A 57,671-nucleotide genomic window follows, 5' to 3' on the forward strand; every position below is an offset into this window, starting at 1 on the left:
TGTGGAACAACAGCTCTAATTTGGAGATTAGACTGAACATCAAGCGGTATAGAGAGATTAGATGAAGGATCTAAAGGTTCAGAGGACTGAGAAGGCTTTGGTTCAACAGGGACAGAAGGAAGAACAACAGAATCTGTAGAAGAAGGTGATACCGGAACAGAGGGCGGTAATAGAAGCTCCATGAAATGATTATTAGATAGAATTTTCTAGGCAAGAAACTAAAGTGTGGAAGGCTGCTCGTAGGAAACTTTGCTCTTTAGAGGGGGAAATCAAAAAATTTTTTATTTAGGAAAATAGTGTTGAATTCCCTTCTTCTGATCGTAGGAATAAATCGTTGTTTTAATGATGATATCAGCTATTTTTTGCCAAATTTTTAAGAAAAATGCTTTTGTGGAAGTATGTAGCCTATATAGATGTTTATAAGGAGATGGGGGGGGCGGTCTTGAGGGTGATGTTTTTATTCTTGTATGGGGGTAGCAATGTTAAAAGGTCAAAAAACATGTTTAAGGTATTTTCTTGTCTAAAGGGGGGAGAAAAGGAAGAGGGAAGATTTAATGATTACGAAGATTTTAGGAGATTTTTGGGGGGAGATTAGGGAGATAGGATTTCTGAGAGCTCTGGAGATGCAAGGGGATAAGATTTCTGGAGTATTGTGTGGGCATTTTTTATCGGCGATGATTGCGTTTGTTGGTGTAATTTAATCAGTGATATTGATTATACCACATTCACCATTTTCGCTACCGAAGGAGAGGTTTTGCCCTGCTTGATCCCAGTTAAGTGCTGAGATAGCACTTTTCCCATAACCTTTTAGAAGGACTTCTTTTCCATCATGGAATTGTGCCGCTAAAATCATTCCATCATTGAAGCCTATTGCTACAATTTCTTTGTTTGGGTGGCATGAAACGGTGCTAACAAGCGCATTTGCTCGTGTGCCTAGTTCTAGAGGTGTTTTTCCCATGGGGCCATCTTTTGTATGAAAGGGCCAAACAATTGCGGCAGAGGCACCTGATGTTGCTAGCCATTTTCCTTTTGCGCTCCAAGACCAGCTTTTAACTTTGCTTGGGTAGCCACTCATCCGTAAATGTTGATTATCAGTGAGACGCCAACCGTGTAAGGCGTTTTCTTGCATGGTGGAAATGACATAGCGGTTGTCTGGTGAAAAGGTGACACCACAATGAGCTCCTTTCCATACTAATGTGGTGGGAGATATTTGCGTTGATAACCAATGAAGAGTCACACCATTGTAATGGGCAACGGCAAGTCGCAAACCTTTTGGGGCAAAAGCAAGGCCTTCCACACTGCGTTCATGTGTGAGCTCTTGTCGTTCTTTTCCAATATGCGCAAATGCGAGGCGTGAGGAGGAAAAAGCAAAAGCTTTTTGTGGACCAAAAGCAACGTTGTTTATCCATTTGCGTTCTTTTTGGCTTAACACTTCCGTGTGATCTGCTACGGTTGTTTGACAGACTTTTCCATCTTCTCCACCGGTGATGATCGCGGTATTGTCATGGGAAAAATGGCTTGAAATTATTCCTTGGTGAACTTCAACGATTTGTGGGGTTGGATTAAAAAAAACAATGAAACCTTCTACGGAAACAAAGGCTGGTTTATTGCCTATAAAACCGCAGGAAAGGCAGTAACTTTTGAGATCATAATGGGTAATGTTTGGCATTATCACTCACTTATGCGCAATTTTCAAAACCAGTTTTTAATTTTTCAGCATCAAGAGAGCGTCCTATAAAGACAAGGCGGCTTTCTCGTTTTTCATCTTCACGCCATGGGCGTTGATGTTGTCCTTCAAGAAGCATATGTATCCCTTGAATGACGTAACGATCATCGTCTCCTTGAAAGGCGATAATGCCTTTAAGACGCAAGATATCAGGTCCTTGTTGCTGTGTAACCTGCTGGATCCAAGGGAAAAACTTTTCTGGTTGCAGAGCATCTGTTTTTAAACTTACAGAAGTGATGGTAATATCATGAATGGTGGATGCGTGATGATGGTCATGATGACAATCGGGACCGCACACATGGTTGGCATGTTGGTGTGTATGTTCGTGATCGAGAAAATGAGGTTCATGATCGAGAGTCTGTTGGAGATCAAAAAAACCACGATTAAGGAGTGTCTCAAGAGGGATATTGGTGCGCTGTGTTGTATAGAGTATAGCGCGAGGATTAATGGCCAGAATAAGGGATTCAGCATGGCTGCGTTCTTGTTGGGTGACAAGATCAATCTTATTTAAAAGAATAATATCCGCGAAGGCAATTTGGTCTTCAGCTTCACGACTTGTTTTTAATTGAGAGGGAAAATGCTTTGCATCAACGACTGCTATGACACTGTCGAGAGCTGTTTTTTCATGGATAGTATCATCCATGAAAAAGGTCTGTGCTACGGGAACGGGATCAGCAAGCCCTGTCGTTTCTATAATGATCGCATCAAATCGATGAGAACGTTGCATCAGGCTTTCTAAAATGCGAATGAGATCACCACGTACGGTGCAGCAAACACAGCCATTATTCATTTCATAAATTTCTTCGTCTGATTCAATAATCAGGTCATTATCAATACCAATTTCACCAAATTCATTGACAATGACGGCATAACGTTTGCCATGATTTTCACTGAGAATGCGGTTGAGAAGGGTGGTTTTTCCAGCACCAAGATAGCCTGTGAGAACCGTAACGGGAAGTTTTTTTTGGGGTATCGTTTCCATGGAGAGACCTTTTATTGTTCTTTATTGCCATGTGTTTATGTTAAATCGATTGATATCATCAAGTAAATCACGAAGCTGAGACAGAACATGAGAAAAGATTGCTTCACCGGCTTGTGGTGTTGCTTTGCTTGCATTTCCTGCCGCACCTTGCGTATTTAGATCTTTCATTGTCCAACCAAAGGCATGAGGACCATAAGCGCGTAAATACCGATAATTGGCAATCATATCCGCTTGTTTATTATGAAAATTTTCTGCCTTTTCCATATGGACTTTTTCTGGTGCTAAATAGAGCATGAGAGAGGTTTCGATAAAGCCTCCATGGATATCAAGATGTTGTTGAGATGGCTCCATGAGACCTTGTGGTAAACCAAAACGGCTCCAGCTTGTTGCTACAGCGAGCATGGAAAGGCGCTTTCGTAATTCGGTGATAACAATGCTCATTAAAGGTGAATTTCCTCCGTGAGCATTGAGAAGAAGAAGACGGTTGATCCCTTTGTGGTAACAGTTTTCACCAATCTTTATCCATCGCTTAATCGCATCAGAAAAGGTAAGGGTTTGCGTGCCTGTAACATCCATATGTTCTATAGAATAGCCAATCTTTTCAACCGGTAAAAGTGCGATATGAAACTGCTCTTTTGTTTGTAAAGTGAGGGCTTTTGCAAAAGCTTCAGCAATAATCCAGTCGGTTTCGAAAGGAAGGTGCTCTCCGTGATATTCATGTGCACCCAAAGGTAAAAGAGCGAGAAAAGGTGGGTTAGATACCATAAATTAATGCCCAAAAGAGAAGTCAAAAGAGACAAAGTGATCAAAGGTGCTGTCACTATTTAATCTATCTATAAGAGAAACGCAAATAGGCGTCTTTTTACATCACATATGGATGCATAAAAATGAGAGCTTTGTTAAAAATAGAGAAGCTTTTATTGAGCAAAGCCACCGCAATTTTTCTGTAATATTAGGCAATCTTTCTCAAGATAGTTGTCTTTTATAATTATTTCTGATGTATATTATCATTTTTAATAATTATATATTAAATACTTCACAATAAATAATGAAAAAATTATTTTTCATTATTTATTAAATATGTAATTTTTTCTGTAAATTACATATTATTCTTTTATTATGGAGCGAGGATGATCAAAGTATTTCTACTATTGCAATAGTACAGACTTTTGTTGCAATCAGGAACTCTATTCAATTATCTGTATATTACAAAAGAATAGAAATGTTTGTTGATTGATTTTATTTTGGATAGTGTCTTAACAGATTTTAGTGTTCATGAGAAAAAATAAATATAAAGGGAAGAATTCACGTAAGATGGATTTGTAATCTCATAGAGCAGTTTATAAGATGATTCAGTAAGAAACACCGTTGGATACAAGAAACACCATTGGATACATGATAAACAGAACGCCATTGTGTTGCAGATTGACGCTTTTGTTTTAAAGAAACATTTCTCAAGGTATCCAAGCCTATTTTGCAACGGCGCCCGTGAATGGTATAACGGTAAAGCCTTATAATATAAAATCTATAGTGTTCCAGCATCTTTACACTTTTAAAGTAAAAAGGGGCACCATCATTCACTTTGCTAGTTTTCAATACTGTGTTAACAGCGCTTGATAGTTAAGATACCTCATAAGTGATATTTTCCTTTCTTCAAGTGTGTTTACACACACACCGATCTCGTTTGTGATTTGCAAGTGAAGAATTTTGATTGATTCAATATAAACAGAGTTAAAATTAAGAGAGTTTTATAATCGTCAGCTTTCTCATTCAACATGCAAAACAATAAATTATTATTATAGATTAATATTTTGCGATTAAAGTGATCGGTTGATGAATTTATCATTCAATATCAGTTTTCATGGCGTTATTTTTTCAATGTGCTTACTTAAGTTGGTATTTTAAAAATGCAATTTTTTAGTAAGTTTCTCTATTCCTTTTCTTTCAAGAATTTGATTAATTCTTTATTATTTATTTTGCACAAATTGAAGAAAGTTATGTGAATATTGCTAAAAATTTCGTTCAAAGAGAATTATTTGTTACTAATATAGAGTAAATATAATTACTTAAAATATAAATATGGTTGTGATCTACAATATTGACGAAAAATATGGAATAACTTTTATGAAAATTAAGAAAGAAAGTTTTTTCAGTATTTTGGGGATCATCTCATTTTTCATGACTCTCTTTTTATCTGGTTTTAGGTAGTTTGTTGGTGTTCTAGTATTGCTTATAATTTTTTTGTAAATCTGATAGATTTACTTATTTTATGCGTTTGTTTTATTAGGTTTGAAAGTCAATATTTTGTGTTCTTTATGCTGTATGGGATAAAGGGGGCTGAATTACCTTTTTTAAGATGCTATGCAGTATTTTTTTTTTATATATCAGTAAAAGTTGAGAATCATTTTATTAACGTCTCTTCCATTTGAAGATAGAGATCTTAATTGTTTTTTTACACTTTATACCTGTTTTATAGAAAAATAGTACACTATTTAAATTTGTTTTATTAGGATAGATTTGTTTTAGATCAAGTTTTTATTTGATACCAATTTTATTTTTCAATATTACTGATGAGTGATATAATAAAAATCCATTAAGTGCTATTTCATTTTTATATTTATTGAAATAATAGACAATCATATATCATTATACTGGCATTTTTAAATTTTATAGTTCTTTAAAATTAATTGCATTTTAAATTATTTATAAAATCTCTATTATATAATTTTTTAAATGAATTTGTTTCGTAATATTTCTTATAATAAGAAATTTAATAAATTATTATTATTTTTAATTATAGCAATAAAAATGACAAAATATTACTGTTGGTATCTTGAGTTATTATGGCGTAAAAGGAATAAATTATTTTTATCATTTATTGTTTTTTATATTTACATGTAATACACAATGTGTTATATTATAATAACAAAATTACATATAATATTTTATTATGTGCAATTATATAAATGATTAAATATAACTTTTGGTTTTTATATATGTGAATATTCTTTCATTTTTTCAGTGAAGAAAAAGAGGAGCAAAGAAAGCTATGTTTAAAATATTTAAAAATCGTGTATGTTCATTTACTTTTACACTATTTATTCTTTTTTTTATACAAACTATAGAGGGAAATGCAAGTTTTGTAAAAAATAAAGTTCAAGAGAGAATGGCAATTACTATTCCTACACTAGAAAAAAATGTAGCTATTAAAGCTGTGGATAGAGTTGTTATTCAAGGCGTTGAGGAACAAGATGTTATTGCTTTAGGGAAACCTGAAAAAGCTGCTGCCTTTTCAGGTTCAGCCTTTTGGGGGGGAATAAGTATTTTATCACTTCTTGCTTCTTTATGTATTGGGGATGTATTAGGTACTGTTGTAACTCTTTTTGCAATATTTAGTACACTTTAGTAGGAAGCTCATCAACAGAGTCGAGGATTTTTTTGTTCACTTCATTATTTTTAAATAATAAATATTTTATTATTTATACTATACTAGATAATAAAATCACTACTCTTAATACTAAATGTAGCTTTTATTAACATTATTAAAGTTCAAGATCCTACATTTATGTTGTTTTTTACAAATTAGCGTAACCTGATTTTTTTTTACAGTTTATGATTATTTTCTAGTAATAAGGCTAGTATACTTACTATCTTTATCAGTCTTTTAATATTGTCTACCTTTTCTCATATGAAGATTATTCATCAAAGGTATATTTTATCCTTTTTAAATTTTTTTATCTTTCATAAGGGGATAAAATAAAAAATATCCCTATATCCATGGCTCTCATGCAATAAGAAAAATGAGAAATTATTATTTATCATTTTAAATTTGTTTATGTTAAATCCATCAGAAGTATTTTTTACGTATAACAAGTTGCGTTCGTGTATGGATAAAATTATTAAAAAAAGACTAAAAATTCTTCTCATTAATTATCTCTAAGGTTCAAGGACTGTTGTAGTATTGGAAAATAAATGATGGTGCTGGTTTGTATCTTCATAGAGTAAAGATAGTGATACACAATGAATCTTATGTCATCTCATGGAGTGGTTTATATTGTCGCATTTACGGGACATATTGTGAGAGGGAAGTGGTGATGTGCATCGTTGGAAAATGCTTTTATTAAAACATAAACCTGTATTTGCGATAGAAGTGTATTCTGGGTTATTCTGTTGCCTAAGGGAAGGATACTGTTAAGTAAGGTAATTCAGGAGTATTTATAGCTTAGTGGAAGAAGGGCAATGAAGTAAAAGGTCTTGTTTAGCACGAAGACGTGCAATCCATTGATCTTCACGAATAGCAGTATTATGTACTGTAATGAGTTCGTTTTTTTTAATTGCAGCTGTTACTGTTGCTTTTTCTAAAAGACCACAAGGAATGGCGTGGTGAGCGCGTGCTTCTGCGATGTTCATTATCCAAGCACGATAAGTATAAAGACCGATAAAGTCTAGCTGATCACCTGGATGTAAATCTTTTTTAGCAACAGCACAGACTTCTACTACGGGATGGCTAAGAGGGACCATATCTTTTTTGCCATAAAGCATAATACGTGCGCAGGTGAGGGGAACTTCCATTGCTGTTAAATGATAGGGGCGATGAAAGGTGAAGTAAGGTCCCTGGCCAATTTTTAAATCTTCCATACGTTCGCGTAAACGTGGGTGTGCTATTTCGGCAATGACAAAGACACCAGGTGAAACACCTTGACCTATTGAATAATCTACAACACCATATTGTTGTAAAATGCCTCCATCTTGTTTTGGAATAAGCACTTTGTTTAAATCTTGTAGCGCTGCTCGTGGTCCATGCATTCCTGGGCAATCGGGGAGAAGTCCGGTGGCATTGGCAATGGCTGCCATTTCAACCATCGTTTTGGAACCATCAATAAATTCAACCAACATGCGCACATTCATATTACGCCGGAATGCTTCTTCTTCGTAAGCGTCAGGTGTAGCATCAAAGCGCAGAGGATTATTTTTTCCTTTACCCGCTACAACAATCTTATGTCCAAGGGCTGAAACAAATTCTATGAGTTCCATACAAGAAGTAGGTTCATCGCCGGCACCAAGTGTATAAATGAGCCCTCGTTTTTCTGCTTCATGTTTGAGATAAGCGCCAATTGTAACATCTGCTTCAACATTCATCATGACAAGATGTTTGTTATTCTCAAGCGCTTTGATACCAATCTCTGCTCCTGCTTCGGGATAGCCTGTTGCATCAACGATAATATCAATTTGTTCATGGCGCAAAACAAGGTTAATATCATCTGTTGCTGCAATCAAACCCTTTTCAATGCTTTGGGTGAGAGCATAAGTATTTTCAACTTCACAGACATGTCCATCTTCGCCATAGGCTAGTGTAGCGGCATCAAAAATACGTGACGGTGTCCTCGTGGCTACAGCAGCGACTGTTATACCATCCATATGCGCAATACTTGATAATAAATCTGTGCCCATTTCACCACAACCAATCAGTCCAATACGGATGGGGGGATGGTTTTCTGCACGTTGTTTCAAATCATGCGCTAAACCTGTTAGGTTCACATTGCTTGCCATTCTTTTTTCCTATTTGAAAACTATTCTGTTAAAGAACTTTTCTCATTCATAAGGTGCATTTGTTTTTAAGACAATTAATCTTTTATTCTTGATGCTCTAATCAATGGATTTTATAAAAGCAAGAGGGGTGGTTTCTTTTATCAAATAAAATAGGAATAGCGTTATGCAGCAAAAAATAACAGTACAAGATGTCACCAGTTTTATTGGGAAAGAAGTGGGATTATCGGAGTGGCGTCTTGTTACACAGGATATGATTAATCAGTTTGCATGTGCTACAGATGATCATCAATGGATACACGTTGATGAGGAAAAGGCTAAAAAGACACCTTTTGGCGGCACGATTGCTCATGGTTTTTTAACATTATCGCTTTTGTCTACGCTCGCTTATGAAGCTCTTCCAGAGTTGGAAGGGAGCACAATGGGGATTAATTATGGTTTCGATAAAGTACGCTTCATGAGTCCTGTGAAAACAGGGGTACGGATACGTGCGCGTTTTGTGTTAGACGACGCAGAAATTCGTCCTTCTGGTCGAGTGGTTTTCCATTATGGGGTTACGGTGGAAATTGAAAAGTTAAAAAAACCAGCTCTTACAGCTCAATGGCTTATTGTTGCTGTTGTGGAAGAAAAACCTTCCAATATCTAGATTGCCTTCCAATATCTAGATTATTTGAGTGCTTTATTTTATAAAATTTTTATACAATTCTATTAGAAGTTTCTTCAATGATGATATTGAGAATAATCTATAGGATAATAGATATGGTGGAGCTATCATAGCGTTGATAGCCATAGCAGGTTGCTATCTTTCCTAGATCGTTTTGAAGAGGAGTTTCTTAATGTAGATAGTGCATTGCTTCACGCTTTTGTTTATAGCGTTCTTTAATGGGATCATACCCATCACGTAAAACAGAACGCTTCAAATGGAATATACTTGCGTTGCCAATTCACGGGTTTATTTTAAAGCAACATCTCTCAACGTTTGTCACGCCCATTTCGCAATGGCGCCTGTGAATAGTATAACGATAAAGCCATTGAGCACCCCTATCGTTATGCTTGTGAAGAAGAAAGCTGGCACCATCATATTATATGCTAGCCGCCAATGTTAAGACAGGTCTTGGCGCTTGAGATAATTCATAAGAGGCATGCCTTCCTTTCTTGTATGTTTTTACTCACACGGCTCTTCCTGCTTGTAACGTGCAAGCGAGAGGTTTTGGTTGATTCTATATGGAACAAATTGGGAATGAGAGGATCTTACGGTATTCAGAGTTCTCGTTCAATATGAATAACGCCATATTATCATTATAAATTCAATGTGTTATCTACGGTTTGGAGAGGTTGTGGTCAATGTCTTAATTTAAAGAGAGTCTCACATACTGTGAGATCTCTTATTTTATCCCCTTTTATATTCTTTTATATTAAAGCCATTAAAACTATTTTCTTTCATGTTACAAACGGATGGGGAGAGATAAAAACTGTTTAAGAAAAAAGTTTCTAATCTCTTATGAGTGTTTTCGATAGGCAAGGGTTGGTGCACTTGGAAAGTGGCAAAGGGGATGATGGTATTGGCATGTGAAATTCTAAGTCTTTTAATGTTTTGTTTTATCAAGTTTTTGTACGATTTTATCAGAAGTCCATTGGGTTGTAATATTAAGCACGATCAAAAGGATGATGACGATGGTCATGATGAAGGTATTGTAGCGTTGGTAGCCATAGCGGATTGCCATATCCCCTAAACCGCCTCCACCAAGATATCCAGCAAGTGAGGTGGCTCCTATAAGAGAAATGACCATGACTGTAAAACCTGTAATCAGGCTAGGGAGAGCTTCAGGAATAAGGACATGTCTGATAATTTGAAGACGACTTGCACCCATCGAGCGGATCGCTTCAATGAGACCGTTTTCAACGGTTTTAAAAGAGAGTTCCGCCATGCGTGCATAAAAAGGGATAGCTGAAATGGTCAGTATAAAAATTACAGCAGGCATTCCTATCCCTCTTCCTACAACGATACGCGTAACGGGAAGAAGATAAAATGCAAGAATGATAAAGGGAATGGCACGAATACTGTCAATGATCATGCTTAAAGGGCGATTGATGAGAGATGAGGAAAAAATCCCTCCGCGTGCTGTTGTGTGAAGAAGAAGACCAAGGGGAAGCCCTATAATAAATGCCATAACAGAAGCACTAAGTGTCATCAATATTGTATCAATAACAGCTTGGGGAAGTTCATGAGACAGAACATTAAACATAGCCTAAGACCTCACAATATCGTCCTTTTTTCGTTAACCATTGAACAGCTTTTTCTAAAGCTTCTTTATCTTCTCCAGGAAGAGCCAAGAAGAGTCTCCCGATGGTTTCATCTTGAACTGTATCAATGCCACCATGCAAAATACGTGCTTTTAAACCACTCTCATTTTCTAGAAGATGAAGAAAAGGCTGCTGGGCAATTTCACCGGCAATATTAATTTCAATGACAGCTTCTCGTCCGATTGGTTTGAGATTTTTCGCAAATTTTTCAGGAAGTTGCGGGGTTACAAGCTTGAGCATAGCTATGGTTGTATCGTCTTGCGGTGATGTAAAGATGTCTTTCACACGTCCTTCTTCTACAATATTCCCCTGATTAAGAACAACAACGCGATGCGCTATGGTGCGCACAACTTCCATTTCATGGGTGATGAGCACAATCGTGAGATTGAGGTGTTTATTAATATCAGCAAGGAGCTCTAGAATAGATTGTGTTGTTTCAGGGTCAAGAGCAGAGGTGGCTTCATCTGATAACAATATTTTAGGATTAGCAGCAAGAGCGCGTGCAATGCCAACGCGTTGTTTTTGTCCCCCGGACAATTGTGCTGGATAGCAATATTCTTTCCCAGATAACCCAACCAATTCAATCAGTTCAAGGGCACGTTTGTGGCGTTGTTTTTTACTTACACCACTTAATTTAAGTGGCAATGCAATGTTATCAAGAATATTTTGCGATGAGAGAAGATTGAAATGTTGAAAAATCATCCCAATTCGTTGACGGTAAGGCGCCCATTCTATCTCTGATAGATTAGAAATATCAACACCTTCAAAAAAAATGGACCCTGCATCAATCTTCTCTAACCCATTTAAACAGCGAATAAGTGTTGATTTTCCTGCTCCACTGCGCCCAATAATGCCAAGGATTTCACCAGCATGGATATTTAAAGAGAGATTATTAATTACCGGAACACCAGCCGTTTTGTTAAAACAACGGCTGATGTTTTTTAAGGAGATAAGAGTAGGTTTTTCCATTCACAATTACTCGGATATTTGGCACAATTACCAAGATGTTTGGGCGGTATTGCCAAAAATCTCTTTGATTTTTGCACGGATAAGATCGTTGTTGTAAGCGGCAACTAATTTTTTAACCCATGGCTCATCTTTTTCGCTTGTGCGTACAACGATGATATTATCATAAGGATTATTTTTTGCGCTCTCCCATGCGACTACATCTTTTTCGAAGTTTAATCCGGAAACAATAGCCCAGTTTGTGTTTATAATTGCAAGATCAAAATCGTCAATAGCTCGCCCTAACATACCGGCATCGAGCTCACGAATTTGCAGGTTTTTAGGATTTTCGATAATATCAAGTGGAGATGCAAGAATATTATGAGGATCTTTTAACTTAATGAGACCTAAAGAATTGAGAAGAAGTAAGGCTCTTCCACCATTAGATGGGTCGTTCGGAATACCAACATGTGCACCATCACGGAGATCTTTTAAGTCTTTTATTTTGTGTGAATAAACACCAATTGGAGCAATAAATGTATAGCCGACAATTGAAAGTTTATAGCCACGTTGTTTCATTTGTTCATTAAGATAAGGGGCGTGCTGAAAAGCATTCGCATCGATCTCTCCTGCGTTAACAGCATCATTAGGCAAAGCATAATCAGAAAAATAAACGAGTTCAATATCTAAACCGGCTTTTTTAGCCTGTTCAGCAGCAGTTTTCCAAATAATTGCATCCCGCCCTTCCATAATACCAAGTTTGATTTTTGTTTTGTCTGCGGCCATGGAAAAAGCAGTAGACAAAAAAAGTGCAAAGAGAGAGAGGAATAATCCTATAATCCGACTACGAGAAAAAAATTTTAATGTCATATGCTTTTAACTTTCTTTTTCGAGAAATTTTTTGAGCGAAGTTTCAATATACTCTGTATCTTTTTAGGCAGATTTAAAGTTATACAAGCTTTAGAGAATATTCAATCACTTTTATTTTTTAAAGAGTATTATTTTTCCTTCTATTTTAGTTGTTTTGGGGGCTGATCATCATTCATTCTCAGAAAATCTTTGAAATTTAGGCAATCAATTCTTTTATTGCAATCATTTGTTGAGGGAACCAATGCCCCTTTAAAAACTTCTGTAAGGGACAATTGGTTGAAGAACCGGACAATCAGATGATGCTTTAGCCGTAAATTCATGAAGAACATACTGCGCAATCAAGATCAAAAGGCCGTGTTTGTGTAGGCGATAAAGAGAAATTTTGTTGCAATGTTGTGGTTTTTTGGGGGGGGGGGAATAAAGGTTGCTGTTCATTGGATTTAAACGCGGCAAATTTTTGCAAAGGCGAATTTTTGCCCTTCATACGTTTTAAGAGAGGAAGAAAAATAATGTTAAGAAAGAAATTTTTATCAACAATGATGACTTTATGGACTTTAGGAGCGTCAGGGGTGGCTGTGACTGCTTTTCACGCACAAGCTGGAACCATTACAGGAACAGTTGCTCGTGTTGCATCAGGTCAGGTATCTTTACGCACAGGCCCTGCGACAGCTTATAAAGTTATCGCAATGGTTCCAATGGGAGCAAAAGTGCAAATTTATGGCTGCCTATCCAATAAAACTTGGTGTTCTCTTGGTTATCATGGAAAAGTTGGTTGGGCATCTGCACGTTACGTCAATGTTAACAATGTTCCTACCATTGCTTTTAAAAAGATGCCAGCAAAATCAAAATCCATGGTAAAATCGCCAAAAGAAAAAGTAAAACAGGCTGTTTCCGACTTTAAAGCTCTTCCGGCGATTCAAAAAACACGGAAAAATATGCAAAAACTATACAGAACAGATATGATTATCGATTCTACAGGTGTTAAAAAAAGGGATGAACGAACAATTTTAAATCCGTCGCAAAAAGCACAAGGCGTTTCTGTAAAGCACGTGAGTGCTTATAATCCCTCCTTTCCTGATAATGTCAATTACAAAAATTTTGAACGTAATGAAACGCGTTACCGTGTCGTGACCTATCCTGCTCGATAAGGGTAAAGTTAATTTCACAACCGGAATGACAAAAAGGATCAGCAGCATAAGCATTGTTTGCTTCATGCTGCTGATCCTATTGTACCGTAAAATGTCATTAAGGCGGCAATGCTTAACTTAAGGTGGCGAGGCATTCAAGGATATTCAAAGTAAAATTTGATAATACCTTGGATTACAGTTCTTTAGGATGGTGATATGAACCTTCAGCTGGGGAAGGTTATACTGAAGAGAAGCCGGACTTTTGACAGACCGGCTAGGGGTTCTTTGTCCTTTCGGACAGGGCGTTAATTTGCGGACTTAGGCTTTATCAAATTACGAGAAATGAGCAATTCAGCAATTTGAACGGCATTCAATGCCGCTCCTTTTCTTAAATTATCGGCGACAACCCAGAAAGCTAAACCATTTTCAACGGTGATATCTTCACGAACACGGCTAATAAAGGTATCATCTTCTCCGGTACCTTCATAAGGTGTGGTATAACCACCATCTTCGTGTTTATCGATAAGCTGACAGCCTGGTGCATCGCGGAGGAGCGCTTGTGCTTCAGATGCGCTTAGTGGTTTTTCAAATTCAACATGGACGGCTTCGGCATGACCGATAAAGACAGGGACCCGAACAGCAGTGGCTGTTAATTTAATTTTCGGATCGAGAATTTTCTTCGTCTCAACCGTCATTTTCCATTCTTCTTTTGTATAACCATCTTCCATGAAAACATCAATATGAGGAATGACATTAAAGGCAATGCGTTTAGTGAATTTTTTTGATGTAATTGGGTCTGCAACAAAAACTGCACGTGATTGTTCGAAAAGTTCGTCCATTCCTTCTTTACCAGCTCCAGAAACAGACTGATATGTAGAGACAACAACACGTTTAATGATTGCAGCATCATGGAGAGGTTTTAAAGCTAAGACCAGTTGAATTGTTGAACAATTAGGATTTGCTATAATATTACGCTTAGAAAAGGCATTTATAGCTTCGCCATTGACTTCAGGGACTATCAACGGAACATTGGCATCATAGCGCCACGTGGAGGAATTATCGATGACGACACAGCCGGCAGCAGCAATTTTAGGGGCGTATTCTTTGGAAATGCTCCCTCCCGCAGACATAAGACAAAAATCTGTGTCAGAAAAATCGTAAGTATCCAGTGCTTTTACTTTTAAAGTTTTATCTCCATAAGAAACTTCTTGTCCTAATGAGCGTCGTGATGCTAGAGGGACAATTTCATGCGCAGGAAAACCACGTTCTTCTAAAATTGTAAGCATTTCACGACCAACATTTCCGGTTGCGCCGACAATTGCAACTTTATAACTCATTTTCTATATACTCCTCATGTCTCTCCACGTTTATTCCCCGTGCTATACTCAGGAGAGAGTGAGTTGGTCAAGGAACATCATTAAATTATATTTTTGATTTTCAACAACTCAATTTTGTGCACACCAATCATCATCGTTAGCACAATAAATTGTTTTATTTCAAATGATACGTCTCTTTTAATCTTTCAGAATTGAAAAAATTGAATATTTTACGCTAAGCTATTATCTCTTTAGAAAACACTTTAATTAAGTGAATTTCTTATCTTCTGTCAATTGTTTACCTTCTCACTTTGTGAATTTTTTAAAGATGGTATTACGTATCGCTTTGGTGGAATCTTTTTATACTTTATCTGTTAATTGTTGAATTATTTGATTTTCTCCCTATGCCTTTAAAAGCGAAGCTTCCTATTACAGTCTGTAAACAGCTAGATTCTAGTGGCTTCCCATTTTTTACTTAAACTAAAGGCTCAACAAGCAGGCTTAAAAATATTTAAAAAGATATTGGGTATCTAAAAAACATTTGAATGTTTTAAGGAGGTATGCGTGCTTCATGCCCTCATACCTTAAATGATAGAATTTATGGCACAACAGGATAAACTTAAGTATCCATATATAGATAAATTCTTATGAAAGTTATAAATATAGTTTTTCGTGTCTATTTTTAATTTATATTTCTTATTTTTACTTTAATCCTGTTATGCTATAAAATATCATTATTTGGAGTATGGTGGTATAAGATCTTTGATTTTTCTCAATATATTTAAGTATTTTTTTAGTGTGTGGGAATATTTTTAGGCTTGTTTGGAGAGCCTTTTTTAAGTAACTCATATGAGTGGAAAGTCGTTGAACACCCCCATATTTACGTTTAATAAAAGAGCAAGTTAGCACCATCATCCATTTTTTCAGCACACAATGTCGTTACAGCTCTTGGTTTGTGAGACGATTCAATAAGAGGTATGCCTTTTTGTACGTTTTTACTCACACGCCAACTTTGCTTGTAATGTGCCAACAGTGATTTTGATTGATTCAATATAGAACACGTTTGAAATGAAAGAATTTTACGATATTCGGAACACTTATTCAATATCAATAACGTTAGATTATCATTATAAATCAATGCACTATTTCTAAGTTAAACTCGTTAGAATTCGGATTATTTACAAATCAGATTAGATTAAGCATTTTCATTCTCATGAAGTGTGGGGAGACAGTCACAATTCTTGTCAATATTATTAAGGACTTTGATTATCTTTGCAATGAACTTATGAAAATAAGGGGTTATTTTTTTCATCAGAAATCAACTGCAAAATTGCTCTTTGTTTTTTGCGGGTCAGTATTCTGAAATTTTTTAAAAGTAAATATTCTGCTTTGCTTGCTATTCTGTCATCACAATGATAGAGGTTCTCTTCTTTTTTTGCGCCATCAGCATAAAAGAAGGAAACGGGAACATCTAATATATGAGCAATTTCCTGTAAACGTCTTGCACTTACGCGATTTAAGCCTTTTTCATACTTTTGGATTTGTTGGAATGTTACGCCTAAATGACTTCCTAATTGTTTTTGAGAAAACCCCATGACGTTTCTTCTGAAGCGAATTTTTTTGCCTAAAGAAATATCGTAAAAATGTAGATTTTTGGCTTTCACTTGATGTCCCCACCGGTTGCGAGCGCCCTCGCATTGGTATTCCGGGGTCTGGCAACACATTGATTTATAATAATAAATCATCCTTTTTCAACTTGAATCATAACTCCGAATATAGTAAGATTTTCTCATCACAAACCCTCTCAGATTGAATCAATTAATATCACTTGCTTGCACGTCAAAAGCGGGGCTGGTGTGTGGGTAAAAATTGTACAAGAAAGGAGTAAAAATGGTTCTTATGAATCGTCTTAATGCAAGGGCTGTCGCAACATTGGGGGCTGGCAAATATAATGATGGTGCCGGCTTGCTTCTCCATAAGCGTAAAGATGGTGGTGCTCAATGGCTTTATCGTTATACCATTCATGGTCGGCGCCGCGAAATGGGCTTGGGTGCGTTGCGAAATGTTTCTTTAAAAAAAGCCCGTGAATTAGCAAATCAATGGCGTTCTGTTTTGCATGAGGGGCGTGATCCCATTAAAGAACGTGAGAAACAAAAGCGTGAGGCAATAAGTAATCTCCATTACCTAAAAGACATTGCCTTAGATGCTTTTGAAAGTCGTAAAGCTGAATTAAAAGGAGATGGCAAGGCTGGGAATTGGTTTCTACCTTTACAACTTTATATTCTCCCCAAATTAGGCTGTATTCCTATTTCAGAAATTACACAAACAGAGATACGCAATGTTCTTGCTCCCATTTGGCATGCAAAAGCTGCAACCGCAGAGAAAGCAATAAATCGTCTTAATATTTGTCTCAAACATGCTGCTGCTTTGGGGCTGGATGTTGATTTACAAGCAACGATAAAAGCACGGGCTCTCTTAGGGAAACAACGCCATAAAGCACAAAATTTACCAGCAATGGACTGGAAAGATGTTCCTGCCTTTTATCAGTCACTCTGCAAAACAACAACAATGACACAACTGGCTTTGCGTTTGCTTATTCTTACAGGCGTTCGTACACGTCCTTTGCGCTATATGCATAAAGATCAGATTGATGGGGATATATGGACCATTCCTGCTGAAAGTATGAAAGGACGACGCGATGCTACAGAAGAATTCCGCGTTCCTTTATCATCAGAAGCACTAAAAGTGATTAAACAAGCACGCCTTTTATCTCGTAATGGGTTTCTTTTTTCTGCAACCGGTCGTGGTCCCCTTGCACAGAACAGCATGTTACAATACATGAAAAAAACAGGACTTGAAGCCTGTCCGCATGGTTTTCGCTCTAGTTTACGTGATTGGCTCGCAGAAACAACCAATGCCCCTTATGAGGTCGCTGAAACCATTCTAGGTCATACGGTTGGGGGAAAAGTGGAGCGTGCCTATCGTCGCACAGACTATTTAGAACAGCGTCGTATTTTTATGGATAGATGGGCTTCTTATGTTACTGATCAAAACAATAAAAGTTGTGGATAGCTCTATGTCTCCATTTTCCTTATTTTATCCATAACGGATAATACAATCACAAATTATTGCTTCTCTTGATAAAAAATCACAAGATATTGTTTTTTTTGCTGGAAAAGTTTGCTACGAATTGCTATTTATATATAGTTAATAAACAGTGATTCTATCATTTAATATAAAGGGGATTCCATGATTCCAAACGGACCACTCCTCACAGTACGTGAGAGTGCAAAACTACTTAATATAAGCGTTTCAACACTTTGGCGGCGGGTCGCTGATGGCTCGGTACCAAAGCCTTTAAAGATTGGTTCCTTAGCGCGCTGGTTACAATCTGACCTTTGCGATGTAATCGAAAAGGCAAAAAACCAACGTGGCAACGACGCCGCCTAAAGAAAACTTCGCCTTATAGGACAGACAAAGTATTTCGACTTTCGCAAATCCCGAAATAACAGAATCTGTCCTGTAATGCAAGTAGCAGGAAGGGATTTTATGCATTTTACAAATGCTACAACAAGCGATGCTTATGCATTGCATACAACAGCTCAAAAAATTACTTGTGCATTACGTGGAGTTTGGCATGGGCGTTATGGAACAGCCCGTTGCCCTGCTCATGATGATAGGCTGCCTAGCTTATCCCTTGCCAATGGACATGATGGGCGTCTTTTACTCTATTGTTATGCTGGCTGCTCTTTTAGAGAGATCATACAAGCGCTTATTAGAATTGGCTTGCTTGGAAAACAAGCTTATGATCAGACACTCTCTTTCTCAAAACAGTTTTGTGCTGATCTCAAACGAGCAAAACAGAAAGCAGAGAGAGCAAAAGCAATTTGGCAACAAAGCCAACCAATCAAAAATACTTTAGCAGAAACCTATTTACGTATGCGGGGTATTACATGTGATTTGCCTCCTGATTTACGCTTTCATAGCAAATGTCCGCACCCCTCTGGGGTTACACTGCCCGCGTTGGTTGCTCTTGTTAAGGGCGCTGGCTCTTTCGCCATTCATAGAACCTTTTTACAAGCCAATGGCTGCAAAACAGATCAAAGACCAGCAAAAGCCATGTTGGGATCTGTAATGGGTGGTGGGGTGCATTTAAGCCAAGAAAATCCCAAACATCTGGTTATTTGTGAAGGCATTGAAACGGGGCTGTCTCTGCTGTCTGGGTTGTTATCAGAGCCCGTTGATTTATGGGCTTCTCTTTCAACCAGTGGCATGATGCGTGTGAATTTACCCCCTACAAAAGCCCGTCTCACCATTGCAATGGACGGTGATGATGCGGGTCGTAAAGCAGGTTTTAACCTCGCTGCGCGTGCTTATAGCCAAGGCTTTGAGGTCTTTATGATGCAAGCTCCAAAAGGAACTGATTTTAATAACGTATTACTTTCTTAAAAGAGGGAAACTATGAAAAATAGTAATTTACAAAACAATAATGAAAATACTCCCGTCAATGATAACGATAATGTCTCTTTAAACGAAAATACTTGTTTAAAAGCCATTTCTTATGAACAAGCCTTGCAACAAAATGGTTGGGGGCAATTAAAATCGATTGCTACGGCTCTCTTACCCGTCGAGCCTTTTAGCTTATTACAGTTGCCAATGCCATTAATGGACTATATTTATGAGGTTGCCGATCTTCAACAATCTTCTATCGATTTTATTGCTATCTCTGCTTTATGTGGCTTGGCTGCTGTGATTGGCAATGGCGTGCGGATTGCTCCCAAAAAACATGATAATAATTGGAAAATTGTTCCTAATCTCTGGGGTGCTCTTGTGGGGCAACCTTCAACACTCAAAACACCTACCATGCAAGCCGCTTTAACTCCTCTCTATGCCTTTCAAGAGGAATGGCATCAAGAATGGTTAAAGAAGAAAGAACAGCAAGAAAAGAAAGATATTCTTATTGAATTAGATAAACGAGAAAAGAAAAAACAAGCCTATAAAGCACTCAAAGATCAAGATGAGGAACAAGCCCTTGCCCTTCTTTCACAATCTATTGAACACAAAGAAAGTGATGATAACACTCTTGATAAACGACGTCTTATTGTCAACGATGTGACTGTCGAAAAGCTTGGGGAACTCTTAAAAGAAAACCCCCGTGGTCTCTTGATGGTACGAGATGAATTGGCTGGGTTTTTAGCTAATATGGAAAGAAAGGAATACCAAACAGACCGTGCCTTTTATCTAACAGCTTTTAATGGCAATACGTCATACACCTATGACCGTATTGAACGTGGAACCATTCATATTCCCAATGCAACCATTTCCATTATTGGGGGCATTCAACCCTCACGCATTATTCCCATTATTCAAGCCATGTGCCATGGAATAAATGATGATGGTTTCATGCAACGATTTCAAATGATTGTATGGCCCGACGAACGAAAAAAGCGGTTATGGACGGATAGACCTTCCAATCAAAAGGTGTGGGAAAGTTATCAAGGGGTCTTTCGTTCTCTTTATGATAAACCGTTAGGCTCACCAAAGCATCCGATAACCATACGCTTTTCTGCTGAAGCTCAAGAAATGTTTCGTGTATGGTGGGAAAATTTTCAGAAAAAAATAAATAGTGGTCATTTCTCTACAAATTTACAATCGTATCTTTTGAAAATGGATAAAACCATACCAACCCTTGCGTTGATTTTTGAATTGACCGAAGGGGGTCGTTTTGAAATCAATAGAAATGCTCTTGAGAGAGCCTTGTATTGGGAAAAATATCTGTTAAGTCATGCCAAACGTCTTTATGCGGCGCATGATACATTAGCAACAGAAAGTGCAAACTTGCTTGTCAAGCGCTGTGATTGTTTACCTGATGTTTTTACTGCACGGGATGTTTATAAACGTGATTGGAAATATTTAAAAGACAATGAAGCTGTGAAGCAAGCTTTAGAGCTTTTATGCCGTTGCAATTATATTCGTGAAATCTCTGGAGACAATAACTCCCAAGGCGGTCGACCTACCATACGCTATGAATGGCATCCTTTAGTGAAAAGTCATAAAACATTTCAATGAATGAATTTTAAATTCCAATAAAACATATAACTTATGTATTCATAAAATGAAACCTTCAAAACATTTCCCATCTATTGGTTTTGGAGGTTTTGGAGGTTTTGGAGGTGCTTTTTATTCCCCTCTTTATATATTTTAAAAATCAAAATAAAAGTCATTATATTTCAATATGTTAATTTTTATCAACTTTTCAAAAAACAATCTATATCAACATTACAACCTGTAAATTCAACTTATAGTATAGGTTTTGTAGGGGTTTTGGGGGCATAGGGGGTATATGCTTTTTATCTTTCTTACAAAGCAAGCAATAAAAGCCTATCAAAACATACATTCTGATATCTTAAAAGCACATAGTTCATTTGTCTTGATGAACACGTGAAACGAACAGCAAAATTCACTATTTTGCTGATTTTACTTCATGTCATAGGCTGTGGATAAGTAGCCTTTAAAAACCCCTTTTGAAAAAATTTATCCGTTTTTTCGCATTTTTCTACATTTTTTTCACCATTTGCTCAAAATGGATTTAATAAGCTTCATTTCGATTCTTTTGAAGAGAATTAATCTGTATCGTAGATAGTTATGGAGTTTATCCTTTATGCTTCGCTCTCATCACTCTGATAATGAACACGTCACTTTACGCTCTCTGTTGGAATATTATCGTCAAAAAGCTAAATCACCCCGTGAATTAGGAACCATGTTTGAAAACCTTGTCATGGTTTATTTGAGTGAAGAGCCGCTTCAAAAGCAAGAATACGAAAAGGTTCAAACTTATTTGGAATGGGCGCAAGAGCATGATGAAGATGGAACGGATATTGGGATTGATCTGGTGGCTACAATCCGTGATGAAGGGGGTTATGCGGCTATTCAATGTAAATGCTATGACGCCTCTCACATAATTAAAAAAGAAGATATTGATAGTTTTATTGCTGCCTCGGGCAAAAAGATCTTCACCCGTCGCATACTGGTTGATAGCACCGAAACAGATTGGAGTGACAATGTTGAACTGACTTGTGAAGGACAAGAGGTTCGTATTCAACGGATTAATCTGTTTGATTTAGAAAACAGTCAAATCGATTGGGGGGCTTATAAAGAACAAGGACAAGCTGTTCTCAAAGAGAAATCAAAGAAAAAGCTTTTAGATCATCAGAAAGAAGCGCTCAAAGCGGTTTGTGAAGGTTTAAAAGAAGCAGACCGTGGCAAGCTGATTATGGCATGTGGAACGGGCAAGACTTTCACCAGTTTGAAGATAGCAGAAACCATAGCAGGAAAAGGCAAGCGTGTATTGTTTCTGGTGCCCTCTCTCGCTCTTATCTCTCAAACAATTCGTGAATGGACAGAAGATACAGAAGTATCCTTGCGTTCCTTTGCCGTATGTTCGGATACGCAAGTAGGTAAGCGTCGTAAGAATAAAAATGATGATGAAGCTGGTCTCGATGCATCAGACCTTGTTTTACCGGCTACGACCGATGCCAAAGAGCTTGCGCGTAAAGCCAATAAAACTTCTCTTGATGTAATGACTGTGGTCTTTTCGACTTACCATTCAATCCAAGTGATTTCGGATGCGCAAAAAAAGTATGATTTACCCGAATTTGATCTGATCATCTGTGATGAAGCACACCGTACCACTGGAGCTGTGTTAGGAACAGACAAGCGTGAATCTGAATTTATCAAGGTTCATGATAACAGCATCATTCGGGGCAAAAAACGTCTGTACATGACGGCAACCCCTAAGATCTTTACCGACAAGCTGAAAAAGAAGGCTGACGCATCTGATGCTGTTCTGGCGTCCATGGATGATGAAGAGCTCTATGGAAAAAATCTTTACACGTATACTTTTTCAAAAGCTCTAAAAGATAAACTTTTAACACCCTATAAAGTTATCGTCTTGGCTGTTGATGAAGCAATTATTAACGCAACGATTCAGAAACGCCTTAAAGATAAAAATTCCGAACTTATTCTTGATGATACAACTAAAATCATTGGCTGCTACAAAGCACTTTCCCAAATAGAAAAGAAGGAAGAAGATGGCATAAAACCTATGCGTCGTTCTCTGGCTTTTTGTAAAAATATCAAGACGTCTCAATTAGTTAGCGAACTATTCAATGACGCCATTGATGAATATCATAAATTTGTTCCCGAAAGTAAGACTTCTCTTATCTTTGATGTTAAGCACATTGATGGATCTTTTAATGGCAAAAATCGTAATAAATTACTTGATTGGCTTAAAGAAGATACAGATGAGAATAACTGCCGTGTGTTAACCAATGTCCGATGTCTCTCTGAAGGAGTCGATGTCCCTGCTCTTGATGCGGTTATGTTTTTACACCCGCGTAAAAGTCATGTGGATGTGATACAGGCTGTGGGGCGTGTGATGCGCCGCGCAGAAGGTAAAACAACAGGCTACATTATTTTACCCGTTGGTATTCCCTTTAATATTCCACCACAACAGGCTTTAGAAAACAATACAAAGTATGATGTCATCTGGCAAGTTCTCAATGCTTTGCGTGCTCATGATGACAACTTTAAAAACAAAATAAAAGCCTTAGAGCTGGACCAAGATGTTCGTCATGTGTTTGAGATTGTAGGGGTTACTTTTGACCCTGCTTTACAAGCAATGACCGCAGTTGTTGACGAACTCTCTTTCCACGCGAAATCGGAAAGTGCTGGGCTTCATATTGGTTCAGTAGCAAGTGAAAGCTCTTATAAATATGGAGGACAAAAAGAATTCGAGTTTTATGTTGATGAATTATCGCGTGCTATTAAGCCCATCATTGTCAAAAAATGTGGAGAGCCTAATCAGTGGGGAAATTGGGCTGGCAATGTAGCTGCAATTGCACAAAATCATATTATTCGTCTTAAAAGCATACTCGCTGATAAAAAGAGTGAAGCCTTTCACGCTTTTGATGCCTTTCATAAAGAATTAAAGAACGGTTTAAATGACAGTATCGAGCAAGAGGATGCACTTGAGATGTTGGCGCAACACCTTGTGACACGTCCTATTTTTGAATCCTTGTTTGATGGAAATGAGTTTGTGCAAAACAATGCCATTTCACAAGCCATGGAAAAGATCTTAAGAGAACTTGATAAGATGAATATCAAAGACGAAGCCAAAGATCTTGAAAAGTTTTATCAAAGTGTAAAGGATGATACAGAGGGTATTATTGAAACGCGAGCAAAACAGAATCTTATTATCAAACTTTACGAAGATTTTTTTACCAAGGCATTCAAAAAGACAACAGATAAACTTGGGATTGTTTATACGCCTATTGAAATAGTTGATTTTATCTTACATTCCGTCAATGATGTTTTAGAGCAAGAGTTTGGACAAAGCTTAAGTTCTCGAGGCGTCTCTATTCTTGACCCTTTCACTGGAACGGGGACCTTTATTACACGGCTTTTACAATCCAAGCTCATCAAACCAGAGGATATGAAATATAAATTCCGTCATGATATTCATGCCAATGAGATTGTTTTGCTAGCCTATTACATAGCAGCGATTAACATTGAATCGACCTATCATAGTCTTATGAAAGGAGAGTATATCCCTTTTGAAGGAATTTGTTTAACTGATACGTTTTTGATGCTTGAAGAAAAAGATTTTTTTACACGCTATATGTTTGAGAATTCAGAGCGGTGTAAAAAACAGCAGGAAGTAGATATCCAAGTTATTGTTGGCAATCCTCCTTATTCAACAGGTCAAAAAAGTGCTAATGACAATGCAAAGAATACCCCTTATCCCATATTAAATAACCGTATTCGTGAAACCTATGCTGCTCAATCTAAATCAATGAATACGCGAAATTTTTATGACAGTTATATTCGTGCTATGCGCTGGGCAAGTGACCGTATTGGTAATGCTGGGGTAATCGGCTTTGTTTCTGGCTCTGGTTACATAGAAAAATCGACAATGAATAGTTTACGAAAATCTTTAGCCAAAGAATTTACGAGTATTTATGTACTTAATTTACGAGGGGATCTTCGTAAAAATATGTTAAGCAATGGAGCTGCTCAAGAAGGTGAAAATGTTTTTGGTAGTGGTAGTATGACGGGCATTGCCGTGACGCTGTTTATAAAAAATCCCAATACTATTGGACCTTGTAAAATTTACTATCATGATATTGGTGATAATCAAACAAGAGAAAAAAAACTTAAAACAATTAAGGACTTTGGTAGTATTGATGGCATTACACGAAGTAAAAAAGATTGGCAAATAATCACACCAGATAAGCATGGTGATTGGATACGTCAACGTGATGACAGTTTTGAAACATTCTTAGCTTTAGGCGATAAGAGACCTCATGAGAAAAAACTCTTTGAGATTTATTCTTGTGGCATTACGACTAGTCGTGATGCTTGGGCATACAATTCAAGTCGTGCAATTTTAGCGAAAAATATGGGTAACATGATTGCCTTCTATAACAGTGAAGCAGAACGTTTTAATAATGCTTATGCGCACACTGACAGTAAATCACGTACAAAGGCTGTAGATAATTTTGTTAATTCAGATACAAGCAAGATAAGTTGGAGTTTGAATATAAAAAAACAATTAGCAAGAGGTCATATTTTAAAATTTGAAGAAGTCGGTTTTGTTCAAAGTTTATATCGTCCTTTTACACGACAGTGGCTTTATTATAATCGCATTTTTAATGAAGCAATTTATCAAATGCCTCGTATCTTTCCTGTAGAAAAAATGATCAAAAATACAGTGATACAAGTTTCTGCTATAGGGGCAAGAAGTGGATTTTCTGTTATTATGACTAAGGATCTACCTGATTTTCATGCAATAGATACAGGTCAATGCTTTCCACGCTATATTTACGAAGACACAACGGTCTCAAAAGATAAAAACAAAAAACAAACTCATTTATTTTTAATTTCTACAGAAGAAAGTAAAACAGCTGGTTTACAGAAGCGTGATGCCATTACTGATGAAGGTCTAGACTATTTTAAAGCCGCTTATCCTAATGAAACCATAACAAAAGATGATTTATTCTATTATGTTTACGGTTTACTTCATTCGGAAGATTATCGCTCTCGTTATGCTGATAATTTATGCAAAGAATTACCTCGCATTCCTTGTGTAAAGAGTGCTGATGATTTTTGGAAATTTGTAACAGCAGGGCGTGAACTGGGTCATTTGCACGTGAATTATGAAACTGTAGAACCTTATCCAGTGACCTTTAAAAAGGGTAATCCAAAACAGACAGAGATCTCTAATCCCGAAAAGTTTTATTATGTAACTGAAATGAAATTCGCAAAAATTAAGAATAGTAAGGAAAAGGATAAATCAACTGTTTTTTACAATAGCAATATCACAATAACAGATATCCCTCTTGAAGCTTATGAGTATATCGTCAATGGCAAGCCTGCTCTTGAATGGGTTATGGGGCGTCAATGCGTTAAGACTGATAAAAAGAGTGGTATTGTGAATGATGCTAATCGCTATGCTGTTGAAACCGTTGGCAACCCTGCTTATCCATTAGAGTTATTTCAAAGGGTTATTACTGTAAGTTTAGAGACAATCAAAATTGTTAAGAACCTACCAAAATTAGAAATTAGAGAAACTGAATAACTTATAAAGCATGCTCACATAATGGGCATGCTAATCTTATTAAAGCCGCTTATGTATTAGTTTAAATAAAAGTTTATTTTATCATCTGTTATGAGATAACTAAGATAGGAAAGAATTACGTTATCAGAAATCCTTTAATGGACTTTTGTAAATTCTTTAAACGTATCATCTTGTGAATTGATTACCTATAATCTTTAAAAGGAGTGTTTATATGCGTTATTCTAAAAAGAAATCATTTGCACTTTTAGATACTCTTATTTGGATTGCCTTTAAGAGATTATACCGTATTTAAAATGATAGCTTTATCCTTTTCAAAAGCTTTGTTTAAACAGAGTTATGTATATTCATTTTCTTATATTACTTATAGGTTTTGTCTGTTTTTAAAACCCCCAAAACCCCTACAAAACCCTCTTAGATATATATTAAAAATTGTATTTATGTGTTATGTTTAATATAGGTTGTTTATTTGAAAGATTAACTTATTGAAATATAATAACTTTTATTTTGGATTAAAAAATATATATAAAGGGGGGGGTAAAAAGACCCCCCAAAACCCCCATACCCCCCTAAACTCATAACCATAATAGTCTTAATAGCATTTCTTATGATTATAAACCGTTTCTTTTGAAGGGCTTTAAAGGATCATATGCTTTTCATAAAGCACATTTTAATCACTCACTAAAATCATAAGATTCGTCTGTTAAATAAACTGACATAACCGATAAAATAGACAAAAGCCCATTAAAAGAGATTTTTATAATCTATGGAATAATTTTATAGATCTTTTTTTATAGGTTGTTTCCTTAAAATCTTGCACCAAAACCATGATCAGAGCCATACCACTGTTGAGTTTCTCAACTATGATCAAGGCTTTGGACCGCGCCTTATTTTCTAAATTTTTTGAAATCTTTTTGATATTTTTTAGGTGCTATTTCTTGTCTTTTTTTCCGATAAAATTGACTATTTTCTCTTTCCACGAGCGGGATTGCTCCTTGCTGATAACCTCTTGTTGATCATCAAACTTTTCTGCCACCCGTTCAATCAAAGCGTAGCTCACTTGCTTCACCTTTGCTACTTCTTTGGCTAAAGCTAATGCACGTTCAAGGTGGGTTTTGTTGATGCTTTCGTCAAAGCCTAGGTGATCACCTGCCGTAAAGCTTTGCTGATAAGATTTTAAGGTCTCAATATTGCCCAATAAGGCAAGAGCGCCAAGATGAAGCAAAGCATAATCCGTATCATCTGCTTTAGACGTTGCATCCCGTTGCCAAGGAGCAGTGCCATAATCAGAGCGAAGTCTTTTAGAAAGGTCAATGTCTTTGACTGACCATTCTAGCGCATCATCAAGTGCTTGCTTTAAACAATCCGTAGTGACTTCTGGTTCAAAGATTTCTAATCCCTTGGCTTCAAAATTAAGCTGTATATCTGGAATATCTTCCGTGTGGGTAGGATCAATGAATTTACAAGCAGCGGAAAGAATACCGGTACTAATCATAAAGGCGCTATCAAATTGCGGACAATCTTTGGCAACTTCGTCGTTATAAAGAATATCTACTTCACGATCAGCCAATTGATAGCTTGCCATATGGTCATTCTCATTGATTTTCTCGGTTGACCAGCCTAAGCTTTTCAAAAGCGTTGTCGCACTTTCCATGGTGAGACGATCATCAGTGTCATCCACTTCATCCACTTCCTCTGCCACTTCAACAGAAGTTGTTTTAGAAGCAACAGATGCTGTTTGCGCATCCAAGCTCAAAATCGGTGCATTTTTCGGAAAACCTGCTCGATAACCCCGTGCAAGAGTGAGAGCATTGTCAATATCATATTTTGTGATAGTATCTACAAAGCCTAGACGGTTCTTTCTTTGAAAACTCTCCTTATAAAACTTAAGTTTTTTGACATTACCAGTCAAAATAAGTGCAATAAGGTGAAATTCTGCAAGGCAAAATTCACTATTTGTTGGCAAAGCCGCATAATCATAAATGATTTGGTTGGTGTTTTGGTTATCAGCCCACTTAAGAATATCCACACAGATTTGCTTCAGTTTGCCTTCTTCAACTTCAACACTAGAAACTGTATAAACTTCTTCTGCCTCTTTGAGAGCTATATATTGAGGCTTCTCGGGAAAAACATCCCTATGAGCAGTGGAAAAGGCAAGTGTTGAAAGTGAAGCCTTGAATATAACGATCGGTGTTTTTCCTTTTCTATCAAGACTGTACATTATGTTGATAATACGGTCTTTGCTTATAAAATAGGCATTACGATTATAATTTTTGTCGCGATAGACTGTCCAGTTCATCATTTTTAATGTTTCAGAAACTGTATTAAGGAGAGCTAAAGATTGCACATCAATACGTGCATCCGCCGCCTTTCGCTCCTTTAAAACGGTCAGATGTCCTTCAGCAAATTGAACAGCGTGATTAACATATTTTTCCACATCATCGTCATCTAAATATTCAGAAATCGTACCTGCTTTTACGGCATTTTGATAGGATTTCAAGACATCAATTTGACCTGTTAATGCTAAACAAGCCAAATGCCATGGGATATCGGGACAAGAGCTATATTTTTGAACAAGCGCTTTGCTTTCTATCGCTGCTTCTAAATCCTGAGCACGCGCCCATTGTATCACCCGCTCAGAAATTTTGATAAGCTCCTGCTCATTTAATGTCTCTACACGAATATCAATTCCTTTATCAACACCACTAAAAACCCCTCCCTCAATCGTATTAAAAGACTGATAAATATTTGTAGCTGATATCTGCCTACATTTTCTACTATCGTGAATATAATGGCAAGCTACAGAAATATCTTCGTTGGAGATCTCTGCTTCAAGATGAACATTGTAATCATCATTTGGAAGACGTATAAAACCAAAATCAAATTGAATGAAGCGGTCGGGCAAAACTAACCACATTTTCCCAGGTTCCGTAACAAACCACCCTTGGGTTTTAAGAATGCGCGTTGCTGCTGTAAGACTCATCAAACACTGTTTCGGTTTTTTGCGTGCTAAAATGTCATCCAATTCGTTATTTTTATAAGCCTCAGCAAAAAAGATCATACGCTCAACCTGTGTCATCTTTTCATAATCAGAAAACTCTGGTGTATATAATTGAGATGTAGGTTTGTAATTCCTTAAAGCTTCGGTATCGCCGAGTAGAGCCTTTGCAACGAGAGAATGATTAGCAGCTTTTTCACGTAATTTTTTCTCAATATCTTGTGCGTGCGCCCAAACTAACACTTTATTTAAAGCTACCTTAACGTGGTTTTCAAAAAATTCTAGTGCTGTAACTCCAAAATTCTCTTCTGAAGAAATCAGCATATCCTCATATTGGTATCGCGATTTCTTACCGTTAGCGTATTCCCAGCCAAGACAATAGGCGGCAGTGGTAAGACTGACAGAAACCCATAATCTTCCACTATCCCGTCCATAATCTATGACACCATAATGAATACGCACTATGCGATCGGGGAGATGATAATAAGCAAACATATCACCCATTTCATCGCGATGGGGCTCCCAGCCAAGTCTTTTTAAAATCTCTGTTGCGTCTTTGGTTTGCATCGTCATTACCCCCCCCCCAGCATGTTCCATAATTCTTTTACAGAGAAATTCATAGAAGTTACTTGCGTAATGCTCTGAATCTCCAGATGCAATTTCAACATAGAGTGGGCATTCACCATCCCAAAACTGAGAATAATCAAAATAAAATGTTTCACCAAAATCAGTTCTATTCACGGCAAGCTGATTTGGTTTTGCGAAACCATTTTTTATATCCGTCAAATGATAGAAAACAATATCACCAGCAGGACACTTATCAAAACTTGCGTTATAAATGCTAAAAATTTCATAACCTCCAATTTCTCCTCCTCCATAATTTTTTAAAAAACTTTTGTAGGACGAGGTGAATTGTAAACCGAGAGTTTTTTCTGCCTCTTTAATCCGTACATCACTAGCTGCATCCTCTGCAGTGCCAAAGTCGATAACATCCGGATACTTATTAATTAATTGTGCAACATCAGCTAAGGTATAGGTTTTCATGGATGATCCTCAAAACTTGCGTAACGCTTCATATTTCCTCTATCAATTTCACCTCTTCCATAGTTTTTTCCAAAAGCTCTTGTAAAAAGGGATAGGTTGCGGAGTGGGAGTGTTCTCAATCTTTTCAATTGGTTGGTCACCATCAAGTATCTCTTCTCCCGCGTGTACTTTAATTCTTTTGCAAAGGAATTCATAAAAATCACTGGCGTAATATTCGCAATCGCCCAATGGAAACCTGACATAGAGTGGGCATTCACCATCCCTAAACTGCGTATAATCAAAATAAAAGGTTTCATCAAAATCAGCATCACAAACGATAAGCTGTTCTGGTGTCGCAAAACCATCTTTTCTATCGAGTAAGTTTCGGTAAACAATATCACCAACAGGAACACCTTCCCCACACTCCTTATAAAGACTAAAGATTTCTTCACCACCAATTTCCCCTCCTTTGTAATTTTTTAAAAAACTCTTGTAAGACGATGTGAATTGTAAGCCGAGAGTTTTCTCCGCCTTTTCAATTACAAGATCATCAACTGCATTTTTTGCAGTACCAAAATTGATAATCTCATCATCATATTTATTCACTTTATCAATTAATACTGCAACATCATCTAAGGTATAGGTTTTCATCAATTATTCTCCATAAATTATTCTATAAGTTTCTTTTTTCTCTTTTCATCAACCGTAGAGCATTATTGCCGATGCTCCTGTCCCCATCTGTCAAAATCTATCCCTATGATACTCCATTTCATATCAATTATTCCTCCTAAATTACTGTTTTTTTGTTCTCTATAACCTTTAGCGCGTTCCTTCCAATATTCCTCTCTCCACTTACCAAACTTTTCTCTCTCTATAAGCGATTGATGTGTTTTTGGATTAGCGTGAATCACGGAAGTATATTTGTTATGATCTTTACTACCAATTTCTGCTATGGGCCCCTCAGGCGTTTGCGATAGATGATGCAACTCAACAGGCTTGCCATCAAACCCCATAGGTGCTCTTCCTGCTTCCATTCTTTCAACATTGGTGCCCCATACTTCTTCCCCTTTTACTGTCCAACTAACAATTTTGTTAGGATCAAACAAATCGTCTCTCTGATAGGCTTTGTTAGTCTGTCCAAATTTGCTATCGGTAAATTTAGTAGGTTTCTTTTTTAACCACTTCTTTTTTTCTTTAGCAGCAAGTTTAGTTAGTTCTTTCTTCGCCGCAAGTTTGTCAGGATCTCCTTGAGCTGCAAGTTCTGCAAGATTTTTCTTGGAAGCGAATTGGGCAAAATCTTTCCTAGCAATGAACTTGATCACAGCCTTGTTGCCAAGATTTATAGCTCCCTTGGCTGCTCCAGCTCCTCCAGCAAAGTTTTCTAATACTCCGGCTGATAATCTTCCACTTTCAAAACCAGCATTAAAAGCTCCGTCAACCCCCGCTTTTTCAAGATTCTCTTTTACGTAATCTATATCCCCTATAAACGCATCCTCAACACCTCCCCAGAATTGACCAGCACCTTCCCAGGCATCATCAATCACATGTCCACTCACGACCCAAGACGCTCCTGTTCCAATGTCTTTAAAACTCTTTTCAACGCCCCCCCGTGGATTGCTAGCAAATATTATCATTTGTAACATCATGTTCTTCACAGCGCCATCAGCTAACTCGTATAGCTTGATTGGTGCATCGGCAATGAGACCAGCCATAATTCCTGTCGCAAAAGTTCTATCTTGTTGTTCATCAATCTCGAACCATTTTTCGTTAATATCTCTTCGACACTGATCATCAGGGCACTCTTCTAACTCTTTCTTCATCTGAGCGCGTTGTGCACTACCCAAAAAGTTATTTTCAGCGGCATTACCTGCGGCATCAGCGCCGGCATCAACATTGCCACCGGCAAGGGCAGCGGCAACGCCCCCGGCAGCACGTGCGACATCAATGGTGTGGTCTCTAAAGTCAGCAAACTGCGCATCAATCTTTGCGTTTATACGCGCTTCCTCTTCCGGAGTTGGGGTGCGACCGTTTAAGTCCCCCATTTCCTCTTTCACAATGCCTTGCACCCACAATTGAAACTGGAGCATAGCAGTGGCTTCGCCCACAGCACCCCCCACAGCACCGGCTGTGCAAGCACCACTCGCAACAGCGCCTTTTAAGCAGCCAAGACCGGCGTGGGCAACGATCTGCGTGACCGTATCTATTTTGCCTTCAGCCTTGGCGGTACCGATTTCTTCCGCCAACGATTTGCCAACCGTATCAGACAGGGCGATGCGCAGATTGTTAAAAAAGTTCTTGTCAAGAGAACCACCCTCAAGAGCCGTTTGAACGCCTGTGCCAATGGCGGCTTTGATCAAGTTCTTTTCCGCCTCACGGGTGATGCGATCAACCAGAGGAGCCGTTTTAGGCAAGGATTGTCCAACACCTGCCATTTCGGTTAGTTGGCTGGTTAAGCCTGCTGTCAACATCGACGAGACAATGCTGAGAATATTCTTTGAAGAGCCAAGCTCATGCAAGGCACCGGCAATATTGCCGCGATTATTGACAAGAGCCACAGCGCTTTTGTTAATCAGCGCTTGGACACCAGCCTGTATCGCCGCATTCATGGCGGTGCTCGAGCCAAGCCCCAAAGCACCGGTAATGGCACTGGCAGCGCCCGAAGCTGCTCCACCCGTAACCGCCGTGACAGCCAATGCCACGAGAGCCGCACCGGCTTCTGTCAGCCCTTGGGCTTTATAATCCCAGTCTTTAAATTCAGCCTTAACTGCTTGCCAATCCACTTGCTTGGATAATTCTGGATCATCACGCAGTTGCTTGATCCATGCCAAGCCTGGAGAGCGAGACAATTGCTCAAGAGATTTGTCTAAATCACCGGTTGCCTGATACTCAACAACGAAGCCATCACCCGCATCAAGCTTTATGCCACCCTTAGCATCTATGGTGACATGCTCGATGGTCTCCTTAAGGTAACCTTTATCGCTCTCACTCCACCACACAAGGTTTTCATTACGCTGATAAACGTCCTTAAAATCTTGATCCTTGTTGGTCAGAAACTTGATCTTCCCCGTATCTGATGCCAAATGCGTCTGACCACCACTTGATAGCCCTGCCGCATCAAGCGTGAGATCCCCATTTTGCGCATGCATGGAGAGGTTGCCCTCTGTTTCTATCGTGGTTTTGTTTGTAGTAACTTCTGTTGATTGTTGACGAAACTTATTCTTTTGCTTCGATTTGTCGCCTTCTTTGCCCCTCAGATCCAAATCAAAACTGTTAAAATCTTGCTCTGAAATCGCGTTGAGAGCGCCACCACTGGTGAAATCCCCATTGCCCTTGGCTTTAAACTTTCCCCCAAGGTTAAGTTCACCACCTGTGACAATGGTCAAATCTCCATCACTGTTGACTTCTGTCAAACGGTGCTCACTGCTTTGGGCGTTATAATGCCCTTTTTCCAATGTCTCCTTATGGTCACTCTCTAGCACTAATGAACCAAACGTAGCAGAACCATCGACAATCACCGTCATCGGACCGCCACTGCTCCATTGGCCACCAGTCATGCTTAAATCGCCAAGGGAGTGAATGTTTAAATCCTGTATAGAAATGATTTGAGCCTGCTGCCCACTGCGATCAACAAAACCATATTCATTCGTGTCACGGATTTTTGCAGTACCATCAATGATTGTCTTCGCATTGAGGGTGATGATATCCCCCAGAATAACCCCTGAAGAGTTGGCTAAAAGATCGCCACTGCTGAGATCTACGGCACCGCTGCCAAGCAAAAAACCACCATCATTAAACAAAGTTTGCGTAGTCGAAACATGCAATGCACCATTACTTGATATGGTGCCGCTATTGGTAAGACGGTCCGTCTCTATAGTGACGCCATTGCCTTTCAAACGTGCACTGGCAAGGTTTCCTTGCTGCGTTTTTGCCCCATAAACATCTTGTGCTAAAGAAGTGTTTGGTGCCAAATAAACGTGGGGTACCAAGACCTCTTGTCCGTCGACAAGGTGGGTCTCAAGCCAGATCATATCCTTTTTGATCCCAGCAATTTGCTGAGGCGTTAAGGGCTTGCCTAGCACTAACCCCAAGGGATCTTGCTGCTCCACAGCATTGTCATAGAGCCTTTGCATTTGAGCATTGGGATCTTCAACATCAAGAAGAGTGCGATTGCCTGTCAGCTCGAAGATTTGCTCACCCACCAGACGATATTCAAAATAAGCATCCCCTAATCTTTTAAACACGTTCTCAGGCTTATAATTGCCAATCTTTTTTAAGTAATAGTCCGATCCTAAAAATTTACTTGGGTTGATAAAATCTGGACGCGTCTCGACTAAAAATGGCACATCCGGTGTTTGGGTCTGGTCCAATTCTGTCTTAACAGAGTTAAGCCCATCTTGCGTTGGCACTTGTATGGATTCTGGTGCGGGTGTTTTTGTGCTTGGTGCAAAAAGCCCTTTGTGCCCTTTCAAACCATTGATAATACCGTCCAATCGATCATCACTAATCAGTGGTTTGGAACCGTCAAAATCGGTGTTTTTAACACCAGCCAACCCCTTATCGCCAGAGCTTAAGCCAACTTGCTCACCCCCCTCACGCACCGCATGATTGTCAATATAGCCTGTCAACTTGGCATCAAGCGTGCCACCAGCTTCAATCGTGCCGTAAACAGCATCATAAGTGCGGACGGTTGTTTTGGTATCAGTAGTACTGCCATAATATGTTATGCCTGTAATACTACACCCTCCTAATAATGTGTGGCAATGTTTCTTCCTGCGATGTGTTTCAGTTACAATCTTTGTTGTTTCGGTTAAATCGCGCCCCTCATTGAGCAGCGTATCACCCTGCATCTCAATGTTGCCATTAGCAGCAATCAAACTGTAGCTATTACGGATATCGCCGGCATGAACCGTGAGATGACGTCCTACTAAAATCTGTGCAGCTCCATTGGTAAAATGAGGCTGCTGACGAATGATCGTAGTGTCAACATCTTCCTTTATCTGGTGGTGTCTAACCTCGGTTTTTTTCCATTCTCCTCGCACGTAACTGTGAGAAACCACTTTATCGCTAACTTCAACTCCACCTTCACGCATGTTGGTAAGCGCTGAGACATCGAAGGTCATATCGCCTGACACGGCTTCTAAAAGACCCGAGCTGTTGATCACATGACCAGCCCGCTCTCCACTTAAACCACGGATGATGAGATTGTCTTCAGCAATGACATCGGCAAACTTATTAATAAAATCCCCATCTAAGGAGAAAATGGCAGATTTCTTGGCATAAATCAGCCCACTATTACTCAGATCAGCGCTCACATTGAGCGCAACCCCATCACCACTTGAACCAATACTGCCGGCATTGTCCAAAACATCTGCGGTTAAGACAAAAGCACCACCACTTTTGAGTACACCGTCTTCACCATTTAAAACCAGAGCAACTTGCCCCAATGACGGATCATGACTTTTTGCTATAAGCGTAAAACTGTCACTGGCTAAAAGCTGACCTGAATTGGCTAAAGACCCAAGCTTCGCATCAACAACACCGCCCACCATAATACCGGAATTGCTTAAAACATCATGACTGTTGAGAGTAAGTACCCCGCCTTGCGCTTCCACAAGCCCAGCTTGGGTGAGTGTGCCTGCCTTCAGCGTTACATCATAGGCGCCAACCTCACTTGTCTCGCCCATTGTCAATATGCCATCACTGGAAAGCTCTATCCGCTTTTTAGAGACAATGCGCCCCGTTTGGCTGAGATTTGTTTGCGCATGCAAAGCAATGGTATCATTGCTTTCTATTGTGCCACTATTGCTTAAATCACCGTGGCTGGTCAGTTGAAGGTCACCACGCTCAATCTCTATGTGCCCTGCTTGGATCACACTCTCAGCAACAATATTGACTGCCCCTTGCGTAGAAATAAGACCATCAACATTCTCAAAACTGCCCACATCAATGCGCAAACCATCCCGCGCTAAAACATGCGCACCTTCATCATGTGTAGCGTTTTGTTGCTCTGAATTTGTCGTTTCAGCGCTTTTATTGACAAAAGACGTTGCAACAATCTTCATCTCACCGGCTAAAGCACTGAGAAGACCAGCCTCATTATTTATATGACCAGCACGTGTCTCTTTCAGCCCACCAATGCTGAGAGCCTCTTCTGCAATCATTCTGCCCTGTGTGTTGGTTAAATCACCATCACTGAATACGTCCATAGATTTTTTGGCGTAAATCAGCCCACTATTGCTGACATTCCCTGCCACATTGAGGGCAACATTCTCACCACTAGAGCCAAGCACACCGGCATTGTCTAATTGCCCTGCGGTCACAACAAAAACGCCACCACTTTGAAGGACACCTTCGGATGTATTCTTCAGAAAGGCTTGTTGCGGATCGGCGCCTTCTTGTGTGCTTACCATCAAATGCAAATCATCGGTTGCAATAAACGTCCCTTGATTGGTAAATGCACCAATATGAGCATCGACACTCTCACCGCGCATTGTGCCGCTATTGATAACCCCATCACGCACTTGAAGGGTTAATGCTCCTTCTTGAGCTTCCACAGTCCCTGCTTGGGTTAAAGCATCAGCACTTAAAACCACATCATAACTTAAAATCGTGCTCTCTTGAGAGGTTGTGAGCATGCCCCCCGCTGTCAAGGCAACCTGCTGCATACTGACAATATCACCCGTATGATTGAGGGCACCATGGGCATCCAGCGTTATCTTCCCATTGGACAATACAGTGCCTTCTTGGATCAGGGCACCGTGATGCGCATAAAGGTCAATTTTTTGCTCTGCCACTAAGCGCGCGCGTGATGTAAGCTCTGCTGCTTCCACCAAAAGAGAGCCGCCGGCGCTATAATGTCCAGCGCCTACAGTGAGCCCATCATCGGCGCTCAAGACAATATTCCCCTTGGCACCAATATGGTTGTTTAAAGCGCTGATTTGATTGGTTTTAATGGTCAGATCGCCAAGGGAAGAAACCCCTGTTTGATCATTGTCTTGCATGCGGCTCAGATCAATTGTTGCTGCTTGGATCTCTAAAAGATCACCGGCGGCTATCCGCCCATTCCCCGCCTCAAGCTTTGCTGCCTGTAAATGCAAAGAACCCGTCGCTGACTGTTGACCATCACTCCCAATACCGCTTGCTAGAAGAGCATGAGACTGGAGCTTGATCAGATCGGCGTGCACATCAACAGTACCGCTCGCTGCAACGCGAGCTTGCTCAGCCAGTTCAACATGTTTCAAAGCCTTCAGTTCAACTGCTTCTTCTGAGAAAAGCAGATCTTTCACATGTACACTATCGTGGTGGGAGTGAGCCTTCACCGCTCCTTTGGCACGTGCTTTGGCAATTACCAGCTTGCCATCACTTGTCAATCTCATGGCGCCTGCATTGGCAACCATGTCTCCGCGCATCTTAACGCCCGCACCTTTATCATTGGCAATCACGCGGATCTGCCCCGCATACATTCCACCAAACTCACTGGAATCAATCGCCAATTCCGGCTCTTTGCCATCAGAACCAAGAGAAGTTGCTTCGCGTTTGTTATAATCAAAATGATTGCGCCCCGCGATAACAGCCAAATCTCCTTTGACCTGTATGGGACCCCCGACACTGATCTTGCGCGAAACAAGATCAAAAATATCTAATGCACTCCCATCAGCCCCACGAGCGCCTATGGTGATATCTCCACCCTCAACACGCAATCCACTCAAAGCGCCATCGGCTCCAATAATCGGTTGTCCGGTCGATAAAGTCACCCGTGGAGTATTGATAAAGCCACAACCGTTACAGGTAATCCCATTGGGATTGGCGATAATAACATCCGCCATATGCCCGTGTACTTCGCTCACGCCTTCAAGACGCGAGCGATTGGCACTCACCACTTCATTGAGGATAACCTTTGCTGCACCGCTATAACGCAAATTGCCGTTGCCTGGCACCAATCCCCCAAGCTGTGAACGCGAAACCTCCTCAGTCGAATTGTTCAAAATCACGCCATGGGTATCAACATTGAAACTGTCATATTTGTTATGAGAAAGACCCTGTCCATTGGGGCGAACAATATCAATCAGCGGCACATCATTGCCGGCTTTCCCCACCGTGGGGCGGAAAACAGAGCCAACCCCATCAGCTGCTTTAATCCCTTGGCTCTCTTGTGCAACAGGACTTCGCGCTCCAAGCGCTTGTGCTTGCAACAACAAAGGCTGAAAAGCTAAGCAAAAACTTAAAACAAGTGAAAGCCCCTTATGGATCCCTCGCTGCAAAACACAAAGAACGCGCTGCCATAGCTTGTATCCATATCCCAATCTATGCTTTTGATTTTTCAATCCCCGCATCTTCAGCTCCTCATAAAATTCTTTATCTCTTTAAAAAAACAACCCATATGGGTATAAACAGCGCAGCGATATTTTTTACCGCCCCTTTGCTCTAAAATCTCAATAATGCCCGCACTTGAAATAACCCTGTCGCATTTCCCTTTTCTCGCACTGTCGATTGGGTTAAAATATTCGAATAAGACACATCAATATCCGTAATGTCTCCGGTTGCATGGAAACCAAGAGTTGCCCCAACGAGGCTCCCGCCAAAACTGTTTTTGTTTACATTATTGGCCACGGCCCCCAGATCAAGCGCCATATAAGGGGCAAATTGGCTCATAAATTTACGCCCCATTCTCGAAGAAAAACCTGGCAACAACAGCGACAATTCATTGCGCCAAAACGCCCCATTATTGCCGTAATAAATCGCCTCACGCACCCCGCGCACAGAGGAACTGCCACCAAGCGATATTTGCTCTGAACTAAACAACGTGTCGGGTGATAATTGTCCTGAAAACAGCGTGTTATAGCGAAAGTTATATTGTTTGAGCGAAAAAGGACGCACGTAGCCTAGGGAAAAAGACAATTTGGAAAATTGCCCTTTGGGTGAATTTTTTGTTGCATTCTCTTGCTCTTTATCATCATAAGCGCCAAGAATTGCCAACCCTTTATGAAACCCTATATGCGCGCTTAATTCTCCTCCAAGCCACTTGCGCGAATGATCAAGCTCAAAGGTTGCAATAGCTAGTTTACGGCTGGAAACATCAACCCGACTGCCCATAATAAAATTATCAGAATATTTCCATGTTAAGCGTCCCGTAAGCCAGGTCTTTCCCTCTTGATCACGGTCGATAACCCGTGAAATCCATGGTGTCAGCGATAAAGACTTCCCCGCAGTCATAATATCGGAAAATATCCCCTTAACACTTGAATGATATTGGCTCCACGTCCCATCAAAACCTGTTGTCCAAGTGCCATAGGGAAGAGAAAAGGATCCCGTTAGAGTATCACTATTGGGGCGCTTGTGAGAAAAATGATACGGACTACCATCCATAGAACGCTGATAGCTAAACGACCATTGATCATTGATCCCCAACAGATCATCAAAAGAAAAGCTCAAGCGCGTTTGATAAAGCCCTGTTGCTTTAGCGCCAAGATTATCGCTGGAAAGCGTAATAAGCCAAGGTTTCTGTTTTTCAATATGAACATCGAGTATCGAACCACCCGAATTGCTCCCCGCACCAAGATTAATGGTGGCTTGGCGTGAGAAAAGCCGATTGATTTGATCAAGCCCTTGCTCTATCTGGCGCAGATTGGTCGGCTTTCCAATAAGGTTTGGAAAAGCCGTGGTGATTTCTCCTTGAGATTTCCTTCCAACTTTATGCCCATCAAGGGTAATATCTTCCATCACACCTTCAACAACAACAATCTTGAGATGACCGCCGCTTAAATCTTGCTCAGGCAAATAAGCCCGCACCGCAATATAGCCGCGCTTCATATAAAGCTTGGTCACCGCTTTGAGCACTTTGTTGATTTCGGCAATCCCCAAACACCGTCCTTCCCAAAGAGAAATGGCTTCATGAAGGTTGGTATGAGAAATCAACTGAGCGCCAACAAATTCAATGCTTTTGATCAGCAAACAGGTTGTACTAGATGAAGCACCATAGGCAGATGTGGTATCATCGTCTGGCAAAAATATCCCATGTGTTTCGTTTCTACGGTGCAATCGTTGAAAACGCTGTTCTTGCGTTTGTTGTCGTTGGATGCTCTCTGATTGATTAATCGCTTTCTCACGAATGTTTTGGGCAAAACTCGGCAACGAGAAAAGGCACAAAATAGCCGCAAAAATAAAAGTGAAAAAAAATCTATGCATTCATTGTGCCCTCAAAATGAGCAACAAAATGACCCCCATCATCAGCGTCACAGAAAAAATCGCCAACCGCGTAACAATTTTTTAATTTTTTGATGAGAGTAATACTTATAACATCTGAGAAAAAAGCATAGACTGTACTGTATACACCTGCTTTATGAGTTGTGCAAACCATATCATTTCCCCCGCTTTTGAAGATTTTACAATGACACTGTTAAATGACAATCATACACTCTAATATGCTTCTTAATTTTAAGGTGTTGCATGTAATATAATTTTGAGCTTCAAGTAAAGACTGTTATTCATAGAATAGACCAAATTTATTGGAACTGTTACATATTAGAGACAACAAAAAACTATCCATTGATTGTCGCTTGATAAGAAAAATAGCATGACAATCGCTTATTTACTAAAATAAGAAAAAAGAAAATGCGTAATGCTATAACTAATGAAGGATTAGCATATTTAAAAGCCGTTTATCCCAATGAAAAAACACTAAAGATGATCTGTTTTATTATGTTTACGGTCTTTTGCATTCAGAAGATTATCGCACCCGTTATGCTGATAATTTATGCAAAGAATTGCCTCGTATCCCTTGCGTAAAAACGGCTGATGATTTTTGGAAATTTGTGACAGCAGGGCGTGAACTCGGTCATTTGCACGTGAATTATGAAGATGTAGAGCCTTATCCTGTGACCTTTAAAAAGGGTAATCCAAAATTAACTGATATCTCTAATCCAGAAAAGTTTTATTACGTGACAGAAATGAAATTCGCAAAAATTAAGGATAGTAAGGAAAAGAATAAATCAACTGTTATTTATAATAGCAATATCATCATGACAGATATCCCTAAGTAAGCTTATGAGTATATCGTAAATGGTAGACCTGCTCTTGAATGGGTTATGGGGCGTCAATGTGTAAAGACTGATAAAAAGAGTGGCATTGTGAATGATGCCAATCACTATGCTGTTGAAACCATTGGCAACCCTGCCTATCCATTGGATTTGTTTCAAAGGGTTATCACTGTAAGTTTGGAAACCATGAAAATCGTTAAGAACTTACCAAAATTAGAAATAAGAGAAACCGAATAACTTATAAAGCATGCTCACATAATGAGAGTGATAACCTTACAAGGGGTATAGAGCTTATAACCATAATCTATACCTCTCTTGTTAAGTTGATTAGATATAATCTTCTTTCTATGAGGGATAACAAAATAAAGTTAAGAGAATAGGATTTTGCAACATTCCTCTTAATTATTGCGAATCAAGGATTCTTTTCGTGGAGTTTTTTTTGCCATACCTGCTATCCAGAGGGTTTTTAATTCTAAAAAATTGACTTGAAGTCACAGTGTAGCTACACTATAATAAAGGTTTTAAATGGAGATACAAATCATGAAAGCCGATTCTGTTGTTCGCGCTCGCATTCCTGCTAAAATGAAAAAACAAGCGATGATTAATTTAGAACGTATGGGATTAAGTGCATCAGACCTTATCCGCATAACATTTTTGCGTGTCGCTGAAGAAGGTTGTTTGCCTTTTGATCTTAAAGTACCTAATAGTGTCACACGTAAAGCTATAAAGGAATTAGATGAAGGTAAAGGTAAGACATTTAAAAACGCTGATGCCCTTTTTAAGGATTTAGGCATTTAATATGCTGATACCCGTCCGCTCAAGACAATTTAAACGTGACGTGCGCAAAGCGGAAAAACGCGGTAAAAATATGAATAAGCTGCGTACACTATTGAGTCTTCTAATTGAAGAAAAGCCATTACCAAGACATTACTGTGATCATCCACTAAAAGGCGATTGGGTAGGATATCATGATATTCATATCGAACCAGATTGGCTGCTTATTTATAGAATAGAAGGAGATAAATTACATCTTATTCGTACAGGAACGCACTCTGACCTTTTCAAAGAATAATTATATGAAAAGTTAAAAATACTCTAATTTTTCTCTACATAAAGAGCGCAGACCGTAAAAAACTCGCTCTTGAAGCTATAAAAAAGCTTCAAAAAGATGAGGGATAGAGAAAAAAACTAATAAAATCAATAAAGAATAAAATTCTCATTATTAATATAACTTATTGACTTAATTATTATTGAGTATCCCTTTTTTAAATAATAGTTTATATGCGTTATTCTAAAAAGAAATCATTTGCACTTTTAAATACTCTTATTTGGATTACTTTAAAACTTTTAAGAAATCCCATCTTAAAGTGAATACGCTTCTTTTACATTGCCTTTAAAAGATTATACCGTAATCTAAAATGATAGCTTTATTGTTATCAGAAGCTTTATTTAAAGAGGGTTATGTATATTCACTTTTCTTATAGGTTTTGAAGGTATAAAAACCGTCAAAACCCCTTCAAAACGTATATTATTAGTTGAATTTATAGGTTGTGTTATCAATAGAGGTTGTTTTTTAAGATCTGTAAAATATTAACACATTGAAAAATAACGTTTTTACTTTTTATCGTTTTTTTATCTAAAAGAGGCAACCGTCAAAACTCATAACCTAATGATCTTGATAGCATTTCTTATGAGTTATAAACCATCTTTTGAAAGGCTTTAAAGGATCACATACTCTCATAAGACATGTTTTAATCATTCACTAAATGATCACTTTTGACGATTCAATGTACTGACACAAACTGACAAATATATATTTACAGTTGTATTTATTTGTTATGGCTGTTTTAATAAGTTGTATTTTGAAAAATTCATAAAACTTAACTTATTGAAATATAATGATTTTAATTTTCTCTCATTAAAAAAAATGATATAGGTTCTAAAAAGAACTGACAAAAATGACAAAAGTTTATTAAAAGGGATTTTGCTCATCTCTATAATGATCAGTTTCTATTGAGATGTTTTCATAAGTGTTTTCATAACAGGCAATAAATCACAATTATCCTATTTATCGTTTCTCTTATGAAACTGAAAAATGATGCCATGGCTGTAAAGAACATAACAGCTATAGAGAAAGCAAAAATGCAAATGAAAGCATTTGTTATAAGAGCGCGGTGCTATTAAGGTTTTTTAAATTAGAGCCCCTTATAAACAAAATTCACAAAAAATTTAAAATTCATTTAGTAAAAAAATGATAGGTTATAAAGCTAAAAATACGCATTATGAGAGCGTTTCTAAATATTATAAATATATAGATTCAAAAAATAACGCAATCGTTTCATAAAGCCCATAATATAGTTTTAAAAGCACATAAATATAAAAGAAACAATTAATAAGCATAAGATATTATCAACACGCAACGTATTAAAAAATAAGAAAAAATATCAAAAAAGATAAAATATTATTTGACAATAAATACGTATTTTGCTATATAAATAATCAAGTGCTTAACAACACTAAACAGTAAGCGAATAGGTTGCGATAAACCTAATCCTATTAAAAACTGACTATCTTTTATGCTTTTGTTAGCATATATAGTGATTTTGTCGGGTGTAGTTACACCATACAATACCCATTTATGGGAAAAGTGTAACGACGGACTTACTGCCGTGTTTGTTAGCACCCGGCGCCTCTATAGAGATGCCAATAACAAACATTTAATCAGTAAGGTTTTAATTATGAAAAATATATCAAAAAACACCCCCGTTATCTCTAATATTTCAAATGAAACCACGTCTGTTAATCAACAAGAGCCTGCAAAAAAATATGAATTTATTGATGATTGTGAATATATCGATGGTCATTTCTTAACTCGAATTAGAGCCTTAAGAGATTTTGATGATGTCAAAAAAGGCGATTTAGGGGGGTATATTGAAAATGAAAGCAACTTATCTCATGAAGGTAATTGCTGGGTGTATAATAAAGCTCGGGTCTTTCAAAATGCACGCGTCTTTGGAAATGCTAAAGTAAAAAGCTTTTTTGTTGATGTCTATGGTAATGCTCAAATTTATGGGAATGCTATTTTTGAAGGTATGACATTAAAGGACAATGCAAAGCTGTCTGGTAATGCGCATGCTAACAACGCCGTTGTAATTGAAGGCAATGCACAAATTTATGATAACGCCCGTGTCACTGATCATGCTCATATTTCCGATAATGCTGTCATTTGTGATGATGCCCATGTCGGAGGCAATGCAAAAATAAGTGGCTCTGCTTATATCTGTGATGAATCGCGTGTTTTTGATGATGCTGTTATTTGTGATGCTCTTGTCTCAGGCAATTCTTACATTCATAGCAATGCCTCTTTAACAGCTAATGAAGATATCTGTGATGATGCATATCCTGAGTTTGGGAGCGAAGATGATTATTATCGTCATGAGTATTATGCTGATTTTGAAGGGTATTATGACGATGATAATGACAGCGAATATGAAAGTGATGCTGCGTAAATGACACGCGCGGGTGCGGCGGGGGCGCCCTCCTTTAAACATCTCATTTAAAAATTTAAATCTCTATAAAGGAATTGTGCTATGCAAAAAAAGTTTGCACTCACAAATGAAACGCGTGTAATTAATAATCATACCCTTTATCGCATTAAAGCATTAAAAGACTTTGCTGATGTTAAGGCTGGTGCCTTGGGTGGCTTTATTGAAAAGGAAGATAACCTCTCTCATGATGGCAATTGCTGGGTGTATGATGAGGCTCTTGTGTTTAAAAATGGTCACGTTTATGAAAATGCAAGAGTTTTTGGCAATGCTGTCACTTGTGGTCATATCTATGGTCATGCGCGGGTTTATGACAATGCTATCATTGCTGGCTATGTTTATGATAATGCCCATGTTTATGGCAATGCTGTTATTTCTGATAATTCCCATGTTTATGGTAATGCACATGTGTATGGCAAGGATATTATTTATGATAATGCCTATGTTTATGACAATGCTAGGGTTTATGAAAATGCTCGTATAGCAAATAACGTGCATGTTTATGAAAATGCCAATATTCATGGCATTGCTGTTATTCGTGAAAATGTCGGCGGGTTTACTAAAATAAAAACCTATACTGAACGTCTCTCTCCTTATAGTGAATTAGAGATTGTCTGGGTCTAATCTAAAGCAGTGTAAATGAAAGCACGGGCGCGGCGAGGGTGCCCCTCTTTTAAATTTCCCATTCCAAATTTTAGCAAACGTTTATCACATTAAATTGTGAGGGTATCTCTATGTGCAAAAAATACGAATTAACCAGTGAAATCAAAAAAATCAAACATGCTCTTACTCGAAATATTATAAACCTTTATCGCATTAAAGCTTTAAAAGATTTCGATGATATAAAGGCGGGGTCTTTAGGCGGCTTTATTGAAAAGGAAGTTAACCTATCCCATGATGGCAATTGCTGGGTCTATGATGAGGCTTGTGCCTACGGTCATGCAAGAGTGTATGAAAATGCAAAAATACGGCATTATTCGCAAGTCTGTGGTCAAGTTTATGGCAATGCTGAAGTCTATGGAAAAGCTTTTATCTCTCAATATGCTAAAGTTTATGACCATGCTTTTGTCTATGGCAATGCTCATGTTTATGGCAATATTTATGGGTATGCTCATGTGAATGGTAGTGCCCGCATTCTTGCTGATGCTCATATTTATGATCATGCGCATGTTTCTTATGATGCTACGGTTTTTAGTTATGCACGCGTTTATGGTCATGCCAAGGTTTCTGGCTCGGCTTGTATTTATAGCCATGCAAAAGTTTATAATTATGCTGTTATTAATGGTCGTGCAAAGATTTATGGCAAGGTTTATGGGAATGCTTATGTGAGTGGCTCTTGTGAGATTTATGGCTCTGTTTATGGCAATGCTAAAATCTCATATTGTGCAACGATCTGGGGGCGTGCTTATGGCAATGCAAAAATCAATAAAAAAAGCAAAGTAAGGTTGGTTCCAAAAAATTGTGAGGTTTATGAAAGGGATAATGTTGTCAATATAACTGATAAAACAGAATAAAAAGAGACATGGGGGGCGTGCATTCTTTATGGTTATAAACGCATATAAAATGCATTGCTATAAACATATCATAAAAGAGAGAGTAAAATAAAAAAAGCCGTGCCAAGTGATATGACGCGGCTTTCAAATGTCTATTCTAATGATTAAAATGAATCATCCACAATGGAGTAATGAATGCATATATACAAAACGTATCATATTGCAAGCGCTCTATGAGAGATATGAAAACTTATCAAAAGAAACGTAAATGTGCGTATGATCTTTAATCACTCATTTGAATAAGAGAGCCTATAAACGCTCGGTAGCTTTAACAATCCAATCAAAAGAACATGCATATTAAGTGAATATCTTATAACAAAACGTTTTTTACATTTACGAGCATTGGTTTTTACAAAGCAGCTTTTCATAAGATAAATAAACAAACGCTTTTATAAAGTGTAAGGTTTTTAAGATTTTGCTCTGCTGTGAAATCTAGATCTTCGTTTTTCATAAATGAAACGTTCTTAAGAGCAAATGATAACTAAGTTATAACTGTAATAAAAAAGTTTTAACGTTTCTTATGAAGATCTCATTTTATGTTTCAAACGTTTAAACGTGCATTTAAAGAGGTTTTCATAAGCGTATTTGTACTTTTCATAAAACCTAATTTCTTTAAATATTAGCCGGTCCATTTTTGGAGACATTATCTTAGAATAAAGCATTCTTTAAACATTACAGCTTTTGACTCAAAATTGAGTAAAAATCCATGTGAGATTACAATGGTTTTGAAGTTTTCTTGCTTGCGTTATATCATTAAAAAGCTTTCTCTTTCATAAAACATAACATTGTGATTTTCATTCTAGAGTCATGATATTATATTTATGCTGATTACCTATCATTTTCTAAACTTTTAGAAAGCGCTTTAAAAGTGATCTTGTATTTAAATCCTTTTATGCAATCTTTATAAATTAAACCTATAAGCTTATGACAGTTTCAAACGATTATTCGATTGAAGGTTTCGCTCAAAAAAGAGCAAAACTCATACCATTCTTTAAACGTATAATCGATAATTCCAAACGACTAAATTTTTAAACAATGTGATTTGTGCTGTGATAAAAACGTGTCATAAAATTTATAAACTGTTATAAATGATATCTGCTTTTCATTTCATTTGAATGCACACATGCGTTATAATATTTGTATCATGACTTGCTTTTTATGGTCTATTCATACATGGCAATCTTATATAAAAAAGGGTCAAATGGATCATGCATAAAAGTGTGGATTCTTAAGTGGATTCATATAAAATAATTGCATATAACACACTGAATTTATTATATTTTTATGGAATAAGCGTTTCCGGGGTCTGGAAGTGCTGAAACCGAGTCAGCCCCTTGCTTTTAGTGCTGAAAGCACTTGGACATATGAAATTACAACAGTGTTTCTTGTTTGTTTTTTCAAGTTTTCATGTAATTAATGCGTATATTATACATAAAAAATATTGCTTGAGATACTTTAGATACTTTTAAAAATTGTAAAGCGAAATTAAAGGGTGATGGTAAGGTAATGGGGTGATTTTCTCCTTTACGATTTTATGTTTTTTTCCCCAAAAATTAGGTTGCTTCTCCGTTTCAAAGATTACGCAAACAGATAAATATTCTTGTCCCGATATGGTATACATAAGATGATATAACTTGTCGTTTTTATTCATCTTAAATCGAGGTATCTCAAATATGTTGTTCGTAAATAGTATAAATTAAAGTCCATGAAATATAACAATCTTTATGTTTAATATAATAAATTTCATTTACCTGAGTTGGTTCAAAATGTTATTATAATTCTTGCTTTTAAGAAGTTCATAAGAGCCATTTTTATTCAGATGCTTGTGTGGTGCAAGCGAATGGTTTTGATTGCTTCAGTATGAACAGGCTGGAATGAGAGAATCTGATGATATTTTTGGCTTTTGTTACAAGGTGTAAAGCGATATAGATATCTTCATTGTAAAACTCTTTTTTCAGAAATCGTAAATATTGAGATATCATATTGATAGAGACTTGATAACAGTGGGCTTGTAGAGGGAAATTGCATGAGGATTTTTTATTTTTTATGCGTTATTTCTTCATTGTTTTGCAAAGGGCGCGCTTCTGAGGCAAGCATAATGGGAACGCCATCACGAATAGGGTAGGCAAGTTTGGCTTTGAGAGAAATGAGCTCTTGTGTTTTTCGGTTGAAAGAGAGAGTACCTTTCGTCATTGGGCAGACGAGCAATTCGAGCATTTTTGGATCTGTGGTCATTTTTTTCATGTTTGGACATTCATTAGTTTAAGCGGTAATCTGTTCCTGTTTGTTTCATGAGCGAGCGTTCTGTTAATGCAAGAAGAGTTTGGGCACGGCTTTCGATATCTGGAGCTTCAAGGAGAGCTTGTTTTTCTGCTGGTGTAAAGGGGATAAGAGCTGAAAAAGCATTAACCAATATAGGTGTAGGGGCTTCTATGATGCTGCTCCAATTATATTCCATTTCATGTATGGTTAGATATTTTTCTACAACGTCGAGTAAGTTCTCTCGGTTAATGCTTTCTTCAATATCAAATTCTTGCAAGTCTTTTATGTTTGATTGGATGAGAGCTGTTCGATAGGATTTTGTGTTTTTCAATTCTTGTTCTAAAGTGAAGCGGCAAATACCTTGTAAGATAATGAACAGTTGTCCGTTTCCTGTTTCACTGTAGTTTGTAATGCGCCCTATACAGCCTGTTTTATAAAGTTGTGTAGAGAAGCGATCTGTATCCGATGAAAGTGGTTGAATAATGCCCAATAGACGATCAGTTACCATAACATTTTCAATCATTTCAAGTGATTCTGGTTCAAAAATATTGAGTGATAAAAAACCACCGGGTAGTAAGAGTGCACCTTCTAAAGGAAAAAGAGCAATTTGTTTTGGAAGATCATTTTCGCAATTGTAAGAGATATTACCAGCTTTCATGAGTATTTTGTCACCTTTGTTCGGTAGTTTTAGTCTGTAAATAGTCGCTATTTATGACACTATTGAGAAAGCAGAAAACCTACTTCTTGTGCATTAAAATCATACTTATAAAATATTTGAAGTCCTTATTCTCAAAAAGAATATGAAACCCTATCTTTAAGGTTGAACTGCGCGCGAAAGAATATTGCTTTGCGATCTTTTTAGTGTGTGACGTTTTGCATGATTTTCAAGAGGTATTTTTGTTTATAGCTTTTGATTTTTGTCTTAAATTTCCTAAAATGTGTTCCTTGCAATTTTTGTAAGGTTCAAAAAAGGATAATATTATAAATCTTTTGAAGCAGCTTATGCAAGTTTTAAAATGAGAACATTTTCATCACTTTACTAATGACAGTGTGATGAAGATAGGCTATAGGTTTAAATATGCTGGAAAGAGCGTTATCGTTTCTTTCATTCTTTTGCGGGAGAGTGCAGATTGCAAATTTTCGCATTGCCGCCGAAGGGGAAATAGCCCATAATCTCTCAGGCTTTAAGGACCGTAAAAGGAAGAAGGCAGATCTGGAAAGTCGGGAGAACCCGCGCCGAAGGTGTAAGCGAAAAATTTTTTCGCGAGTCTCTCAGGTTGATGACAGAGGGGGCAGAGACGACCATATTCTATGGGCGTTAGCGCAGCTTTGGAGTTATTATGGGCACAGCACAAGAAACATCTTTTTTAAAAACACTTCCTTTATATGATTTGCATGAAAAAGCAGGAGCAAAATTTGGTGCTTTTGCGGGTTGGAACATGCCTTTAACTTATCCTCTTGGCGTTTTAAAAGAGCATCTTCATACGCGTGCACATGCAGGACTTTTTGATATTTCTCATATGAAATTGATTGCGGTTGAAGGGGCACAAGCTGTGGAATTTTTGTCCTATGCTTTTCCCATTGATGCAGCAGCTTTAAAGATTGGGCATTCACGGTATAATTATTTGCTTAATGAGCAGGCTGGTATTCTTGATGATCTTATCATTACCCGTTTGGAAGAGGGTCGTTTTATGTTGGTCGCCAATGCTGGGAATGCACAGGCTGATTTTGTAGAATTGGAAAAGCGTGCGGTTGATTTTGAATGTCAAGTGATTGCACTTGAAAGGGTATTGCTTGCGCTTCAAGGTCCTGAAGCGGCAGCTGTTCTTGCTGATGCCGATTTACCAGGGAATGAATTGTTCTTTATGCAAGGATTCGAACCACAACAGGATTGGTTTATAACGCGTTCTGGTTATACGGGAGAGGATGGTTTTGAAATTGCTTTACCTATAGGGCATGCGCATATGTTGGCTGAAAAATTGCTGAGTGATTCTCGTGTTGAGTGGATTGGACTTGCCGCACGCGATAGCTTGCGGTTGGAAGCGGGGCTGTGTTTGCATGGAAATGATATTACCCCTGATACGACACCTATTGATGCGGCTCTAATATGGGCTGTTCCTAAAAGTGTTCGAGAAAAAGCACAATTTTATGGTGCGAAGGCTTTTCTTGAAGCACTGCAAAAAGGACCGGCTCGTTGTCGTGTTGGATTAAAACCGCAAACGCGTCAACCTATTCGTGCCGGTGCGGTGCTTCTTGATGATCAAGGTAATGAGATTGGCATTGTAACATCAGGTGGTTTTGGTCCTTCTTTTGATGGTCCTGTCGCGATGGGTTACGTTCCTGTTGATTTTAAAGTTGAAGGGACACAAGTCTTTACAGAACTGCGAGGCAAAAAGATTGTATTATCAGTTCATTCTCTTCCCTTTGTTGAACAACGTTATTTTAAAGGATGATTTTTTATGTCTAAAACTTATTTTACACATGACCATGAATGGCTTAGCGTTGAAGGGCAGGTGGTGACTGTTGGGGTTACGCATTATGCGCAAGAGCAATTAGGGGATTTGGTTTTTGTTGATTTACCACAAAGTGGAACAAAACTTTCCAAAGGAGAGGCGGCGGCTGTTGTGGAATCAGTGAAGGCGGCTTCAGATGTTTATGCTCCTCTTGATGGTGAAGTGGTCGAAATAAATGAAGCCTTGGCTGATAATCCTGAACTGGTAAACCAGAAACCCGAAACAGAAGGCTGGTTATGGAAAATGACATTGCAGGATGAGACACAACTGGAGGGGTTGTTAGATAAAGATGCTTATAAGGCTTTGATTGGATGAGTACCATGATCGAGCGTTCTTTTTCTTCTCGACATATTGGGCTGCGTCCTGATGAAACACAAAAAATGCTTGATGTTTTAGAGCTTGATTGTGTTGAGACACTTATTTCTCAAGCTGTTCCACACTCTATCCATTTGGGACGTTCACTGAATCTTCCAGAGGCTGCTAGTGAAGGACAAGCCTTGGAAGAACTCTCCAAGATGATGGAGCGTAACCATGTGCACAAAAGTTTTATTGGGCAAGGATATCATGGAACTTATGTGCCTCCGGTTATTTTACGAAATCTGTTTGAAAATCCTGCTTGGTATACTGCTTATACGCCTTATCAAGCAGAAATTAGCCAAGGTCGTTTAGAGCTTTTATTTTATTTTCAGACATTGGTTAGTGAACTAACAGGTTTGCCTGTTTCTGCTGCTTCCCTTCTTGATGAAGCAACTGCTTTAGCTGAAGCCAATGCCCTTGCTGTTCGCTTTTTCCGTGAGAAAAAAACAAAAATTTCTCTTCAGAGTCTTTTACATCCTCAGACTTTGAGTGTTGCGCAAACGCGTGCTGAAACACAAGGGATTCAGATTAGCCAAAATGGCGAAATTGATTCTGATACAGCGGCAATTGTTTTGTCTTGGCCAGATACAAAAGGCTCTTTTCATGATTACAGTGAGATCATAAAAGAGGCAAAGGAAAAGGGAGCTTTAGTTATCGTTGTAGCTGATCCTTTAGCGCTTACTCTTCAGGAGCCACCTGCTCAATGGGGGGCAGATATCGTTGTTGGCACTATGCAGCGTTATGGCGTTCCGATGGGATTTGGTGGTCCACATGCTGGTTACCTTGCCGTGAGTGATGCGTTAACGCGTCTTATTCCAGGGCGTATTGTTGGTCAATCCGTGGATACCAAAGGACGCGTTGGTTTTCGTTTAGCTTTGCAAACACGTGAACAACATATTCGGCGCGATAAAGCGACGTCAAATATTTGTACAGCGCAGGCTTTGTTGGCTAATATGGCAACCGCTTATGCTGTTTGGCATGGGCCAAAAGGCTTACAAGAAATTGCGCAGCGAATTCATCATTTAACATGTCGTTTTGTTGCTGGTTTAGAAGCCGCAGGGGTTCATGTTGAAGGGAAAAGCTTTTTTGATTGTGTGAGTATTTCTGTTAAGGGAAAAGCACGAGAAATTGCGCATCAAGCCAAAATAGGTGGGCGCCTTATTCGTGTTCTCGATGATGACACTATTGCAATCAATTTTGATGAATTATCAATAGAAGAAGATGCTGGTGCTTTAGCGCAGCTTTTTGGGGCAAAATTAGGCGATCAGGTTTCTCCACGACTCTTTGGAAAAAAACGGGATGCTGCTTTTCTTTCTCAGCCTTTTTTTCATGCGGTTCATTCAGAGACAGATATGATGCGCTTTTTGCGTCGTTTAGCGGATAAGGATTTGGCGCTGGATCGCGCTATGATCCCTCTTGGTTCTTGTACAATGAAGCTTAATGCAGCTGCTGAATTGATGCCTGTAAGTTGGGCTAGCATGGCCAATATACATCCCTTTGTTTCACTAGAGGATGCAGCGGGTTATTTGGAGATGATCAACCAGTTAAATGCGTGGTTGTGTGAAATTACAGGATTTGCGCAAGTTTCTTTTCAGCCAAATTCTGGTGCTCAAGGTGAATATGCTGGGCTTTTGGCTATCCGACGATATTACCAATCACGGGGAAAACATCAACGTACAGTTTGTCTTATTCCTGCATCTGCGCATGGTACCAATCCAGCCTCGGCCCATATGGCAGGGATGGAAGTCGTTGTGGTAAAATGTTTAAGCGATGGTGATGTTGATGTAGACGATCTCAAGATGAAAGCGCAATTGCATAAAGATAAATTGGCCGCTCTCATGATTACTTATCCTTCAACCCATGGTGTTTATGAGGAAAGTATTAAGGAAATTTGTTCTATTATTCATGAAAATGGCGGACAAGTTTATTTTGATGGTGCTAATCTCAATGCCCTTGTGGGGCTTGCTCGTCCTGCGGATATTGGCGCTGATGTTTGTCATATGAATCTTCATAAAACATTTGCTATTCCTCATGGTGGTGGTGGTCCTGGTATGGGACCAATTGGAGTTGCTGCGCATCTCAAACCATTCTTACCAGGTCATGAACAGGATGGGACAACACATGCGGTTTCTGCTGCTCCTTATGGAAGTGCGTCTATTCTTGCAATTACATGGATGTATATTCGAATGATGGGGGCTGATGGCTTAAAATATGCAACACAAATAGCCATTTTAAATGCCAATTATATTGCTGCACGTCTTTCAGCCGCTTATTCCATTCTTTATCGGGGCAAGCATGGACGTGTTGCGCACGAATGTATTGTGGATACACGCGTGTTGAAAGAGCAGTATGGGGTGAGTGTTGATGATATTGCAAAACGTCTCATTGATTATGGATTTCATGCGCCCACGATGTCGTTCCCTGTTCCGGGAACTTTGATGATTGAGCCAACGGAATCAGAACCAAAAGCAGAGATTGATCGTTTTTGTGATGCTTTACTCTCTATTGCTGAAGAAGCGAAAAAAGTTGGTAGCGGGGTTTGGCCAAAAGACAATAATCCATTGGTGAATGCCCCTCATACAGTGGCAGATACTTTAGATGATGCTTGGGCACGACCCTATTCGCGACAAGAAGCTGCTTTTCCTAACAGTTCTCTTGATCCAGTCAATAAATATTGGCCTCCTGTATCGCGTATTGATAATGTTGCGGGAGACAGAATGCTCATTTGTTCGTGTCCGCCATTGGGAAATACCTATTAAATAACAAATATGTATTTAATTTGTTTATTTGCATAAACAAAAAAGCCCACACATTTTGTGTGGGTTTTTACTTGTTGATCATGTTACTATGGAATTATTTGTCTATTTTCTAGAATTTTGCATTGTTTTTTATAACATGAGCAAAATCGAAAAAGTCGACAAAAAGCTGTATTTTGTCGGCAATAGGCATGCTCTCCTTTGCTTTCTACCGTATGACATGGTTTTAGTGACTAGTCGGCATCGGTCTAGCTAGCTAATTCATGTAAACGAGAGTGAAAACCTATGAGGATAGGATCCCGTCTGTTGCATGTGTTGTGACATACTACTTCTCACTAAGGTGACGACGACTGGTTGTAGAAGAATAAAATCAATTTTAGTGTTTTTGATGATAAAGACACGCGAAACTCTGTTGTTGCATCTTTTCGAGTCAAGAATTGTCTAAATATTTCTCTTTAATCTGCTTTTTATAAATATGACGCAAAAATATGTAAGAACACCTGTCAGAATGAGCAAACGCAAAGCCAAATGTATTATGGTTGTTTTTTACAAGGTATCTTATAAAAAGCCGGCACATCTTTCCACTTCATTGCAAGTCAGTTTGTGACTTTACGGCGCTGTTTTCCTAAGAGCCCGTGTTCTTTCGCTGTTACCTGTAAATCAACATCCAAACTTAACGCAGCGACATGTTTTGAGTCAGAGATTGAGAAAAAAAGAGCTTTATGAGTAGTTCCTGCTGTCTGTCTGATGAGGGCGGGGGGATTGTGTATTTCTGTTGACGTAACCTTTGAAACTGGAAGACAATCTCATTTGGGAACATGTAAAGCCGTAAGGTGAAAATCAATCCTCAGTTTGTCATCTCCTCTTAATTCAGTTTTGCGGCTTTCAAAAGCATTTAAAGCAATATTTTTTTTAATAATGGGGATTACACATTGCTCCATACTTTTATTTATTGTGTTTTTTAGTAGGGGAATGACCTTCATGTAAAACAGAACGCTCCAAAAAGAATATACTTGAGTTGTTAATTCACGTGTTTGTTTTAAAGAGACATTTCGCTCCTATCCCATTTCGCGACGGCGCTTGTGAATGGTGTAAGGGTAAATCTATTGATCCCCCAATCTTTACGCTTCATAACGGAGTAAGCCGGCACTATCCATACACTTTGCCAGCGCCTAATGTTATAGCTCTTGGCACTATGGTTCATAAGAGGCATTATTCTTTTCTTAAATCATTTTTATCTACACATAGTCCAGCTTGTGGTATGCAAGCGAATGATTTTAATTGGGAAATTAATTTTAAAAACTTTGTAGTAGATTCTTTTTTGTCAATTTATGGGGAAAGGCTAAGTTTTTGTATTTTAGATGAAAGCTACTTCCATAAAACAGTCCATCAACTTGTCTGTTTTGAGATTTCTGTGAATGTACGGTATCTATGACCATTCTATGTGGTTGATTGTTGTAAAATCTTTTGTAAAAGCCCCTCAATTTTCTAAAATGATGATTTTTATCAATTTATTTTTTTAAAGAGTTTTTATGTGTAAATGTATTTATAGCGGGAGCCAAGAGATGTTAGAATTTCATTGGGAAGGGTATCGGCATCTATAGATACTTTTTCAAGTGTTTGATGGGGACCAATGAGTTCTACCCAGTCACCAGTTTGAGGTTTTTGTTCAAGATCGGTCGTATCTACAATAATGGAATCCATAGAAACCCGCCCAACCATGGGAAGTTTGTGCCCGTTGAAATAAACAGTTCCTTTATTCGAAAGAGTACGGAGCCAGCCGTCTGCGTAGCCTATAGAAATGGTTGCAAGAGTGCTTGGTCTGTTGGTTATAAAGCTTTCTGCATAACCAACAGGTGCTCCTATATCAACAACGCGGCTTTGAATGACTTGGGCTTCAAGTTTTAAAACAGGTTTCAAAGGTGATGGGTGTTTTCCCCGCGGATCAACTCCGTAAAGTGCAATGCCTGGACGAACAAGATCAAAATAAAAATCTGATCCTAGAAAGATACCTCCAGAATTGGCAAAGGAAACTTTGCAAGCAGGCAATTGCGCAAGGATCGTTTTGAAAGAAGTCAATTGGGCATAATTTGATGGGTGGGTATCATCTTCTCCGTTAGAAAGATGACTAAGAATGTATTTTATTTCTGCTTTTTCGAAAATTGTAGGGTGTTTGATGAGTTTTTGTAATTCTTTTTGATCCAGTCCTAATCGGTTCATATGGGTATCGATTTGAACAATTGCTGGAAATTTTTTATCTTTTTTTTGACAAATTTTTTGCCAATTTTCAATGGCATTCCAAGAGTTTAGAACAGGAACAATACCAGATTGTGCGACAAACTCTTCTGCTAAGTGTGGAAGTCCATTCAGAATGGCAATTGTGACATTTGATGGTAAAATGCTTTTTAATTGGAGTGCTTCTCTGATTTGGGCGACAAAAAAAGTGCGACAACCAGCTTGGTAAAGGGCAGGAGCAATTTTGTGAGCTCCTAATCCATAGGCATTTGCTTTTACAACTGCTGAACATTGTGTTGGAGCTACACGTTTGGCTAAAGTAATATAATTGGCAACAATGGCACTGACATCGATGGTTGCTACAGCTGTATAGAGTGATGTATTTATTTCATCATTAACGGATTTGTTCATTTTAAAAGCTTATCTGTGTTCGTGAAATACGGAGTTTTTTTGGTTGTTTCATTGAGGTTCTTTACGATATAGGGGAAAGACACTATTTGCTATGGTCAAAATCATTAAGAAGCCTATGCTGCCATTAAAGTCGTTTTTTATGTAAAATGGTACTCCGGATATAAGAGATAGTTTAGTTTTATTTGTGTTGTTATCAACATGGTATCTTCTAATGATTTGTAAAACATAGACTTTTTTACTTATTTCCCCTCGTTTAGGCATATAAAAAAGAAAGCATAGTTTATTGTATTGTATCATTTTGAAGAGTGCAATGTTAGACTATTGTTGCTGGTGTGATTTTTGTGATTAAATATTGCATTGGCTGCTTGTGTAGAGAAGGTAAAATGATTAAATTAACCACGTTAAGTCAATGCATTACAAGTTTTCTAACATGAGGGGGAAGATCACTCATCTGTGCAATTTTGGATGTCGTCTCATGCACTTAAAATTATTTTTATTGAATGGAAAACAGTGTGTAAACACTTTTTGAT

34 protein-coding genes, 2 pseudogenes and 1 riboswitch are annotated in these 57,671 nt (G+C 38.3%); of the genes and pseudogenes, 18 read left to right on the forward strand and 18 right to left on the reverse strand.

Translation table 11 applies throughout. The annotated features are described in order from the left end of the window. The coding region (locus ACFINW_RS06795) for a hypothetical protein (RefSeq protein WP_375673977.1) at positions 1 to 182 on the reverse strand (182 nt) is incomplete at its 3' end. Positions 183 to 554: 372 nt separating this feature from the next. Between ACFINW_RS06795 and ACFINW_RS06800 the strand changes: the two genes are divergently transcribed. After that, positions 555 to 701, forward strand: a complete 147-nt coding sequence (locus tag ACFINW_RS06800) for a hypothetical protein (RefSeq protein ID WP_375621594.1) — start codon at positions 555 to 557, stop codon at positions 699 to 701. Here the strand turns inward: ACFINW_RS06800 and ACFINW_RS06805 are convergent. Genes ACFINW_RS06805 through ACFINW_RS06815 form a run of 3 tightly spaced genes read right to left on the reverse strand, consistent with a single transcriptional unit; the run spans position 698 to position 3,473 of the window. Further along, on the reverse strand, positions 698 to 1,669 hold the full coding sequence (locus tag ACFINW_RS06805) for a WD40 repeat domain-containing protein (RefSeq protein WP_375673978.1): 972 nt from the start codon (positions 1,667 to 1,669) through the stop codon (positions 698 to 700). The genes ACFINW_RS06800 and ACFINW_RS06805 overlap by 4 nt on opposite strands. 10 nt (positions 1,670 to 1,679) lie before the next feature. Continuing rightward, a complete protein-coding gene (locus tag ACFINW_RS06810) occupies positions 1,680 to 2,708 on the reverse strand; it encodes a CobW family GTP-binding protein (RefSeq protein WP_375621596.1) in 1,029 nt (342 codons plus the stop codon). Between the two features lie 21 nt (positions 2,709 to 2,729). Next, the gene (locus ACFINW_RS06815; RefSeq protein ID WP_375621597.1) at positions 2,730 to 3,473 is read right to left on the reverse strand and encodes a creatininase family protein; all 744 of its coding nucleotides are present in this window, start codon (positions 3,471 to 3,473) and stop codon (positions 2,730 to 2,732) included. A gap of 2,284 nt (positions 3,474 to 5,757) precedes the next feature. On the opposite strand from ACFINW_RS06815, the gene ACFINW_RS06820 reads away from it, so the two are divergent. Continuing rightward, the gene (locus ACFINW_RS06820; protein WP_375612285.1) at positions 5,758 to 6,114 is read left to right on the forward strand and encodes a hypothetical protein; all 357 of its coding nucleotides are present in this window, start codon (positions 5,758 to 5,760) and stop codon (positions 6,112 to 6,114) included. Between the two features lie 809 nt (positions 6,115 to 6,923). On the opposite strand, the gene ACFINW_RS06825 is transcribed toward ACFINW_RS06820, so the two are convergent. After that, the gene (locus ACFINW_RS06825) at positions 6,924 to 8,258 is read right to left on the reverse strand and encodes an NAD(P)H-dependent oxidoreductase (RefSeq protein ID WP_375673979.1); all 1,335 of its coding nucleotides are present in this window, start codon (positions 8,256 to 8,258) and stop codon (positions 6,924 to 6,926) included. Between the two features lie 163 nt (positions 8,259 to 8,421). Here ACFINW_RS06825 and ACFINW_RS06830 point away from each other — a divergent pair, with 163 nt between their 5' ends. Continuing rightward, a complete protein-coding gene (locus ACFINW_RS06830) occupies positions 8,422 to 8,901 on the forward strand; it encodes a MaoC family dehydratase (protein ID WP_375612287.1) in 480 nt (159 codons plus the stop codon). A gap of 190 nt (positions 8,902 to 9,091) precedes the next feature. Here the strand turns inward: ACFINW_RS06830 and ACFINW_RS06835 are convergent. The 4 genes and pseudogenes from ACFINW_RS06835 to ACFINW_RS06850 form a co-directional block, all read right to left on the reverse strand. After that, positions 9,092 to 9,390: pseudogene (locus tag ACFINW_RS06835) on the reverse strand (integrase); the annotation flags it as partial. Positions 9,391 to 9,841: 451 nt separating this feature from the next. After that, complete coding sequence (locus ACFINW_RS06840; protein WP_375609233.1) at positions 9,842 to 10,501, reverse strand: methionine ABC transporter permease; 660 nt, start codon at positions 10,499 to 10,501, stop codon at positions 9,842 to 9,844. After that, positions 10,494 to 11,528, reverse strand: coding sequence for a methionine ABC transporter ATP-binding protein (locus tag ACFINW_RS06845; protein ID WP_375612288.1), 1,035 nt, complete (start codon positions 11,526 to 11,528; stop codon positions 10,494 to 10,496). Before ACFINW_RS06845 ends, ACFINW_RS06840 begins: the two co-directional genes overlap by 8 nt. 27 nt (positions 11,529 to 11,555) lie before the next feature. Further along, positions 11,556 to 12,374 carry a MetQ/NlpA family ABC transporter substrate-binding protein gene (locus ACFINW_RS06850; RefSeq protein ID WP_375673980.1) on the reverse strand — a complete coding sequence of 273 codons (819 nt, stop codon included), beginning with the start codon at positions 12,372 to 12,374 and terminating at the stop codon, positions 11,556 to 11,558. Positions 12,375 to 12,883: 509 nt separating this feature from the next. Between ACFINW_RS06850 and ACFINW_RS06855 the strand changes: the two genes are divergently transcribed. Beyond that, positions 12,884 to 13,522 carry an SH3 domain-containing protein gene (locus ACFINW_RS06855; protein WP_375647323.1) on the forward strand — a complete coding sequence of 213 codons (639 nt, stop codon included), beginning with the start codon at positions 12,884 to 12,886 and terminating at the stop codon, positions 13,520 to 13,522. Between the two features lie 284 nt (positions 13,523 to 13,806). On the opposite strand, the gene ACFINW_RS06860 is transcribed toward ACFINW_RS06855, so the two are convergent. After that, positions 13,807 to 14,838 carry an aspartate-semialdehyde dehydrogenase gene (locus tag ACFINW_RS06860; RefSeq protein ID WP_375613639.1) on the reverse strand — a complete coding sequence of 344 codons (1,032 nt, stop codon included), beginning with the start codon at positions 14,836 to 14,838 and terminating at the stop codon, positions 13,807 to 13,809. Positions 14,839 to 16,100: 1,262 nt separating this feature from the next. Next, positions 16,101 to 16,481, reverse strand: a complete 381-nt coding sequence (locus ACFINW_RS06865) for a helix-turn-helix domain-containing protein (RefSeq protein WP_375612292.1) — start codon at positions 16,479 to 16,481, stop codon at positions 16,101 to 16,103. A 226-nt stretch (positions 16,482 to 16,707) separates the two neighbouring features. Between ACFINW_RS06865 and ACFINW_RS06870 the strand changes: the two genes are divergently transcribed. The 5 genes from ACFINW_RS06870 (at position 16,708) to ACFINW_RS06890 (ending at position 26,455) form a co-directional block, all read left to right on the forward strand. After that, entirely contained in the window at positions 16,708 to 17,889 is a 1,182-nt protein-coding gene (locus ACFINW_RS06870; protein WP_375641019.1) for a tyrosine-type recombinase/integrase, read from the forward strand. A gap of 177 nt (positions 17,890 to 18,066) precedes the next feature. Continuing rightward, positions 18,067 to 18,267 (forward strand): AlpA family transcriptional regulator, encoded by a 201-nt coding sequence (locus ACFINW_RS06875; protein WP_015856773.1) that lies wholly within the window; start codon positions 18,067 to 18,069, stop codon positions 18,265 to 18,267. Positions 18,268 to 18,366: 99 nt separating this feature from the next. Next, positions 18,367 to 19,266 carry a toprim domain-containing protein gene (locus ACFINW_RS06880; protein ID WP_375641020.1) on the forward strand — a complete coding sequence of 300 codons (900 nt, stop codon included), beginning with the start codon at positions 18,367 to 18,369 and terminating at the stop codon, positions 19,264 to 19,266. A 12-nt stretch (positions 19,267 to 19,278) separates the two neighbouring features. Then, positions 19,279 to 20,886 (forward strand): YfjI family protein, encoded by a 1,608-nt coding sequence (locus tag ACFINW_RS06885; protein ID WP_375673981.1) that lies wholly within the window; start codon positions 19,279 to 19,281, stop codon positions 20,884 to 20,886. A gap of 592 nt (positions 20,887 to 21,478) precedes the next feature. Continuing rightward, the gene (locus ACFINW_RS06890; RefSeq protein ID WP_375673982.1) at positions 21,479 to 26,455 is read left to right on the forward strand and encodes a DEAD/DEAH box helicase; all 4,977 of its coding nucleotides are present in this window, start codon (positions 21,479 to 21,481) and stop codon (positions 26,453 to 26,455) included. A gap of 928 nt (positions 26,456 to 27,383) precedes the next feature. On the opposite strand, the gene ACFINW_RS06895 is transcribed toward ACFINW_RS06890, so the two are convergent. The 4 genes from ACFINW_RS06895 to ACFINW_RS06910 form a co-directional block, all read right to left on the reverse strand. Continuing rightward, positions 27,384 to 30,494 (reverse strand): DUF6990 domain-containing protein, encoded by a 3,111-nt coding sequence (locus tag ACFINW_RS06895; RefSeq protein ID WP_375673983.1) that lies wholly within the window; start codon positions 30,492 to 30,494, stop codon positions 27,384 to 27,386. 48 nt (positions 30,495 to 30,542) lie between these two features. Further along, the gene (locus ACFINW_RS06900; protein ID WP_375673985.1) at positions 30,543 to 31,124 is read right to left on the reverse strand and encodes an SMI1/KNR4 family protein; all 582 of its coding nucleotides are present in this window, start codon (positions 31,122 to 31,124) and stop codon (positions 30,543 to 30,545) included. 62 nt (positions 31,125 to 31,186) lie between these two features. Beyond that, positions 31,187 to 38,806, reverse strand: coding sequence for a DUF637 domain-containing protein (locus tag ACFINW_RS06905; RefSeq protein ID WP_375673986.1), 7,620 nt, complete (start codon positions 38,804 to 38,806; stop codon positions 31,187 to 31,189). Between the two features lie 91 nt (positions 38,807 to 38,897). Next, positions 38,898 to 40,658 (reverse strand): ShlB/FhaC/HecB family hemolysin secretion/activation protein, encoded by a 1,761-nt coding sequence (locus ACFINW_RS06910; protein ID WP_375673987.1) that lies wholly within the window; start codon positions 40,656 to 40,658, stop codon positions 38,898 to 38,900. Positions 40,659 to 41,087: 429 nt separating this feature from the next. Here ACFINW_RS06910 and ACFINW_RS06915 point away from each other — a divergent pair. The 6 genes and pseudogenes from ACFINW_RS06915 to ACFINW_RS06940 form a co-directional block, all read left to right on the forward strand. Then, positions 41,088 to 41,746, forward strand: a pseudogene (locus tag ACFINW_RS06915) (type ISP restriction/modification enzyme); the annotation flags it as partial. A 303-nt stretch (positions 41,747 to 42,049) separates the two neighbouring features. Then, on the forward strand, positions 42,050 to 42,307 hold the full coding sequence (locus ACFINW_RS06920) for a type II toxin-antitoxin system RelB/DinJ family antitoxin (protein ID WP_375641073.1): 258 nt from the start codon (positions 42,050 to 42,052) through the stop codon (positions 42,305 to 42,307). A gap of 1 nt (position 42,308) precedes the next feature. After that, entirely contained in the window at positions 42,309 to 42,581 is a 273-nt protein-coding gene (locus tag ACFINW_RS06925; protein WP_375630510.1) for a type II toxin-antitoxin system YafQ family toxin, read from the forward strand. A gap of 1,666 nt (positions 42,582 to 44,247) precedes the next feature. Then, positions 44,248 to 45,018, forward strand: coding sequence for a hypothetical protein (locus tag ACFINW_RS06930; protein ID WP_375673988.1), 771 nt, complete (start codon positions 44,248 to 44,250; stop codon positions 45,016 to 45,018). 81 nt (positions 45,019 to 45,099) lie between these two features. Then, a complete protein-coding gene (locus ACFINW_RS06935) occupies positions 45,100 to 45,678 on the forward strand; it encodes a hypothetical protein (protein WP_375673989.1) in 579 nt (192 codons plus the stop codon). 110 nt (positions 45,679 to 45,788) lie between these two features. Next, complete coding sequence (locus ACFINW_RS06940; protein WP_375673991.1) at positions 45,789 to 46,568, forward strand: hypothetical protein; 780 nt, start codon at positions 45,789 to 45,791, stop codon at positions 46,566 to 46,568. A 2,076-nt stretch (positions 46,569 to 48,644) separates the two neighbouring features. Here ACFINW_RS06940 and ACFINW_RS06945 read toward each other — a convergent pair. Together ACFINW_RS06945 and ACFINW_RS06950 are read right to left on the reverse strand one after the other, a co-directional pair. After that, a complete protein-coding gene (locus ACFINW_RS06945) occupies positions 48,645 to 48,851 on the reverse strand; it encodes a Trm112 family protein (RefSeq protein ID WP_273791466.1) in 207 nt (68 codons plus the stop codon). A gap of 13 nt (positions 48,852 to 48,864) precedes the next feature. Continuing rightward, positions 48,865 to 49,527, reverse strand: a complete 663-nt coding sequence (locus ACFINW_RS06950; RefSeq protein ID WP_375621604.1) for an LON peptidase substrate-binding domain-containing protein — start codon at positions 49,525 to 49,527, stop codon at positions 48,865 to 48,867. Between the two features lie 448 nt (positions 49,528 to 49,975). Continuing rightward, positions 49,976 to 50,073: riboswitch (glycine riboswitch) on the forward strand. Between the two features lie 136 nt (positions 50,074 to 50,209). Here ACFINW_RS06950 and gcvT point away from each other — a divergent pair. Genes gcvT through gcvP form a run of 3 tightly spaced genes read left to right on the forward strand, consistent with a single transcriptional unit; the run spans position 50,210 to position 54,498 of the window. Further along, a complete protein-coding gene (gene gcvT / locus ACFINW_RS06955; protein WP_375621605.1) occupies positions 50,210 to 51,322 on the forward strand; it encodes a glycine cleavage system aminomethyltransferase GcvT in 1,113 nt (370 codons plus the stop codon). 6 nt (positions 51,323 to 51,328) lie between these two features. Beyond that, positions 51,329 to 51,697, forward strand: coding sequence for a glycine cleavage system protein GcvH (gcvH, locus tag ACFINW_RS06960; protein ID WP_375612294.1), 369 nt, complete (start codon positions 51,329 to 51,331; stop codon positions 51,695 to 51,697). Positions 51,698 to 51,702: 5 nt separating this feature from the next. After that, positions 51,703 to 54,498, forward strand: a complete 2,796-nt coding sequence (gcvP, locus tag ACFINW_RS06965) for an aminomethyl-transferring glycine dehydrogenase (protein WP_375673994.1) — start codon at positions 51,703 to 51,705, stop codon at positions 54,496 to 54,498. Positions 54,499 to 56,025: 1,527 nt separating this feature from the next. Here the strand turns inward: gcvP and alr are convergent. Beyond that, entirely contained in the window at positions 56,026 to 57,141 is a 1,116-nt protein-coding gene (gene alr / locus ACFINW_RS06970) for an alanine racemase (protein WP_375612295.1), read from the reverse strand. Between the last annotated feature and the right edge of the window lie 530 nt (positions 57,142 to 57,671).

Origin of the sequence: Bartonella sp. AA18HLJMS, assembly GCF_042197245.1 — a bacterium.
In the GTDB taxonomy this organism is placed as follows: domain Bacteria; phylum Pseudomonadota; class Alphaproteobacteria; order Rhizobiales; family Rhizobiaceae; genus Bartonella.

Bases quoted from the DNA above. Each gene is read 5' to 3' on its own strand.
- ACFINW_RS06800 (WP_375621594.1), top strand. From the start codon at position 555: ATGATTACGAAGATTTTAGGAGATTTTTGGGGGGAGATTAGGGAGATA.
- ACFINW_RS06805 (WP_375673978.1), bottom strand. From the start codon at position 1,669: ATGCCAAACATTACCCATTATGATCTCAAAAGTTACTGCCTTTCCTGC.
- ACFINW_RS06810 (WP_375621596.1), bottom strand. From the start codon at position 2,708: ATGGAAACGATACCCCAAAAAAAACTTCCCGTTACGGTTCTCACAGGC.
- ACFINW_RS06815 (WP_375621597.1), bottom strand. From the start codon at position 3,473: ATGGTATCTAACCCACCTTTTCTCGCTCTTTTACCTTTGGGTGCACAT.
- ACFINW_RS06820 (WP_375612285.1), top strand. From the start codon at position 5,758: ATGTTTAAAATATTTAAAAATCGTGTATGTTCATTTACTTTTACACTA.
- ACFINW_RS06825 (WP_375673979.1), bottom strand. From the start codon at position 8,258: ATGGCAAGCAATGTGAACCTAACAGGTTTAGCGCATGATTTGAAACAA.
- ACFINW_RS06830 (WP_375612287.1), top strand. From the start codon at position 8,422: ATGCAGCAAAAAATAACAGTACAAGATGTCACCAGTTTTATTGGGAAA.
- ACFINW_RS06840 (WP_375609233.1), bottom strand. From the start codon at position 10,501: ATGTTTAATGTTCTGTCTCATGAACTTCCCCAAGCTGTTATTGATACA.
- ACFINW_RS06845 (WP_375612288.1), bottom strand. From the start codon at position 11,528: ATGGAAAAACCTACTCTTATCTCCTTAAAAAACATCAGCCGTTGTTTT.
- ACFINW_RS06850 (WP_375673980.1), bottom strand. From the start codon at position 12,374: ATGACATTAAAATTTTTTTCTCGTAGTCGGATTATAGGATTATTCCTC.
- ACFINW_RS06855 (WP_375647323.1), top strand. From the start codon at position 12,884: ATGTTAAGAAAGAAATTTTTATCAACAATGATGACTTTATGGACTTTA.
- ACFINW_RS06860 (WP_375613639.1), bottom strand. From the start codon at position 14,838: ATGAGTTATAAAGTTGCAATTGTCGGCGCAACCGGAAATGTTGGTCGT.
- ACFINW_RS06870 (WP_375641019.1), top strand. From the start codon at position 16,708: ATGGTTCTTATGAATCGTCTTAATGCAAGGGCTGTCGCAACATTGGGG.
- ACFINW_RS06875 (WP_015856773.1), top strand. From the start codon at position 18,067: ATGATTCCAAACGGACCACTCCTCACAGTACGTGAGAGTGCAAAACTA.
- ACFINW_RS06880 (WP_375641020.1), top strand. From the start codon at position 18,367: ATGCATTTTACAAATGCTACAACAAGCGATGCTTATGCATTGCATACA.
- ACFINW_RS06885 (WP_375673981.1), top strand. From the start codon at position 19,279: ATGAAAAATAGTAATTTACAAAACAATAATGAAAATACTCCCGTCAAT.
- ACFINW_RS06890 (WP_375673982.1), top strand. From the start codon at position 21,479: ATGCTTCGCTCTCATCACTCTGATAATGAACACGTCACTTTACGCTCT.
- ACFINW_RS06895 (WP_375673983.1), bottom strand. From the start codon at position 30,494: ATGAAAACCTATACCTTAGCTGATGTTGCACAATTAATTAATAAGTAT.
- ACFINW_RS06900 (WP_375673985.1), bottom strand. From the start codon at position 31,124: ATGAAAACCTATACCTTAGATGATGTTGCAGTATTAATTGATAAAGTG.
- ACFINW_RS06905 (WP_375673986.1), bottom strand. From the start codon at position 38,806: ATGCGGGGATTGAAAAATCAAAAGCATAGATTGGGATATGGATACAAG.
- ACFINW_RS06910 (WP_375673987.1), bottom strand. From the start codon at position 40,658: ATGCATAGATTTTTTTTCACTTTTATTTTTGCGGCTATTTTGTGCCTT.
- ACFINW_RS06920 (WP_375641073.1), top strand. From the start codon at position 42,050: ATGAAAGCCGATTCTGTTGTTCGCGCTCGCATTCCTGCTAAAATGAAA.
- ACFINW_RS06925 (WP_375630510.1), top strand. From the start codon at position 42,309: ATGCTGATACCCGTCCGCTCAAGACAATTTAAACGTGACGTGCGCAAA.
- ACFINW_RS06930 (WP_375673988.1), top strand. From the start codon at position 44,248: ATGAAAAATATATCAAAAAACACCCCCGTTATCTCTAATATTTCAAAT.
- ACFINW_RS06935 (WP_375673989.1), top strand. From the start codon at position 45,100: ATGCAAAAAAAGTTTGCACTCACAAATGAAACGCGTGTAATTAATAAT.
- ACFINW_RS06940 (WP_375673991.1), top strand. From the start codon at position 45,789: ATGTGCAAAAAATACGAATTAACCAGTGAAATCAAAAAAATCAAACAT.
- ACFINW_RS06945 (WP_273791466.1), bottom strand. From the start codon at position 48,851: ATGAAAAAAATGACCACAGATCCAAAAATGCTCGAATTGCTCGTCTGC.
- ACFINW_RS06950 (WP_375621604.1), bottom strand. From the start codon at position 49,527: ATGAAAGCTGGTAATATCTCTTACAATTGCGAAAATGATCTTCCAAAA.
- gcvT (WP_375621605.1), top strand. From the start codon at position 50,210: ATGGGCACAGCACAAGAAACATCTTTTTTAAAAACACTTCCTTTATAT.
- gcvH (WP_375612294.1), top strand. From the start codon at position 51,329: ATGTCTAAAACTTATTTTACACATGACCATGAATGGCTTAGCGTTGAA.
- gcvP (WP_375673994.1), top strand. From the start codon at position 51,703: ATGATCGAGCGTTCTTTTTCTTCTCGACATATTGGGCTGCGTCCTGAT.
- alr (WP_375612295.1), bottom strand. From the start codon at position 57,141: ATGAACAAATCCGTTAATGATGAAATAAATACATCACTCTATACAGCT.